We start from the raw sequence: 40,827 nt of genomic DNA, 5'->3' as shown, positions 1-40,827 counted from the left end.
GATCTTAACCAATTAGGCATTAATGACCAACTTGCTGTAGGTGCCCTTTCTGGTACTCATAGTGCAGCTTGCCACATTTACATGTAAATAAAGAGCTACCGTAAAACCGGTAGCTCTTTATTCTAAAAATACAATTCATATTTAGGTGATTCAATGGAGTATGTTAACAACGTTCTCTTTTTAAATACTAATTACAGTAAAAATAAATTTATATATGCAACAGAAAATAAAAATGGAAACTTTAATATTTTTATGTTGAACAAAAATATGGAAACTTCTTGTTTAATCAAAGATATAGAATCCATTAATAATTTAGGGTTTTACAGCAATGATAATTGGTATATATTAACTAACAGAAAACTAGATTTACGCGATTACAAATCTAAACAAATTTCAAATTTAGACTTACATTTTTTAAAACCCCATCTCAAGTTACTAAAAGTTTTTGAAAAAGATAACCATAAAATCATCATACTGTCTGTCAATATTGCTAAAAAATTTTTAATTTTACATGAATTAGATATACATAATGGCAACAATAAAATTATATACACTTTTAACTACTCAGCAATTTTTACTATTGAAGATTTATTAAAAATCACATCATCTTATCCAATAACAAAAATACATAATTTTATAGTACATTTTTTAACTACTGTATTGCTTAAAGATGAAATTCTTTTAGATCAGTATTCAGGTGCAAGATTGACTCTAAAAAACATAAGAGGCAGGAGTATTCTGAATTTAAAAACCGAAAATCACAATCTTAATTTCAATTTCAATTATAGCACTATTAATCGTGCCTTTTTCTTATCTAACAAATTACTTCTTATAAATATATCAACAATAACAAAGCCTTTTTCACTAGCAACCTTTAATATTTTCACGAAGGAAATCACATATTTAAATAGGAGTATTAAAACTACATTGGAATCATTAGCAATACAAGAAAAAAAAATAGGACGTCATTTATACATTACAGAAGATAAAATTCCAGTTATAAAGTTAAAAGAAAAAAAACAAAGCAAAATTATATTAATGCTACACGGCGGTCCTTACTATCATTTTGATTTTTCTTATAATCCTCTAGCCAAAAATTTACTTAACAATGAATTTACAGTATATATGGTTAATTTTTATGGTAGTACAGGATATGGGGGAAATTACAAGAACAAAATACGATTAAATGCTGGAGAATCGGATTTGCAACAAGTTATAAAAATAATAAAACATCTCAATAACCTGTACCCTCAAAAAGAAGTTTACGTTTATGGAGAAAGTTACGGAGCATACTTAAGTACCCTTTTATCTTTTCAAAAATATATTAGGATCAAAAAAATTATATCTTTTGGTACTTTTACAGATATAAGATATCAGATGTTATTTTCTAATTCCATTCTTTTAATGAGAGAATTATTTACCTTAGACAATATTACAACAAAAAACCCTATTGATTTAGCACGTAACACAAAAGTTATACACGACATAACCTTTATTCATGGAAAAAATGATCAGCATTGTCCTTATCAACAAATCATTAATTTTCAGAACAGCCTAAACACTGAAAGTCTTAAGAAAGTAAAAATAATTACTATAGATAATTTCGGACATTATAGCCTCAATTCTAAAGAGGATAGATTACTAACTAACTTGATTTCAAAGGAGGCAACAATAGTTGAAGAATAAAAGTATAAGAAATCTTCTCCATAGAAGAATCAAAGATGACCTTACATCAACACTATTTAACTTTATTAGCGCCATCAAAAAACAAGAAAATAAATCTGTTGAATGGGAATTATTTTATTTATTTATTATAGAATCTTATGCTACACCCAGATTAAATAGATACAGTGTTTCTCAACTCGGCCTCCTACTTAAAGAAGAAGGGATACAGCCTAGCATATATATTAAAGCTTATGCTCACGGTCTCTTTATTCTAGCATTGAAGGACGGCAAAAAAATATATGGTAATTATTTCAATATATAAAAATGAAAGGATCGATTACCTTATGAAGAAAGCAGCAATTAGAACTATTTATAGAAACACATTAGATAAATTCAAAGTTAATATTTCATTTGATGAACATTGGTCGTACTATAAACCAGTTGATAATTCTTTGCCTACAAGCGGATTCAAAATACATTTATCCGCTAGCATCAATAATGCAACTGCTATCATCGAAAGGTGTTTACCTTATTTAATTCAGAAAGGATTAAATTTCAAGGTGGTTAGTAGTTTAAGAATTTTCGAACTACAAAACAGAGGAATGTTCGGGTTTTCACAAATAGGAAAATTAGTAACCATATACCCATGTAATGATCAGGAATTAAACACATGCTTAGAGGAATTAAATTTATTGACTAAAGATATCAATTCTCCTCTTATTCCATCTGACTTTAATTACAAACAAAGTACTGTTGTACATTATAGATATGGAGCTTTTAAACAACTTTATAATAAAGAAAATACCAAAATGTTACTCGAATTATCGAACGGAAGTATATTAGAAGATAAAAGAACCAAAACAATCCCTCAAGAAGTAGATGTTACTATACAAGATTTTAAATATCCTAGGCTTCAAGAGATACCAAAAAATTTTTTAATCTTATCAGTATTACGAAAAAGGGGTAAGGGCGGCGTTTATAAAATCTTTGATACAACAGACAAAAGACTTAAAATATTAAAAGAAGGCTGTTTATTAGGAGAAATCGAAGAATCGGGTGTAGATGGTTTAGATAGAATCTTTTGGGAAAAAAAGGTTCTGGAAGATATGCAAGAACTTGTATATACCCCCAAAATATATGACGCTTTTTATGTTGCAAGAAATTTTTTTATTGTGCAAGAATTCTTTGAAGGCGAAACATTAGAGGATATACTTTATAACAAACCTTCTTTTACAGAAATCACAACCTTAGATATAGTTATAAAAATTGCTAAAGCTGTTGAAACAATACATATAAATTATAAATATACTATTCGTGATTTATCTTTTAATAACATACTAATAAATAAATTGCATGAGGTTAAATTAATCGATTTCGAATTTGCTCATAAAAACACAGAAGAAGCACCGCCGTACATACTTGTAGGATCTCCTGGTTTTTATGATAGTACATTTAGTCAAGAAAAGAACACTATCGATATTTATAGTATAGTATGCATACTATACTACCTTATTAAACCTAATGAATACGAAATAATCCAGAATATAAAAGTTGATGATTTCCCCCAAAAATTAGAAGATGTTTCAAAAAAAAATCTAGATGATATCGATCCCCTTTTTAAAAATATAATTCAAAAAGGACTGGACTTTAAGTATATCAATATAAATGAACTCTTAAATGATTTATATATAGCTCAGGAGTGTGTAGTGAAATGAAAATAGAGACCCAACCAATTTTAACAATAAATAACCTGTCCATCATCTATGAAAATGGCTATGGTATAACCGATATAAACTTAGAATTTCAGCCGGGAGATTTTGTTGCTTTAGTAGGTTCTAACGGAGCTGGAAAATCAACATTAATGAATGGAATTTCTGGAATACAAAAGATTTCAAAAGGTACCATCTCTTTTCATGATAATTATATTAATAAAAGTAACCCTTTTAGCATTTTAGGATTCAGTCCACAAAATCAAGTAATTGATTGGTACTTAAATGTAATAGACAATGTCCTGCTAGGTCCCTTATTAGCTGGTATAGGAAGAAAGCAATCTAAACAGATGGCCTTAGAAGCTTTAAGACAAGTAAATTTAGAAAACAAAAACAGTTCTTCAGTCGATCAATTATCTGGCGGACAACAACAACGAGTTCAGATTGCACGCGCTATAGCACATAAACCAACATTTTATCTACTCGATGAACCAACTACAGGTTTAGATGCAGAGTCCGCAGAGATTTTTCTACAATACTTAAACTCTAGGGTAAATGAAAGCACATGCTCAGTGCTTATATCTTCCCATGATTTAAATTTATTAGAAAAATACTGTAATAAAATGATATATATTGAAGAAGGAAAAATAATTTTTCATGGCTCCATAAGCGAATTTTTAAATAATAACAATCAAGTTAATAAGTATGTAATAGAGTATCAGGGAATATTAGATACAACAACCTTAGATAAAATTATAGCACTTGGAGCTGAAATTTTATCTACCAAGCCATTAACACTAACTATTAACCAAGAGTTAAGTATATCCAATATTATTTCAATACTTGAAAAAACAACACAAATTATAAATATAAAAAATGAGCGTAATAGTTTACGAGAAACATATCTTAAGCTAAAGGCAACTAAGGAGTGCTGAAATTTATGGAAGCAAAAGACTTTAGACGAAAAAGTAATCTAGGTTGGGCAGGATTAAAGATCTTAACTATTATAGAAATTAAAGCTTTTTGGAGAAATAAAAACATCCTATATTCACAAATAATGCAACCAATTATGTATTTTTTATTTTTAGTAATGGGCGTTGGAGGCACAATTGGAAATATAACTTATAACAACTTAGAAGTTTCATATGAGATGTATGCTCTAGTAGGAATAATGGGTTTATTAATAACTAGTCAAATGACACAAACTATTTATCGAACTACCATCGATAAAAGATGGGGACTGTTACCTTTAAAGTTTTCAAGTGGAATTAAACCCTTTTATTACATAATTGGGATGTCTACGTATCCCACTTTAGGTTTTTTATTTCAATCAACAATATTATATTTGTTGTCTCTAATCATTGGATTAAATTTCAATATATCAAATTATTTAACTGGATTAATACTAGCCGTAATTGCACTCTTATTCTGGACTTCCTTAGGCACTCTAATTACCGTTTTCATAAATGACTATCAAAAAAGAGACTCTATACTTGCTATGTTAATTTTGCCCTTAGGATTTACCGCACCAACTTTTTATCTTATAGATTCAGTTCCTAATTATATAAAAATAGTTACTCACTTTAATCCTTTAACGTATCAAATTACAGCTATTAGATCTATTATGTTCGATGAACCAAATTTACCTTTTATAGCTTTAACTGTCTCTTTAACTATTCTTTCATTTGCAACTTGCTCAGTTGTATTACACAAAGCAAAACTTGTGATTAAAGAAAAGTAATTTATATTTTCTTTAATCAGCAATATATAGTAACTACTCTCTTATTACAGCTATTAAAGTTAGAGAATAGTTACTATATTTACCTACCCATAGCCTTCACATTATACAAATTTTTATTACATTCTACTTCCGCATGAATATTGAATTCTTGATTTTGCGCTAAGAAAAAATATAAGGCATACGCGATTTTATAATCTAGCGTTTCATATCCATCAAATACTCTTCCATACATTTCATTTGCGACCCCATCTGGCCCACACTTCAGCTTCTCTTACCGTTTCAAAGATCACGTCTTCTCTTTTCCACCTTACCTAAAAAACCACTCCTTTAATTGACTTCAATTACCGATAATTATATTATTAATCTTAATATATAAATTAATAATATACGGAGGTCTATTATGCGACTAATACTATCCATTCTATCTTTAGCAGTCACATGTATCCTTGCTTTTAACGCTCCGAGCTGGGATACGATTAAAACGGGGTGCTCAGAATTTGCTGAAGGGTTCAAAGAAGGATTCTTCAACTAAAAATAGCGCTAGCATCCTTATTAAAGGTATGCTAGCGCTATTCATATTTTCATCTTTTTAAAAATTATCTAATGCTTTTTCCATAATAGAAACTGATTTAAAAGGTGGCGTTACTGTTAATGAACCTTTCACAACAGTTTCTCCTTTTTCATCATGAGCAGATACAAGCATATCAATTGTATGTTCCTCCTCAGAAACAGCCACAACTTCAAAGTGGATTTGTAACGTTTCATAATGGTGAACATGTTTCACGAATGTAAGGTCCTTTCTCGTAATATGACTTCCTGGACCCGGTAAATATTTCGTAACCGCCGTTGTAATCATTCCCGTTAGCATAATGCTTGGTACAATCGGCTTTTCATACGGAGTTTGGGATGCGTAATCATGCTGAATATATAATGGATTGGCATCATTCGTTAACCCTAAGTACAATAACAAATCTTTATCCTCAATTTTTTCAGTGATAGATAATTTCTCTCCTACTGTAATTTCATCCATTTTACGACCAATTTGAACTTTTTTCTTTAACATGTTACAACCCCCTCCGATTTTTTCACCTTATTATCCTACTAAAAGCGATACCTTATCCGAAATTTACTATGATGAGGGCAATGTATAGTATAAATCTACAGTTTCATTATAGGATATTACAAATGATAGCGTTTTCATATTATTTCAAAAAAACAATTCGGTAAATAGTAGAAAAAGATTCGGAATCCCGAATCTTTTTCACTACTATTCAATTATTAAACAAGAACTTTCATTACATTACGTACAGATTCTACAGAGCGATCTAACGCTTCTTTTTCATCTGCAAGAAGTTCTAATTCAATAATTTTTTCAATTCCGTTACCACCTAGAATTACTGGTACCCCTAAGTAAAGGTCACTATAACCATACTCACCTTCAAGGTACGCAATAGCTGGTAATATACGGCGTTGATCTTTTAAGATTGCTTCTGTCATTTCAACTAAAGAAGCTGCTGGTGCGTAATATGCACTACCGTTTCCTAATAAGCCTACAATCTCACCGCCACCTTTACGTGTACGTTCTACGATTGCTTCTAAACGCTCTTTTGGAATTAACGTTTCTAACGGAATACCGCCTGCATAAGAATAACGCACAAGAGGTACCATGTCGTCACCGTGTCCGCCAAGAACAAATCCTGTAATGTCTTTGACAGAAAGATTTAATTCTTGTGCGATGAATGTACGGAAACGAGCTGTATCTAATACACCCGATTGGCCGATTACACGCTCTTTCGGGAATCCTGCTTCTTTAAATACAGAATATGTCATTGCATCAACTGGATTTGTTAACACAACAATAATTGCATTTGGTGAATGTTTTGCAATGTCGCGCGTAATACTTTTCATAATTTTAGAGTTTGTTGCTACTAAGTCATCACGGCTCATACCAGGCTTACGTGCAATACCTGCTGTAATAACGACAACGTCAGAATCAGCAGTATCTGCGTAATCAGATGTTCCAATAATGTTAGCATCAAAACCTTGTACTGGGCTCGCTTCTAACATATCTAACGCTTTCCCTTTTGTTGGATTTTCCAGTTGTGGAATGTCCACTAATACAACATCTGCAAGTTCTTTTTGTGCTAATAAGAATGCCGTTGTTGCCCCTGTAAACCCTGCACCGATGACTGAAACCTTCTTGCGTTTGATTGTCATAATTTACCCCCCGCTTTAATTATGCGTTTTTGATTATCGCTACATCCATGTTTTTAATAAGTTCATTAGCGAACTCAGAACATTTCACTTCTGTTGCACCTTCCATTAAGCGTGCGAAATCATAAGTTACTACTTTTGAAGCAATTGTTTTCTCAACAGAAGCAGTTACTAATTTCGCAGCTTCGTTCCATCCTAAGTGTTCTAATAATAATACACCTGAAAGAAGAACAGAAGATGGGTTTACTTTATCTAAACCTGCATATTTTGGAGCTGTACCGTGTGTAGCTTCAAAGATAGCATGTCCAGTCACATAGTTAATGTTTGCACCAGGTGCAATACCAATTCCACCTACTTGTGCAGCAAGTGCATCAGAGATATAGTCACCATTTAAGTTCATTGTTGCAACAACATCGAACTCACGTGGACGAGTTAAAATTTGTTGTAAGAAGATGTCTGCAATAGAATCTTTTACGATGATTTTTCCAGCCACTTCAGCGTCTGCCATCGCTTTATTCGCTGCATCTTTACCATCTTTTTCAACGATACGATCGTATTCAGCCCAAGTAAATACTTTGTCGCCGAATTCTTGTTCCGCTACTTCGTAACCCCAGTTTTTGAAAGCACCTTCTGTAAATTTCATAATGTTTCCTTTATGAACTAATGTAACAGAAGAGCGTTTTTCGTTAATTGCATATTGAATTGCAGCACGAACAAGACGCTTTGTCCCTTCTTCTGAAATTGGCTTAATACCAATACCAGATGTTTCTGGGAAGCGGATTTTATTAACACCCATTGCTTCTTTTAAGAAAGCAAGAACTTTTTCTGCTTCTGGAGATCCTTGCGCATATTCAATTCCAGCATAAATGTCTTCTGTATTTTCACGGAAAATAACCATATCAGTATCTTCCGGACGTTTTACAGGTGAAGGAACACCTTCAAAATAACGAACTGGACGTAGACATACATATAAATCTAATTCTTGACGAAGTGCTACGTTTAGAGAACGAATACCACCGCCAACTGGAGTTGTAAGTGGACCTTTAATCGCGATTAAATATTCACGAATTAAGTTTAAAGTTTCTTCTGGTAACCACTCGCCTGTTTGGTTGAATGCTTTTTCCCCTGCAAGCACTTCTTTCCAAACGATTTTCTTCTCACCATCATAAGCTTTTTCAACTGCTGCTTCTAGTACGCGAGATGCAGCTGCCCAAATATCAGGACCAATTCCATCTCCCTCGATAAATGGAATAATTGGATTGTTTGGTACATTCATAACACCATTAGTTACAGTAATTTTTTCACCTGTCGTCAATGTGATAACCCCCATGTTTGAAATTTCATATGTATGAAACTGAGGGAATAACCCCTCAGTTCAAACCGTTAGTCAAATTAAAATATTCTAATCATTACATCTTTCCGAAAAAATCAGACTTTTGAAAGCGTATTTTCACTATCAAAATAGTGTTATTCGCTTATCGTTGTGCAATTGGAACATACACTTGATGCGTTGGTCCATTATAATCAGCACGCGGACGAATTAAACGGTTGTTTTCATATTGTTCTAGAATATGAGCTAACCAGCCTGACATACGGCTAATTGCAAAAATAGGTGTAAATAAGTCATGGTCAATTCCTAAACAATGGTATACAGAAGCTGAATAGAAATCAACATTTGGTGGAAGACCTTTTTCTTTTGTTACAATGTCTTCAATTTTGATAGACATATTATACCATTTCTCTTCTCCTAAAAGCACGCATAATCTCTTAGACATTTCACGTAAGTGTTTTGCACGTGGATCACCCTGCTCATACACACGGTGGCCAAAGCCCATGATTTTCACTTTATTTTGAAGAGCATTATGAATATATGACTCCACATTTTCTTCTTCACCAATCTCAGTTAACATCTTCATTACATTCTCATTTGCCCCACCGTGAAGAGGACCTTTTAATGCACCGATTGCTGCTGTAATACCAGAATATACATCTGAAAGTGTAGCTACGCAAACACGTGCAGTAAATGTAGAAGCGTTTAACTCATGATCTGCATGAAGTACAAGCGCCTTATCAAAAGCTTCAATTTCAACTTCATTTGGCTCGCGATCATTTAACATGTACAAGAAGTTTGCAGCTAATGATAAATCCTTTCTTGGCTCAACAATATCTAAACCTTTACGGATTCTCGCGTAAGCAGCAACTAAAGTTCCCACTTGCGCCTGTAATTTAACCGCTTTCAAATAATTGGACTTTTCGTCCATAATTTCAGCGCTCTCATCGTATAATGATAGCATGGAAATTGCAGTTCGTAAAACAGACATCGGATGTGCAATTTTTAAATCTACTTGTTTCAAATATGTTAAAATCTCACCTGGAACTTTATAGTATTCTGATACAATTTCATTAAATTCCGCTAGTTCTTTTTCATTAGGAAGCTTGCGGTGCCATAATAAGTACACTACTTCTTCAAACGTAGCATTCTCAGCTAAATCATCAATATTATACCCAACATAAGTTAATGTATCATCAATAATAGAGCTCACAGATGATGTTGTTGCTACTACCCCTTCTAAACCTCGAATAACAGTCATGACATTCTCTCCTTTTCCTGAAAATTCTCCCAACCTTGCTCCTTATATCTATTTGCTCCCCTTATGAATTATGAACGCCCGTTCACTCTTTAGGCAAGCAAAATGCACGATCATGCAAATTTGTTGCGCTGTTCCCCTCTTATTGTCCATTGTTTACATGGAAAGCATGAGCGTGAATGTCTCCCCGAATCCTCACGCTCAAAACAACAAGTTAGTGAGGAAAATACATTCCGAAGAGTTTTATGATAAAAACAACATAAAACAATATCATTATAAAATTGTTTTATGTTGTTTTTATTTTATCTGGTGTAAAGTCTCTGCTGTTATGTAACTTTTCAAAGTTTCTAATCCTATTATAAACAATTATCTGACTTTTGTGAACAGAAAGAATTCAAAAATTTTATATTACTATAAAATTCCTTATTTGAACATTTGTATAATACTCATAACGGCATAGGCAATTCCAGCCCCAATTAACGGACCAACAGCAACCCCATTAAATAGTGCAACCGCTATAATTGTCCCAAAAACAAGCGCAGTTGTAATGTGAGGATCCGTTGTCAACAATTGTACGCCGCCTTTCGCTAACAAAGCGACCGCTACACCTGAAGCTAAAGCAATCCACGCATAATAAGATTTTGCCGCTTCTCCAAGTTGTTTAAAACCTATTTCCCCCGTCGCAATCGGTACGAGCACCGCTATTGTAATGACCGTTACACCTAGGTTAATTCCTTTCGTTTGTAAATAAGGAAAGACCTTATCTCCTAAAAACGTAAACTTCAATAAAAATAACACACCAATAGCCACAGTAAGCGATTGGTTTTTCGCAATAAGTCCTATAATAAGTAGTATGAATAAAAATAACGTTGACTGACTAATCATGTTTGCACTTCCTTTCTGAAAATAATGAACTCATTTCCAAACAAAAATACCTTTAAACCTATCGTTATACATGATATATCGATGCCTATTCAACATGAATCACTTCATTTTTTATGTATTTTAAAATGATAAATTGAGACTTTCACCATAAAAATTTAAGCGTGTATACATTTTAAAAAACAGGCGTCTCTTCTTTCCTTTCTAATTAGAAACAGGTAAAATAAAAAGAAGAGAAAATGAAGTTTTTACCATATAGTAGAAGCATCAACACCAAGCTTTCACAGTCACTCACATACTGAAAAAGCAGGAAAAATCCATCATTCCACTATAACATAAAGTGAAACTTTAATCAGTGGGGCACACTCGTTATAAGTTGAACGAATTAGGATAATCCAAATTGGAATGGGAGGTATACATCTTTGAACCGAAACTTACTATATATGATATTGCGACTCATATTTGTCATTGTAGCAACGGTAGCTGGGTTTTATGTATTACTATACATGTCAGGGCTTATCTATCCTTTTATTATCGCTTTTGCATTTGCTTATTTGATTAATCCTGTCGTCAATTTCCTTAATCAAAAACTACAATTTCCTCGCGCACTAGCAGTACTCGTTAGCTTAATTCTCGTATTTGGAGCTATCGTTGGACTTGTTACATATCTTGTGACTGAAGCAATATCTGCCACAACATACTTACTACAACTTGTTACAGTAAAGTTTCCAGATATCGTTACATTCGCTCAGCAATTTGCACTTAATCATATTATGCCTCTCTACGATGATTTAATCTCTAAATTTAATCATCTTGGAGAACCACAGCGCTATACAATTACACAAAACATTCAAAACTTAGGAACAGAAGCGACAACACAAATGAAAGAACTTTTAACCGCCATTATAAGCGGGTTAACGAATTTCATTAGTGCACTGCCAACAACTTTAACTGTCCTTGTATTCATTTTATTAGCCACTTTCTTCATTAGTTACGATTGGCACCGTCTTGCTCAGAAAGCAAGAAAATTGCTACCGAATCGTGTACATGGCTATGGAAAAACTATTTTTGTCGACTTAAGAAAAGCTTTGTTTGGTTTTGTGAAAGCACAACTTACACTCGTATCTATGACAACTGTCATTGTACTAATCGGGCTTTTAATATTACGCGTACCATACGCCATTACTATCGCGATTATTACAGGGATTGTAGATTTACTACCATATTTAGGAACAGGCGCAGTCTTTGTTCCATGGGTTATATACGTATTTTTCACTGGCGATACCGCATTCGCCATTGGTCTTCTCATTTTATACATCGTCGTGATTGTCCAAAGACAAATTATGGAGCCGAAAGTACTTTCATCTAACATCGGTCTCGATCCATTAGCAACACTCGTCGCTCTATTTGTCGGCTTTAAACTTTTTGGCTTTTTAGGATTAATCATCGGCCCAGTCACCTTAGTACTACTTAATACATTACACAAAGCTAATGTCTTCCATGACTTGTGGAAATATATTAAAGGTTCACCTTCAAAATAATAGTTTCTAATTCATACACAACAAAAAACTTACCTGTAATCAGTGGGAAATTCCTACTGATTATTCCTTGTACTTATTTTTCATACTTATTACAAAAAACAAGAGAATTGCACTCAAAAAAGATAATTCTCTTGTTTTTTTGTATGAAAAACGCATATTCCGTGGTGTTTTTACATATTTATTCTGTTTATTTTATAATTATCATTTACATTTATTACTTTTTATGTAAATGAATAAATATACAAAATAGCATAAAATAAGACTTCAACTAACAATCTCCGCCTTTTTATATGAATTTTTCACACCAATCGTTCCTCTATATAAGAAAGCAAAACTTTAATTTAGCAGTGTTTCCCTCCATCTTATTCATCTAAATTAATAGCACTAAAAAATCACAAGTTTAATCGAAGTACACACAAGAGTTCAAACGAAAATTATATAGCAAATATAATAAGCGAACGTTTTGTTCATCCCCACTCATCATTCGCCCCACATCAGACACTTACGAGCAGCCCAGCTTTGAGATAGAAATTCCACCCCACAAATAGCGCGGTAAAACAAAGCTTCAATCAGCAAGTTCCTCTCCTTTTACAAGACAAAAAAATAGCACTTAGATTTCTACAATCTAAGTGCTATTTCTGAATAATAATAGTAGAATTGTTTCTAAATTTCCATTCCATCCACTTCATAACAAGCGGCTTCAATAAAGCTCTCGTAATAGGGATCACGCAGATAAACCCTAGCATATCTGTCACATACCCAGGAAGCACTAAGAGAATACCTCCTACAAATACAAAAATACCATCTAGTACCGCCTCACCTGGCATTTCCCCTCTATTCAACTTAGATTGAATCTCTCCAAGCACTTTAAACCCTTGTCTTTTCGCCAAATACACACCTACAACACCTGTAAATACAATCATAGCGAACGTAGACCATAAACCTATTACATGACTTGATCCAATTAAGACCGTAATCTCAATCGCCGGTATTAAAATAAACAAGAATAGTAACCACTTCATAGTTCTACACCTCTCTCACATCTCACTTTTAACGCCCTCACAATGCCTATATACATCATATGAAATATAGATACCCTTTCATATTAAAACCCATAACAAACAGCTTTTAAAAGCAATTCTAGGCGCTTTAAGCTAATTTTATCTCGTTTTTGTGTAAAAAAAAGAGAAGGACTCCGATCCTTCTCTCCGTATTACTTATAGCACTTCCGCATGTCCATTATAAACAATTCCGCGTGCTGCATCAACTGTTACTTCTTGGCCATTTTTTAAAGTTGCTGTTACGCCGTTTACACCAACGATAACAGGAATACCGATTGATACACCTACAACAGCTGCATGGCTTGTTAAGCCACCTTCTTCTACAACTAAAGCTGCAGCTTTTTCGATTGCAGGAATCATATCTTTATCAGTGCTTGTTGTAACAAGGATATCACCTTCATTTACGTTCGCTACAGCTTCAGCAGCTGTTTTTGCTACAACTACTTTACCTTTTGCAGCTTTACGACCGATCCCTTGTCCTTTAGCAATTTCTTCACCAACAACGTGGATTTTCATTAAGTTTGTTGTACCAGTTTCAGCAACTGGAACACCAGCAGTAATCACTACAGTATCTCCAAGTCCGATTAGACCTGCATCCATACCTGTTTGAATTGCTGTATCTAACATTTCGTCAGTTGAAGCTGCGCGCTTCTCAGCCATAAATGCTTGTACACCCCAAACAAGTGCAAGACGACGTCCTACTTGCTCGTCAGATGTTACAGCTACGATTGGAGATTTTGGACGGTATTTAGAGATCATTTTCGCAGTATATCCACTTTCTGTTGGAGCTACGATTGCAGCTACATCAAGAGCAAGTGCTGTATGTGCAACAGATTGGCTAATTGCATCTGTAATTGTTGGAGTGAACTCTTTAATACGTTTTTTGAACATATCTTCATATTGTAATGATTTTTCAACACGTACCGCAATGTTAGCCATCATTGTTACTGCTTCTACTGGGTATTGTCCAGCAGCTGTTTCACCTGAAAGCATGATTGCATCTGTACCATCGAAGATTGCGTTAGCTACGTCACTTGCTTCCGCACGAGTTGGACGTGGGTTACGTTGCATAGAATCTAACATTTGTGTTGCAGTAATAACTGGTTTACCTAACACGTTACATTTTTTAATTAGACGTTTTTGTACTAACGGTACTTCTTCTGGTGGAATTTCTACACCCATGTCACCACGAGCTACCATTAAACCGTCAGAAACTTCTAAGATTGAATCGATGTTGTCGATACCTTCTTGGTTTTCGATTTTTGGTACGATTTGGATGTATTGAGCGTTATGCTCTTCTAATAATTCACGGATTTCTAATACGTCAGACGCTTTACGTACGAATGAAGCTGCAATGAAATCAACTTTTTGCTCGATACCGAAGATGATATCTTTTACGTCTTTTTCAGTGATACCAGGAAGCTTAATGCTTACGTTTGGTACGTTAACACCTTTTTTATTTTTTACAGTTCCGCTGTTAAGAACTTTTGTACGGATGTTTCCATCAGCTTTTTCGATTACTTCTAGTTCGATAAGACCGTCATCGATTAGAATACGAGAACCTGGGTCTACATCGTCATAAAGACCAGCATAAGATACAGAGAACTTCTCTGCAGTACCTAATACTTGCTCAGTAGAAAGAACTACTTCTGCACCTGTTACAAGCTCAGCTTGTCCGTCTACGAAGTCGTGAGTACGGATTTCTGGACCTTTTGTATCAAGTAAGATACCAACTGTTTTACCAGTTTTCTTTGAAGCTTCACGAATGTTTTTAATACGAGCTCCGTGCTCTTCATGGCTACCATGAGAGAAGTTTAAACGAGCAACGTTCATACCTGCTTCGATTAATTGCTCTAATTTTTCAATACTTTCACTAGCAGGACCTATAGTACATACAATTTTAGTTTTACGCATATTGCACCTCCGAAAATTATGAAACCGTTCCCAAATATCTGACATTACGCCGATTAGATGGATAATTCTTTAGATAATTGATACATGTCTTTATCGATTGTATGCTTTTGAGCTAACGCTTCGATAATGTCATGATCAACAAGTTTGTTATCTTGAATACCTACACAACGTCCGCCTTTACCAGCAATTAATAATTCAACTGCTCTTGCGCCAAGACGACTTGCTAATACACGGTCTTGTGCACTTGGTGATCCACCACGTTGTACGTGACCTAATACAGTTACACGAGTATCAAAGTTTGTTGCTTCTTCAATGTGCTTACCGATGTCAATTGCACTTCCAACACCTTCAGCTACAACGATAATACTGTGTTTTTTACCACGTTCACTACCACGCTTCAGACGAGCGATAACATCATCCATGTCATACTCTTCTTCTGGAATTAAGATCGTTTCCGCACCATCAGCTAAACCAGCCCATAATGCGATATCACCAGCGTGACGTCCCATTACTTCGATAACATATGTACGTTCATGAGATGTAGCTGTGTCACGAATTTTATCAATTGCATCAATAACAGTGTTTAAAGCTGTATCGAAACCAATTGTGAAGTCTGTTCCAGGGATATCATTGTCGATTGTACCTGGTACACCAACACATGGGAATCCTTGTTCAGTTAATTTTTTAGCGCCTTGGTAAGAACCATCTCCACCAATAACAACAAGTCCTTCGATACCGTGTTTCTTTAATTGCTCGATACCTTTTAGTCGTACTTCTGGATCTTTAAACTCAGGACATCTTGCTGTATATAATTTTGTACCACCGCGGTGGATAATATCGCCAACAGAACCAAGTTCTAATTTTTCAATGTGACCAGAAATTAATCCAGCGTATCCATGGTAAATACCATATACTTCAATATCATGGAAAATCGCTTTACGAACAACTGCACGAATGGCAGCATTCATACCAGGTGAATCTCCACCACTTGTTAATACACCAATACGTTTCATTTGTACTCACCTCATAAAGATTATTTGCCTTATAATAAAATAACACGAAAAAATATAAAAATACAATGGAGAAGATGTGTCTTTTCATAATAAAAACGTGCATTCGCGAAGTGGAACGCACGCTTTTCTTATTTTATCCAAATGGAAGCGTTTGAAAACGAAACTTGCCCAATTTTCATATATTTTTCATAACGTTTTTCGATTAATTCATCTTTCGAAATTCCGTTTAATTGTTCAAAAGTTTTTCGAATCATTAAGTCTATATTTTCTGACTGTTTCAAAATATTACGGTGAGCTCCGCCTCTTGCTTCTGGAATAATTTCGTCAATTACACCTAATTCTTTCAAATCTGCTGCCGTAATTTTCATTGCCTCTGCAGCTTCCTTTGCTTTTCCTGCATCTTTCCAAAGAATTGCCGCTGCACCCTCTGGTGTAATAACAGAATAAGTGGAATTTTCTAGCATATGAATGTAATCTCCAACTCCAAGGCCTAGCGCACCACCACTACCACCTTCGCCGATAACGATACAAATAACAGGTACCGTTAAACCTGCCATTTCAAATAAATTGCGGGCGATAGCTTCACTTTGACCACGTTCTTCAGCTGCTTTACCAGGATAAGCTCCCTTCGTATCGATGAAACAAATAATAGGACGATTAAACTTTTCCGCTTGTTTCATGAGACGTAGTGCTTTTCGATATCCTTCTGGATGAGGCATTCCAAAGTTACGGCGAATATTTTCTTTCGTATCTTTTCCGCGCTGATGCCCAATTACAGTTACAGGCATCCCTTTATATTTCGCAATGCCGCCGACAATCGCTGCATCATCGCCAAATAGACGATCTCCATGACATTCGAAAAAATCAGTAAATAAGTGCTCAATATAATCGAGCGTTGTCGGTCGTTCTGCATGACGAGCAATTTGAACACGGTCCCATACTTTCAGATTGCCGTATATATCTTCCTCTAAATTTTCTAGCTTTTCTTCCAAAATACGAATCTCCTCACTGAAGTCCATCTGGCTGTTTTTCGTATAGTCTTTCAGTTCACGAATCTTATTTCTTAGCTCAACAACTGGTTTTTCAAATTCTAGCTCTGCCATACAGCCATTTCCCCTCCTTGATGAACTTCTAAAATCTTGCGAAGCGATTCTCTCATATCATCACGATGCACCACCGCATCTAATTGACCATGATCTAGTAAGAATTCTGCCGTTTGGAAATCTTCCGGTAGTTTCTCACGCACCGTTTGTTCAATTACACGTCTACCAGCAAATCCGATAAGTGCACCTGGTTCTGCAAGATTATAATCACCAAGTGAAGCGAAACTCGCTGAAACCCCGCCCGTCGTTGGGTGAGTCATAACAGAAATAAATAATCCTCCTGCATTACTATGCTTTTTCAAAGCTACGCTTGTTTTTGCCATTTGCATTAAACTTAATATCCCTTCTTGCATACGGGCACCACCCGAAGCAGTAAAGATAATAAATGGAACTTGTAAGTCGTACGCCTTTTCAACCGCACGGGCGATTTTTTCTCCTACTACAGAGCCCATGCTCCCCATTCGAAAACGAGAATCCATTACTGCAACAACAACAAGCATGTCATCAATTGTTCCTTCACCAGTTACAACCGCTTCGTTCAATTCAGTCTTCTTACGATCGCTCTCTAGTTTCTCTTCATAACCTGGAAACTCGAGTGGATTTAATGAAACCATTTCTTTGTCATACTCACGGAATGACCCTTCGTCCAATATACTATCAAGACGTTCCCATGCATTCATAGGATGATGATATCCACAATTCACACATACTTTTAAATTTTTTAGAAGTTCTTTCGTATACATGATTTTTTTACATTCCGGACATTTTGTCATAACGCCATCTGGTACATCTTTTCGTACTTGTTCTGAAGGTATTGCAGCGTACTTTTTCTTTTTCACGAATAAATCTCTTAGCACAATTTGACCCCCTTCGTTGAGAGCTAAGGTTAGCGTAAGAAGAAAATGGGGCTAACACCAAAGTTTGATGTTAGCCTTATCTTCTCAATCTGTCTAATAACCTCACTCTTTACGTTTAACTTTAACCGCTAAGCGGTAGAATGTTTGTCATAACGTGTCATGGTCATTTCGACAAATTTTATACATTACGAGTGAAACTGTATATTCTCTACTAATTCATCGTAAATTTTTAGTGCATCATTTTCTTGTTTTTCTTCCAAAGTAGCATAAAGCTTTCTATACATATCGATAGAATCTCTTGAAACTTTACAAGAAAGAGTTGCTACGTAATCATTTACGATCATCCAAATGCGATATAGTAAATAATTATCGACTTGTTCAATAAGTGTTTTAAAGAACGTTTGATGAAGCGTTGGGACTGAGCTTTCATTTCCTTTAAGTACTTGGTGTAATCTACTTAGTACTTTAGAAAACGTTTCTTTCGGTAAATTACATACAATTCGAATCATATCTTTCTCAAGTAATCGTTTCGTTTGTAATAAATCACGAATTGTTTTCTCATCTTGCAATAAGAATGGGGCAATTAATTGTACAAGACCGTTATCATAAAAGTTTCGAATAAACGTCCCTTCACCACGTCTCGTTTCAATCAATCCTACCAGTTCTAAAGCACGCAATGCTTCTCTTACCGAGGAACGTCCTACGTTTAAGCGTGAACTTAACTCACGCTCAGACGGCAAACGATCCCCCGCCACCAAACCATCCTCTTCCATAATGGAACGAATTTTTTTTACAATTTCGAGATATACTTTTGTATTTGATGATGTCAATGGAAATTCCTCGCTTATTCTTTACCAATCAGCGCTAATTGTTTTGTTTTTTCAGCGATCTCATTTGGATCTACTTGACGGCGAGCTACTCCTGTCTCCATTGCTGCTTTTGCAACGTAAGCTGCTACTTGAGGCGCTACACGCGCGTCAAATGGTGCCGGAATGATATAGTCTGCATTTAACTCATCTTCTGCTACAAGCTCAGCAATAGCCTGTACAGCTGCCATCTTCATTTCTTCGTTAATTTGTGTCGCATGTACGTCAAGTGCACCGCGGAAAATACCAGGGAACGCCAGTACATTATTTACTTGGTTCGGGAAGTCAGAACGACCTGTTCCAACAACAGCTGCGCCCGCTGCTTTTGCCAATTCTGGCATAATTTCTGGAACTGGATTCGCCATTGCAAAAATAATCGCATCGTCATTCATTGTACGAACCATCTCTTCTGTTAATGCACCTTCTGCAGATACACCAATGAATACGTCCGCACCTTGTACAACATCAGCTAAAGAACCTTCTATACGATTCTTATTTGTATATTTTGCAACTTCATCCTTCACCGGATTCATACCTGTAGGACGACCATCATAGATTGCGCCTTTACGGTCACACATAATAATGTCGCGTACACCATAGCGATATAAAAGTTTAATAATTGCAATACCTGCTGCACCTGCGCCATTTGCGACAACTTTAATGTCAGACATTTTCTTTCCAACTAATTTCAGTGCATTTACAAGACCTGCTACTGTTACAATAGCTGTTCCGTGTTGATCATCATGGAAGATAGGAATATTTGTTTCTTTTTTCAAACGCTCTTCAATAATGAAGCAGTTTGGTGCTGCGATATCTTCTAAGTTAACGCCGCCAAAAGTTGGCTCCATTAATTTTACAGTTTCAACAATTTTATCTACATCGTTTGTATTTAAGGCAATTGGGAATGCATCTACACCAGCAAAGCTCTTGAATAATACAGCTTTACCTTCCATTACTGGAAGAGATGCTTCAGGTCCAATGTTACCAAGACCAAGTACAGCTGTTCCATCTGTCACAACTGCTACCATATTTCCCTTCATCGTATATTCATATACCTTACTTTTATCGTCATAAATTTCTTTACAAGGTTCTGCAACCCCTGGAGAATATGCAAGACTTAAATCTTTTGCATTTTCTACTTTTACTTTTGATACAGTTTCTAATTTTCCTTGATGCACTTTATGCATGTGAAGTGCTTCTTCACGAAGTGTTGACAAACTATCCACTCTCCTCAAATTATTCTTGCTGATATCAATTTCTCCAAGTGGTCTGACCACGAACACTACTACTATAATAATCGAAGTGTAGGGAAATTGTCCATTATATTTTCACAACTACATTTTCTTCCCCGACAATTTCACGAAGTGCTCCTAAACATTCTTCACTTGGATGAATCGATAAACTCCGAGATAATTGTACCATTTTATGTTCCTTTTCATAATAAATTAGTACTTTCGCAAAACCTGAATAGTCGAACAATATTTTCGTAACCTGATTTAAAAGCTTTTTCTCATACTGAGATGGCAATTTCACGTAAACAGATGCGTCTTTCTTTTCTTCATAAACATCCATTTCCTCTAGCGGATATAGTCCATTTACAATCCATTGCAGCTTATGATTTCTTAGCTCAATCGTACCGTCAACTAAAACAATTGCTCCTTCTTGCAACTTATCCGAGAAATGTATATACGTTTCCGGGAAGAGGACCGCTTCCATTTCATCATTTTGATCACAGAATGTAATAAATGCCATCTTTTGAAACTTTTTCGTACGAATCACTCTCACACTTGTTATATACACAATAGCTCTTTGTACTTTTTTCTTGTGTCGCATCGCCTGAGCGAGAGATGGAATTTCTAATTCTTTTGCTAACTTCACATACTGCGCTGTCGGATAACTTGATAAATAAAAGCCAAGCGCTTCCTTCTCTTTATTTAGTTGTTCAATAAAAGATAACTCTTCTCCTTGTACATATTTTGATTTTGGAACCGCATCTCCTAAATCACGTGCGAGATTCGCGTACTCTAACGCCCCTTTAATACTTTTCCATAAATTCGTTCTCGAAACACCAAAATCGTCAAAACATCCCGACCAGACGAAAGCTTCTAAATTACGCTCCGTTACGAACTTTGACGGCATACGAAGACAAAATTCAAATAAATCTTCGAACATTTTTTTCTCCCGTTCTTCTAATAATGCCGTCACTGTAGCCATTCCAATATTTCGGATCGAAAGTAAACTGTAACGTATCGCATTCCCTTCTATTTGGAAGTTGTAGCCACTCCTCTGAAGAGACGGTGGCAAAACGTGAAAACCTTTTCGCTTCGTTTCTCGTATATACTGTACAATCTTATCTTCATTTCCAATTGCGCTTGATAATAATGCCGTCATAAATTCCAGCGTATAATTCGCTTTCAAATAGGCAAGCTGATATCCGATCATACTGTAAGCTACAGCGTGACTTCGGTTAAAACCGTAATTCGCAAATCTTACAATTAAATCATAAATTTTCTCTGCGGATGTCTCATCATAACCATTTCGCAAACATCCTTGGACGAAATGCTTACGTTCCTGATCTAAAATATCACGATTTTTTTTACTCACCGCACGGCGCAGTAAATCTGCTTCTCCGAGCGAAAAACCAGCTAACTTCGATGCAATTTGCATAATTTGTTCTTGGTATACAATGACGCCGTATGTTCTTTCTAAAATTGGCTTTAAATCCGGATGTAAATATTCAATTTTTCTTTTTCCATGTTTCGATTCAATAAAAGTCGGTATCTGTTCCATCGGTCCTGGTCTGTATAACGAGTTAACAGCTACGATATCTTCAAACTCATTCGGTTTTAACCCGCGAAGTACATTTCGCATACCACCCGACTCAAGCTGGAATACACCTGTTGTATCCCCTCTCCCTAATAATTGGAACGTCTTTTCATCTTGAAGAGGTAAGTTTCTTATATCGATTTCTTTCCCTGTTTTGTTCGCGATAAATTTTATAATATTTTCAAGTAACGTTAAATTACGTAATCCTAAAAAGTCCATCTTAAGCAACCCAAGTTCTTCTAGCGCATCGGCTGGATATTGCGTAACATAAACATCGTTATGTCCTTCTTGAATTGCTACACTTCCTGTTAGCGGTTCTTGACTCATAATAACACCAGCCGCATGAATAGACGTATGACGTGGTAAACCTTCTACACGTTTTGCGATTTCAAATACACGCTCATGCAGAAGATTCCCTTGTATAAACTCACGAAGTGATTGTGATTCTTCATATGCATCTTTTAACGTTATACCAAGCTTTGATGGGATAAGTTTTGAAAATATATCAATATCTCGCGGCGGAAGCCCCATTACGCGGGCAATGTCTCTAATTGCCGCTTTTGCTGCAAGCGTACCAAACGTTACAATTTGCGCAACACGGAGCTGACCGTATTTATCTTTCACATAGCGAATCATCTCATCACGTCTTACGTCTGGAAAATCAATATCAATATCGGGAAGCGTCACACGTTCAGGATTTAAAAACCTTTCAAATAATAGATCGTATTCAATTGGATCAATATCTGTAATTTCTAATACGTATGAAACGAGTGAACCAGCTGCCGATCCACGACCTGGTCCTGTTAGAATATGATTTTCATGTGCATACTTCATAAAATCCCATACGATGAGGAAATAATCACTAAATCCCATACGAGAAATAACATTTAATTCATGATCCAAACGCTTTATATGCACTTCTTTCGGTTCACCATATCGTTTCCGCAAACCTTCTTCACAAACACGACGCAAGTATATATCACTCGTTTCATTAGACGGAACAGGAAACTTCGGAAGTTGATTTACATGGAACGGTATTTCTACTTGGCAACGCTCTGCAATTTTCATTGTATTTTGGATTGCTTCCGGCGCATGGGAAAATAGTGCTTCCATTTCATCCGATGACTTTAAATAATACTGATCTGTTTTCAGCCTCGGCCTATCTGGATCAGTCATTTTCGTTCCACTTTCAACAGATAGTAAACATTCGTGAACAAGCGCGTCACTTTGATTGATATAGCGCACATCGTTTGTTGCAACGACTGGAATATTAACCCTACTAATAAATTCAGGTAGTTTCTCTTGTAAAAGCAACTCATCTTGAATCGCATGATGCTGCAAACTCATATAAAAATGGCCAAACATATTTTGATACGTGCGAGCTACTTCTTCAGCCTGACTCTCATTATCTTCTAGTAATAATTGCTCAATTTCGCCATCTTTACCTGGTGAAATTGCAATTAATCCTTTCGCATAATGCGCAAGCCACTTCTTAGGAATACCTTCTTTGGACTTTGTCATAATACTGCTAGAAATCTTTAATAAATTTTGGTAGCCTATTTCATTCTCAGCAAGTAATACAAGCGGATAAGACCTTTCTTCTTCTTCACTAAAAATAGAAGCGGTTAATCCAATAACGGGCTGTATACCATGTTTCTTACATGCTTTATAAAACGGAATAACGCCATACATAACATTTTCATCCGTAATAGCCAGCGATGAAAAACCGAGTTCTTTCGCCCTGACTACAAGCTCATCAATTTTACAAGCACTTTTTAATAAACTAAAAACGGTTTGACATTGTAAATGCACAAACTTCACTGTTGTACCCTCTCTTTACCTATTTGACTACTTTTATTATAGGTTATGAGGAAAGCGGAAATCAAAACATACTTCTTATACTTTGTCCATATATATGAAGAAGAAAGGGGAATGACGATGGATGTAAGAGAACATACTTTTTTCTCTCTGCTTATTATTAGTTATTTTATTGCCTTTGGGGTTATACTTGGCGGTTCATTAATTGGTGGATTTGGTGCGTTTCTTATCGGAAAACCAGCTCTAACTTACATTAATCAATTCGCCCAAAATTTAAGAATTTGGGCACTCGTTGCAGCAATCGGCGGAACATTCGATACCTTTTATAGCTTTGAAAGAAGTTTCTTTGGCGGAGATATGAAAGATATCGTAAAGCAAATTCTCCTTATTTTTTTCGCAACTGGTGGTATGCAAACAGGTCTCATTATTATTAAATGGCTAACGCAGGAACATGTATGAGAGTACCAAGTGCCAATACAGCAAAAAGATGGTACTTAGTATTAGCTGGGGCTGCTGTTGGAGGCGTGTTGAGCTGGTTTATTTTTTTGTACATATACGGTGTTTTTCAAGAAGAACAAGCTAGTAAAATAGCAGAACAAAGAGAAATTATAGAAAAACAAGAAGCAAAGCTCCACGTCCTTCTCGAAGATCAAGAAAAATTGAACACTGAAAATAAACGGCTCTTAACCATTCAAGAGATTAAAATAAAACTTATTAATCGAGAAAAATACGATTTAGACAATCTCACACTCGAAAATATGACTACATCTATCCATAATGACCTCCAACATCTTTTAACGAAAAACATTCAAAGTATCGCAAAAAATAAAGACCTACTTAAAAAGGTAATCGAAAATAAAACGTACAAACATTACGATCGGCTATACCGTTTTAAAGTCGATACAATATCTTTTGATACAGTGCTTGAAATTAGCATTACTATAGAGAAAGAAAAATAAAGAAGGAGGGCTTTAGCGCCGCTCCTTCTTTTCGTTCTAACATATAGTCTCTTATTTACAAATCTCACGTAAATCAGCAAAAAGACGATCCGCTTCTTCCCAAGAAGATGCCTTCGCACCAGAAGCCATCGGATGCCCCCCGCCGTTATATTGCATTGCTAATTTGTTTATAACTGGTCCTTTTGAACGAAGACGAACACGAATTACGTCGTCTTCCTCTAAAAATAGAACCCACGCCTTTAATCCATCAATATTGCCAAGCGCTCCAACAACACCAGATGCTTCAGAAGGAAGTACATCAAACTCTTCTAATACTTCTTTCGTTAATTTAATGTAAGCTGCTCCTTCTTCTACCATCGTAAAGTTTTGTAAAATATAACCGTTTAAACGAGCAATTTTTTCTTTTGTCTTATACATCTCATTGTATAAATCTGTGAATTTCACACCCATGTCAACAAGCTCACTTACGTAACGAAGTGTTTTTGCTGTCGTATTCGGGAATAAGAAACGACCTGTATCTCCAACAATTCCTGCTAAAATAAGGCGGGCTGCTTCTTTTGTTATTTTTAATCCTTTATCTTTTCCATAGTTATAAAACTCATAAATCATTTCACTTGTAGAACTCGCTGTCGTATCTACCCACGTAATATCTCCATATGGATCTTCATTTGGATGATGATCAATTTTAATTAACATCTTCCCTTTTGTATAGCGTTGATCGTCAACACGTTCTTGATTCGCAGTATCACAAACAATAACAAGCGCATTTTCGTATACACTATCTTCAATATCATCCATTACTCGTAAGTATGCTAGTGACGGCTCATTGTACCCAACCGTATAAATATTTTTCTCTAGAAACGATTCTTGTAGAATTGTACCAAGACCACCCTGTGAACCTAACGCATCTGGATCCGGACGCACGTGGCGATGAATAATAATTGTATCAAACTCTTTAATTGCTCCTAAAATTTGCTCATGCATATGTATAATCTCCTTTTTAATCAACTTCTTCACTTTATCCTCCATTATAACGGAAAGTATTTCATACATGCGAACAATTGCTTTATAATAAAAGTTAGAAAGTTTAGATATTTCTTTTTCTTTTCTATTATTTTTCACAAAGCGATGGGAGTGTTCATTATGCCAGTATTAGTCTTCTGTATTATCGTCTCATTTATGTTGTACCTCTTTTACAAAACAAAATACTTTCGTACAAACCGCCCAATGGAGAAAGGTTGGCTCTCAGGAAAATCCGCAATGGCACTCGGTTCATTCGTTTTATTTTTCGGGATAAACCAATTCTTTTTAGAACTTTCAACCGCTCGTATTATCGTTGGTGTTTTATTCGTTCTATTTGGTAGTGCAAGTGTATTTAACGGGTTTCGCCAATACAAACATTTCTTGCCATTAGCAGTTAAAGAAGCTGAAGTCTATGAAGCAACGTAAAAAAGCATCAATATTGTGATGCTTTTTTACGTCTCTTAACTTTCAAAATCATATACGCAACAAACGCAGATGGTATATTAAATGGGTTCCCTTGTACGTGAAAATGTAATTGTTCTTCTCCAAAAGACATTTTTTCATATAGCTCTCGCTGAGATAATCCTGTCTTTTCCTTTTTTTCATGTAAACCTTGTAAATATAAATATTGAATCGGTATCATTACAAGAAAGTAAAATAGTGCGATACTACCAAAAAAGAGTACGGCTGACGACATAATGCATACCACCTCTCGCAATTCCATTTTCTTACAATATAATCATAACACAATATACAACTGAATTGAATTATTATTCCGTCTTTTCTCACATTACTTTTCCACTCCATCCCATACATATTTCACTAAAACTCCCATCTAAAATCATGCCTTTCAAATTTAAAACAACAAAAAAAGATGGAACAAATCAAAACGATTTGTTCCATCTTTTTATTTATCGATTAACTGAACCATAAGTAATGCTTTCCCAACAACATTACCTTCATGATGCACCTCTACATCGACCTTACCAAATTTACGTCCAATTTCTAATACTTTCGGATGAACAGATACAACATTATCAATTTGAACCGGCTTTACGAAATAAATCGTTAAGTTTTCAACAATTAAATCGCTTTTCTTTTGCGCACGAATGACGCGATTTGTCGCTTCTGTCACAATTGTTGCAAATACACCGTACGATAACGTCCCGATTGAGTTCGTCATTTGCGGCGTCACCGAAAATTGATATAGATGCTCATTCTTCGCTTCTTTTGGTGTCATAAATTGATTCGTTACAATATCATCAATGGTTTCTCCAACTTGTGGCTGACGTTGAATCATTTGCAGTGCCTGAAGTACATCTTGACGGCTAATAATACCTTGCAGTTTGTTTCCTTCCTCAACGACAGGAAGTAATTCAATTCCTTCCCACACCATCATACGTGCCGCAGCTGCGACAGACATTTTACCGTTCACTGTAATTGGGTGTTTTGTCATTACTTTATCAATTGGTGTTTCTTTCGCTACTCCGATCATATCTTTTGAAGTTACGATTCCTAGTACTTTGTTACTTTCATCGACAATTGGATATCTTCCGTGCATTGTCTCTTCGTTATATGCATGCCATTGCTGTACTGTATCACTCGGCTTTAAATATAACGTTTCTTCAATTGGCGTTAAAATATCTTCAACGAGTACAATTTCTTTCTTAATAAGTTGGTCATAAATTGCACGATTAATTAACGTTGCGACCGTAAATGTATCGTAGCTACTTGAAATGATCGGCAGCTTTAATTCGTCTGCTAATTTCTTCACATGATCTTCCGTATCAAATCCGCCCGTAATTAATACAGCGGCTCCAGTTTCTAGCGCTAATTCATGTGCGTTCGTACGGTTACCAATAATGAGTAAATTCCCAGCTTCTGTATAGCGCATCATCGCTTCTAATTTCATAGCTCCGATTACGAATTTATTTAATGTTTTATGTAGTCCTTCTCTGCCCCCAAGTACTTGACCGTCGACAATGTTAACGACTTCTGCATATGTCAGTTTTTCGATATTCTCTTTCTTCTTTTGTTCAATTCGAATTGTTCCGACACGTTCAATTGTACTAACATATCCTTTATTTTCTGCATCTTTAATTGCACGGTAAGCGGTCCCTTCACTTACACTCAAATCTTTCGCAATTTGTCTTACAGAAATTTTATGGCCTACTGGCAGGCTATTAATATGTTCTAAAATTTGGTTATGCTTGGTAGCCAAATGGTTTCACCATACTTTCTTTTCCCTAAATTCTTCATGTGTTGTACTTTCAGTATACTATATTTTCAAAACTGTTACACTCTCTCTTTGCATACCTGTACTATTTTTTTTATAACAAAATGACGCTTACATTCCACCAGTCATTCTATTACAACAATGTAATGCTATTGTCATCTCATTCGATAGTTCGCCCACTTAATTGCCTATACAATTAAGACAAGAAATAAAACAAAGGAGCGAACACATGATGAAAAAACTTTTAGAGGTTGTAGGTGCTGTATTTTTAGCTTTCGTAGATGGGAAAAAAGTTGCAATGGAATTGAATGAAACACCTGAACAACCACGTACCAAAAGAGAAGAATCACCAAAACAAATACAAGCATTAAAAGCTGTCCTACACACGTAAAAAACCCTTCACTTTTCTTTTCAAATGAAGGGTTTCTTTTCTATAGTGTAATACTTTCTCCAGCTTCTAATACTTTCCCTGTACAATTTTGTAGCTTTTCTACAAATTGATATGGATCTTGTTCAATAACTGGGAACGTATTGTAATGCATCGGTACAACAGTTTTCGCATTAATCCATTTTGCCGCTAGTACAGCATCTTCTGGCCCCATTGTGAAATTATCACCAATTGGTAAAAATGCTAGATCAACTTTATTTAATTCCCCAATTAACTTCATATCAGAGAATAGTGCAGTATCTCCTGCGTGGTATACAGTTTTCTCTTCTGCTGTAAATAAAATACCTGCTGGCATACCTGTATATGTAATCGTCTTATTTGCTTCATCAATATAACTAGAGCCGTGGAATGCTTGTGTAAACTTCACTTTTCCGAAGTCAAATTCATGTGAACCCCCAATATGCATCGGGTGTGTATTTACACCTTGCCAACTTAAAAATGTTGCTAGTTCAAATGGCGCTACAACAACTGCATTATTTTTCTTCGCAAGTTCTACTGTATCTCCAACATGATCACCGTGTCCATGCGATAAAAGAATTGCATCCACTTTTACATCTTCAGCTTTTAAATCTGTTTTCGGATTACCTGTTAAAAACGGGTCAATTAAAATAACTTTTCCATTCGCCTCAATTTTCACAACTGAATGTCCATGATAAGATACTTTCATTATTACATTCCTCCCCTATTCACATTCTCACTTTTTATTCTACATGATTTTTCAATTCCCTGTCTTTTCTAACATCTATTTACTTGTCATAACGCTTTCTTCCGAGTTAAAGTTATATTTGTAATTAAATATCTCGGGGGTGCCAATCGATGAATGCTAGATTAGAAAATTTAATGCAATGGCTAAAAGAAAAAAACGTAGAAGCTGCGTTCTTAACTTCTACACCAAACGTCTTCTACATGACAAACTTCCACTGTGAACCACACGAAAGATTACTTGGTATGTTTGTATTCCAAGAAAAAGAACCTATTTTAATTTGCCCTAAAATGGAAGAAGGTCAAGCACGTAACGCTGGCTGGGCACATGAAATTATCGGATTTACTGATACTGACAGACCATGGGATATGATTGCAAAAGCAATTAAAGACCGCGGCATCAATGCAAATGCAGTTGCAATTGAAAAAGAACATTTAAACGTAGAGCGCTACGAAGAATTAACGAAATTATTCCCAAATGCAGCTTTCAAATCAGCTGAGGAGAAAGTTCGCGAACTTCGTTTAATTAAAGATGAAAAAGAACTTTCTATTTTACGCGAAGCAGCTAAAATGGCGGACTATGCTGTTGAAGTTGGTGTAAATGCAATTAAAGAAGATCGTAGTGAACTAGAAGTATTAGCAATTATTGAACACGAATTAAAAACAAAAGGCATACATAAAATGTCATTTGATACGATGGTATTAGCAGGTGCGAACTCAGCTCTTCCACACGGTATTCCTGGCGCAAACAAAATGAAACGCGGTGATTTCGTACTATTTGATTTAGGCGTAATCATTGACGGTTATTGCTCTGATATTACACGTACAGTGGCATTCGGCGAGATTTCTGAAGAACAAACTCGTATTTACAACACTGTACTTGCTGGACAACTACAAGCAGTTGAAGCATGTAAACCAGGTGTTACACTTGGCGCAATCGACAACGCTGCTCGTTCTGTTATTGCAGATGCAGGTTACGGAGACTTCTTCCCACACCGACTTGGTCATGGACTTGGAATTAGCGTACACGAATATCCAGATGTAAAAGCTGGTAACGAGTCTCCATTAAAAGAAGGTATGGTCTTCACAATCGAACCTGGTATTTACGTACCAAACGTAGGTGGCGTTCGTATTGAAGATGATATTTACATCACAAAAGACGGATCAGAAATTTTAACGAAATTCCCGAAAGAGTTACAATTTGTAAAATAATAGAAAAAGGCAGCGGGAGTGCTGCCTTTTTCTATTTCCCTACTATTTCAAATTTCTCTACAATCATTTTTGCTGGATAACTTTCAAGTATTTGAGAAAACCATACTTTTATTTTATCCCCTGTTTTTAACTGTTTATATGCGTCTTTGTCCTTAAAGCTCAAGACTATATGTGCTGGATGCTCTTTATTCATTTGTTGTTCTATATAATGTTGCAACTCTACTTTTGTTTCAACCGTTTTATCATCGGCAAAAAACATCGTGTCATTTCTTAATATGATATACCCTTCTTTAGGTACTTCTTTTACCGTTACTTGCTCTACTTGTTTTGTATCACACGCTGATAATACGACTAGAAATACACTTAAAAACATAACAATTTTCATATGCCTATTCATTTTTAACTCCTTACTCTAGGCTATTTCAAATTTAACACCATCTTCTCCTCATACTTATCATCCCATTTAATCACAACTTCTATAGGTTCATCTTTAGAGATAGGCGCGCAACTTACACAAGAAGACTTCATTTCAACCTTTGCTCCTCTATGAACTTCTGACGTTTGTGTCATTGTACTAAAGGCTCCATTAATAGCAATCTCTAAGTTTTTAAATTCTGTCTTTCCATCCCCGCCCTTATATTGAAACGTAAACATTCCATCTTCACTGTCATCCTTAATATGCCCTTTATATTGTCCAGTCCAACTTTTGCTCTCGCTAGAAAAAGTAAAATACCAAATCGAGCAGCTTCCTAAAAAGAAAATACTAATGAAAAAGAATAAAGCTCTCTTCATCATGCCCCTCCATTCAAATGCACTTATTTATTGTCTATTTCTTCCTTCTATTATACTATTAAAATACAGAATTTTCTAAAACAGGGGGTTTATATGTTACAACAACAGTTAGAAGAAATTCGTAATAATAATTACATACTGGATAACACACTTAACATTGATTCTTTAAGTTCCAATATGCTTGAGCAAATTGGCGATACTGATAGCTATTTAAGGGACAAACTCATCTACTCTACTTTTTTTCATCTCATCAAGAAGGAATATCTTTCACACACACAATTACAGAAACTATTATTAGAAAGCATCGGTGAAAAATATTTATTGTATAAGATTCATTCAGATGATGAAGATGCGGTATTTACCCGAGCATTTACAACATTATTAATTGCCCTCATTATTGATGCTGATACAAATCATAATTTCTTATCACAGACTGATATTTCAAATGTAAAAGATCAACTAATTCTATATATGAACAACGAACATGATTTCCGGGGATATGTGCAAAAACACGGCTGGGCACATAGTATCGCTCATGCTTCTGATACATTTGAGGCGCTTGTGAATAGTCCTAAACTGGAAACTTTATATTACGAAGAAATATTACAAACTTTATTAAACAAAGTTTGTGTTCATTCCATCTATTACAAATATGAAGAAGATGAACGTATCGTTTATCCGATTGTCGCAATGCTACAAAATGGCTTAAAGGAAGAAGCACTCATATTAGCCCTTCGTGATTTAGTAGCTCAATTACCCGTTCAAAAACAAACATTACATATTGAATCATACGAGTTTCTATACGGAAATATAAAATCTTTCTTACGCAGCTTATTTTTCAGACTGCGCAAGCTTTCTATATGTGAAGAAACAGAATGCGAAATTGAAAAATTGCTACAAGAACTTCCAAAATATTATTAAAAAAAGAAGGCCGCTCAAAAAGTGCCTTCTTCTATTTCACTAATATTTAATTGAAATTTCACGATCCAAACTGAGAAAAGGTGGACAAGAAGCGCAAACGCCATACATGCTCCGCTTAAAAAAGTTAGTATAGGATGCGAATACACGTGCCCCAATCCATAGGATACCGCCACGAAAAACATTGTTATGTAAATATAAATTGCTCCATGTATTTGCCTCATATAAACCTCCTTTTCCCATATTATAACATAAATTTTCTGATTATTCACATTAATTGCTTGTAATCAATATTTCTCAACTGTTACACCTCTTACAGCAGCCTTAATATATGGTGCTCCTTGTAAACTTTGTAAATCCTCTGTTTTGCCTGTTACGACTACACCGTATATTGGTAGGTCTTTTGGTTTGGTGTTTTTTATTTCTTTATAGTTTGTCCTAAAAGATTCTTAATATCCCTTTTATTTTCACTTAAAGATATCCAAATACAGCTGTTCTACATTTTTATCATAATAAAAAGCACATATATTTTATTAACATATAAATCACTTTTTTGAAACAAAAACTCTCACTCATCTCTCTCCATACTATCGTTATGACTTAGTTTCCATAATAATTGAACGAGGATAAAACCCCAGCTTTTCATAAAACGATACAGCTTCATTTCCGTACACTACTGTTAATTCAATTTCATCTATCTTCTTCGCTTTAAACCATTCCACTGCACTATTCATTAATTTCAAACCAAATCCGTTTCTTCGGTATCTTTCATCAACGAATAAAACTTCAATCTTTCCGTTTACACTTTTGCTATACGCTATACAACATCCTAATATATTATCTGTTTCCGCCTCAACTAATAATTCAATTCTATACTCTCCATACTTTGAATTTTGTTTATAAATTTCAATACGTTCCTCAAATGTCATTCTTGGATAGTCACCAGAAAAATGCCTTGATGTATTATTATGATATTCATGCAATTTATTTAAAGGTTCTCTTATTACTTCTATTTCATCGAGAGTGATATATTTATTACTAATTCTCATCCTACAGCATCTCCAATAATATATATTCCAACCAAAAAGATGACCCTTTTACGGTTATAAAATACCAATCTATTATTTCATCGCGTCCTTCACAACATCTTGAATCATAACAACTTCTGTTTTCATATCAATAGACGGTGCTTCTTCATCGATACATTCATACCAAAATGCTAAGTGCTTTTTATCAATTTCATAATGAGAATTTTCGACAAGAGCCCCGCCTTCTCCTTGCACAGAATACCAATATAAGTACTCTTCTCCATCTCTTATTTCCCGGAAAATTGTCTCAACATACATCTTTTCGTCGTTTAATGTCAAAAGGACTTCTTTCATATTGTCATTCAGAAGCTGCATCCATTCATTTACTCGATGACTCTTACCAGGCTTAACTTTAAATCTCGTTAATTCTACATTCATTTTTCTTCCCCCGTTTTCTTACGTACAAACAAACTGTATTCTATTGGATGATAAAAACTTAATTTACTAGCTAATTTTCGCGAAGGAATATTGTCTACATAACAATCCCAGCTCGGTATAATATCATTTTGCATGCAATGTTCAATGAACCGTGTTGCAACAGCTTGAGCTAATCCTTTCCCTTGATGCGCTTCATGTGTTGCAATATCTATTTCAGCATAACCATTCCTGCTAAATATCGAGACACATTCAGCTACAATTATCCCATCTTGTTCTATACAAAATCCAAAACCACTATTCAAAAACGTTTCTTTTGATCCCCAATATTCTTTGTAGTACTCCTCTTTAAATTCACTGCTTCGCTCTATATCTCTTCTATCAATACGCTTCACTTCATATGTATTTTTGTTACAATCTCGTTTTCTCTCTTCAAAGGTTACGCTTTGAAATTTCATTCGCGGAATGTTTCGAAGTACATGACTAAAACGTTCTTCTATCATCATTTCTCACTCGTTACTCGAAGAGAACAATGTAAATCTCTTCTCTGTTTTTTCAATAGCCTTTTTTATAAAAGAAAATAAATCTTCGTTATAATTTTGATCATCAGTATCACCAAATAAATAATAGATACCGTTAGCTGTAATAATTAATCCTGCTGTTAATTTCTCGTTTGCAAAAACCTCACCATCTATCACTTGATCACATACCGCATAAGCAAACGTCGTCGTTTTTGTATGACTTTCTAAAATCGGAAGGATTTTTCTATACTCGGCTACGGATAATTTTTTCATAATTGCTCCACTTTAATCGTATCCGCCTCTATATGTTCAAAACAAAGATTTACAGTTCTCTTTAATGCTCTCGTTCTATGAATCTTACATGCTGGAATTAAGATTGAATCATTTGGCTTTAAAACCGCTGTTTCTCCATCTTCAAAATCAATAAGTAATTCTCCCTCTAACACAATAAATAATTCATCCGAATTAGAATGATAGTGCCAATCATATTCACCAGTAAATACAGCGATTCGTAAACAATGACTGTTTATATTTGAAACGACGAAGTTTTTATGTTGATCTTTAATATCCTTTGTTAATTCTATTAAGTTCACAGTTTCCATCTTTCGTCTCATCCTTTCATTAGTCGTTCTTCTAAAAAACTAACTTAATCTCCACCACCTCCGCAATCTCCTCCACCATCACTTGAACCACTACAATCACTGCTACTGTATTCACCGAATCCACTTGATGAGCTTGAAGCGTATGAAGATTTTTTGCTTCTTTTTCTATCTTTTTTACTTTCATGACTAGGCCATACTGTATCAAATAATATAAAGAATAAGACTAATTCTATTGCAACAAGGAGAAATTCTAAAATACTCTCAATAATATTAGGAGTTATCTCAAAACTGTAAAACACTCCAAATGAATACATACACAAAATTACATACAGAGCCATACAAATATACCGAAATATTTTCTCTATCGTAATGACTACTTTTTGTGAAAAAGGTATGTTCTGTTCCTTTTTGTTCTTTATATACCTTTGTCTCTTTGCCTGTTTTTTCTTCCTCTTTTTGCTCCCCATCGAATCCCCTCTTTTTATTATATAATTCTAAATTATCATAATAAAAATCGATTTACACCAATAAATAACAATTATTCACATGTTATTTCTCCATATAAAAAAGACCCTCCTCACGAAAAGGAAGGTCTCAAATGTATTTCTATTATGATAAAGCAGGAGCTTTTTCAAGAAGCTCTTTTGCATCAGCGTATTGTAAGCCGTGAGCTTCCGCAACTGCTTCGAATGTTACATAACCATCTAATGTGTTAATACCTTTTAATAGTGCAGTGTTGCCTAGGCAAGCATCTTTGTAGCCTTTGTTCGCAATTTGTACTGCATATGGTACTGTTACGTTTGTTAATGCAAGAGTTGACGTACGTGGAACTGCACCTGGCATATTAGCAACTGCATAATGAACAACGCCATGTTTTTCGTAAGTTGGGTTGTCATGAGTTGTAATACGATCAGTTGTTTCGAAAATACCACCTTGGTCAATCGCGATATCTACAACGACAGAACCTGGTTCCATTGATTGAATCATTTCTTCAGTTACAAGTTTTGGCGCTTTTGCACCCGGAATTAATACTGCTCCAATAACAAGGTCAGATTCTTTAACAGCTTCTGCAATGTTGTATGGATTAGACATTAATGTTTTTACTTGGTTACCGAAAATATCATCTAATTGACGAAGACGTTCTGCACTTAAGTCAATGATTGTTACATCTGCACCTAAACCTACTGCAATCTTAGCTGCGTTTGTACCAGCTTGACCACCGCCGATGATTGTTACTTTGCCGCGTTTTACCCCTGGAACGCCTGCAAGTAAAATACCTTTACCGCCTTTGTTTTTCTCAAGGAATTGTGCACCGATTTGTGCAGACATACGACCAGCCACTTCACTCATAGGTGCAAGTAATGGTAAAGAACGATTGTCTAATTGTACTGTTTCGTATGCGATTGATGCAACTTTGTTATCGATTAATGCTTTCGTTAATTCTGGTTCTGGAGCTAAGTGTAAGTATGTGAATAAGATTAAGCCTTCACGGAAATAGCCGTATTCACTTGCTACTGGCTCTTTTACCTTCATAACCATATCTTGATTCCATGCTTCTTCAGCAGTTTCTACAAGTTTCGCACCAGCTTGTACGTATTCTTCATCTGTAAAGCCAGATCCTAAACCTGCTCCTTTTTGAACAAAAACTTCGTGACCATTTTGTACTAAATGTACTGCTCCCGCTGGCGTCATTGCCACACGGTTTTCATTGTTTTTAATTTCTGTTGGAATACCGATACGCATGATTAGTTCCCCCTTGAGTTATGAAATGACCCCTGAATCATTTTTTAAAGCGCTTTCTACGCTCTTATATTTTAACATAATATCTCAATATTTGACAAAAAAATAACACGAGTTTTCCGATAGATTTAATTTTATATTAAAGGACAGTATTATCCGCACCTCTCAGCACAATGGATAAACTGTCCAATTATTCGAAACTTCATCTTATTTTATTCTATCGATGTCTATGAATAACATCCACTGCACCAGTCACTTCAATAATTGTACCGGTAATCATATCGGAATCGTCCTCACATAAAAACGAAATGGTTCTTGCAATATCTTCACCTGTTCCAGATCTACCAATCGGTGTGTTACGCTCTTTCAGCTGACGTGCTTCTTGAATAGTTGCCTCTTTCATATCGCCAATAATATCACCAGGACATACCATGTTCGCAGTGATACCATACTCCGCTTCTTCATAAGCAACTGTTTTCGTTAATGAAACAAGTCCTACTTTCGCTGCGGCAAAAGCTGAACGATAAATCCATCCCGGTGCACTATCCGCCCCTTGAAATCCGTAATTAATAATACGGCCAAAGTTCTGTTTTCTCATGACCGGAACGACAAGTTTTAATAAATGAAATACCGCTGTTAAATTTCCCTGAATCATTTCATTCCATTCATCTTCTTCATAATCAACTAACTTTTTTCGTTCAAATACATATGGACCAGCATTATTAATTAAAAAGTCAATTTTGCCAAAACGGCTCATCGCTTCTTCTACTATTTTATGTAAATCTTCCTTTTTCGTGACATCCGCTTGCACGAATTGTAGACGCTCTTCCACATCTTTATATGTTTCTTTCATCGTTTCCATAGCCGTGATATCGCTATGGTACGTTACTGTTACTGAATAGCCTTTAGCCAATAACTTTTCTGTTACTTGCTTTCCTAAACCTTTCGTACCGGCTGTAATGAGCGCATGTCTCACAAAACTGCCCCCTTTTAAATTGCTATACTTCATATGTAACAAGTTCTCGCTCCAATTACAACTAAAATGAATTGAAACAGAGTTTTCGAAATTCTGTAACGTTTCTGGCAAGCACGTTACCAAAATTTGTTTTATAATTAAGTTGTAAACAGTTATAAAACAGATTGGGAGGAATTTACTATGAATAATACATATACAAATATTTTAATCGCGGTGGATGGTTCTAAAGAAGCAGAAAAAGCCTTTAAAAAAGCAATTCAAGTCGCAAAGCGCAACAATGCAACATTAACAATTGCTCATATCGTTGATGTAAAAGCATACTCAGCAGTAGAAGCTTATAGCCGTGCAATTGCGGAACGTGCAAATCTATTTGCAGAAGACCTATTAGAAGACTACAAAAAAACTGCGCTTGAAGCTGGTCTTGAAAAAATTGAAACTGTATTAGAATTCGGTAATCCTAAATCAAAAATTTCAAAAGAAATCGCTCCAAACCATAAAGTAGATTTAATTATGTGTGGTGCGACTGGTTTAAATGCTGTTGAGCGTTTCCTAATTGGTAGCGTCTCTGAACATATTATTCGCTATGCGAAATGCGATGTCCTTGTTGTTCGTGGTGATGAAGAGCAAGGTGAGCTTTAATTTATAGATAAAACACCAAGTCCACATAGGCTTGGTGTTTTTCATTTTATAAACTTCACTATAAACAAAAGACATGCTACGACAACAACGGTAATTGCCAACACATAAGGCGGAAGAAACTTCAAAGACCATAATGCCATCATAATCGTCGCAACCGTTAAGTACGTTCGCCTTGCACCTTCTGTCATTTTTTTACGAAATAAGAAAACATACAAATAACCAATTGGCGGCGTAATAAAGCAAAGAACGTATATGATTTTTGATTTTAAATACCACTTTTGTTCTCCAAGTTTCTTTATATCCCCTTCTATTCTCTTATGCTCTTGTTCTTTCGCTTCTTCTACAAGCGGATTTTCCTCTTCTCCTCGCTTTTCTTTCATATAAGGAAGAAAGTGCATAAAAAAATAGTATGCGAATACGAATGCTCCAAATCCAATATTTACTCTTTCTAATGGAATATGTTCACTAAAAAAAGCAGCAGTAAGCACTAAAGACAAACAGTATGTCATCATCCAAAAGGAACGTTTTCTCTTTTTCCGTTCCATTTCTTTTTTGCCTTGTATATCTTTTCTTTTCGAAAGCCATATAGAAATAAAGCAATCTACTACAAATAGAGCAAAAATAAATATCGCAACGTGTACTGTTTCTAAATCCTCAAATGAAAAGATATTTGGGAATGCAACATGTAATACAATGAATGTGTACAAAATTAGCCCTATAAAATAAATACGTCTCATTTTCCATCCCTTTCTTATTTCCTAACATTACGTTAACATACATTTTTTAGAAATAGACGGACAAAATATATATGTGTAAAAAAGGAGGATGCTATATGGATGATTCTGAACGCATTATTTTAGATGTGAACGGCAAAGAAATTGAAATGCTAGATACGATTCGCACTCATTTTAAAGAGAAGCACGGCGTTGAACTAAGTAATGGTGCATTACTTCGTGATTTGATGGATATTGAGTATATTCGAATTACGGAAGATCGACATAAGTATGATTAAAAGAAAACGACTGCAGGCGAATGCCATCAGTCGTTTTCTTTCTTTATTTAAGCTCTTGATGTTTCCCGCCCATACCACCAGACTCATTGCTATCTTGGTGTACAGTTAGTTTATTTGTTTTCGCATCTTTTAAAACTCTATATGTATATGATTCATTTGGTTCATCTTTAAACTGTACATTCATACCATACGAATCCATTTTGCTATAAAAGACCGGTTTTATATATAAAATATCACTTTCTTTATATCCTTTATCTTGTAAATGCCACATCGTTGCGATAACCGCTTCTTCTCGCTTTTCTTTTTCACCAACATACATATATTTGTCCAAAAGAAACACTTTAGCATTTGCAATTAAGCTAATTAACAGTACAATGATCAACACTATTTTTTTCATAGACTTCCCCTAAATTGTTATTTTTTACTACATTTTAACTTAAATGCTAGTAAAAAATAAAGTACGCCAAACTTTAATAGACTGGCGTACTTCCCAACTCAACTCTTAATAACTTCTTTCGTTAACCCCTTCGCCTTCTCCAAAGCGTTTTTGATTTGTTCAAACCCAGTCCCGCCAGCACTGTTACGACGCTTTACAGCTGCATATGGTGACAGCACTTCATACAAATCTTCTTCAAATAAGGAGCTCATTTCTTTATATGTTTCAAGAGAGACATCTAATAAATAAATTCCTTTTTGTGTGCAATATAGCACTAACTTTCCAACAATTTCATGAGCTTGACGGAATGGTAGTCCTTTGTTCGCTAAATAGTCAGCAATTTCTGTTGCGTTGGAGAAATCTTGCGTCACAGCTTGCCCCATTTTTTCTTTGTTTACAGTCATCGTTTCAAGCATGCCCGCCATAATATGAAGGCATCCTTCTACTGTTTTAACTGTATCAAACATTCCTTCTTTATCTTCTTGTAAGTCTTTATTGTAAGCGAGCGGTAATCCTTTCATTACTGTGAGTAAACTGAATAAATTACCGTATACTCTGCCTGTTTTACCACGGATTAGTTCCGCCATATCCGGGTTTTTCTTTTGCGGCATAATGCTGCTTCCCGTTGCATATTGATCGCTCATTTCAATAAATTGAAACTCTTGGCTACTCCATAAAATAAGTTCTTCGCAAAAGCGTGATAAGTGCATCATAAGCATAGAGGAGTTACTTAGGAACTCCAGTATGAAATCACGATCGCTTACTGCATCTAAACTATTTTCATAGATTCCATTAAATCCAAGAAGCTCCGCACTATACTCTCGGTCAATGGGGAATGTCGTTCCAGCTAACGCTCCTGCTCCTAATGGCGAAATGTTAATACGTTTTAACGAATCTTCATAACGATTCACATCACGCTCTAACATCCAAAAGTAAGCGAGAATATGATGAGCAAATGAAATCGGCTGGGCACGCTGCAAGTGCGTATAGCCCGGCATAATGGTTTCAATATTATTTTCTGCTTGTTGAACAAGAACAGTTTGCAATTGTTTTGTAGCTTTTATAATATGTTCTACCTTTTCTTTTAAATACAAATGCATATCTGTCGCTACTTGATCATTACGACTTCGGCCAGTGTGAAGTTTTCCTCCTACTTCGCCAATTTGTTCAATTAACATTTTTTCGATATTTAAATGAATATCTTCTGCTTCTACTGAAAATTGTAGCTTATTCTCTTTTGCTTCTTTCAATAAATATTGAAGACCTATCTTTATTTTCTCTGCTTCTTCTTTCGTCACGATGCCCTGCTTTGCTAGCATCGTGACGTGCGCAATACTTCCTTTTATATCT

Annotated in this window: 44 protein-coding genes and 3 pseudogenes (1 of these 47 cut by a window edge); 15 read left to right on the top strand and 32 right to left on the bottom strand. The window is 35.3% G+C overall.

Going from position 1 to position 40,827, the window contains the following annotated elements; all coding sequences use genetic code 11:
* Positions 1-153: 153 nt before the first annotated feature.
* From ACS2QP_RS22535 to ACS2QP_RS22515, 5 genes are read left to right on the top strand one after another with little or no spacing between them, the layout of a single operon-like run.
* Positions 154-1,686 carry an alpha/beta hydrolase family protein gene (locus tag ACS2QP_RS22535; protein ID WP_438882870.1) on the top strand — a complete coding sequence of 511 codons (1,533 nt, stop codon included), beginning with the start codon at positions 154-156 and terminating at the stop codon, positions 1,684-1,686.
* On the top strand, positions 1,676-1,987 hold the full coding sequence (locus ACS2QP_RS22530) for a hypothetical protein (RefSeq protein WP_438882869.1): 312 nt from the start codon (positions 1,676-1,678) through the stop codon (positions 1,985-1,987). Before ACS2QP_RS22535 ends, ACS2QP_RS22530 begins: the two co-directional genes overlap by 11 nt.
* Positions 1,988-2,009: 22 nt before the next feature.
* Positions 2,010-3,380: a protein kinase domain-containing protein gene (locus ACS2QP_RS22525; RefSeq protein ID WP_438882868.1), complete on the top strand. Its 1,371-nt coding sequence runs from the start codon at positions 2,010-2,012 to the stop codon at positions 3,378-3,380.
* Positions 3,377-4,309 (top strand): metal ABC transporter ATP-binding protein, encoded by a 933-nt coding sequence (locus ACS2QP_RS22520; protein WP_438882867.1) that lies wholly within the window; start codon positions 3,377-3,379, stop codon positions 4,307-4,309. The genes ACS2QP_RS22525 and ACS2QP_RS22520 overlap by 4 nt, the downstream gene beginning before the upstream one ends.
* 5 nt (positions 4,310-4,314) lie before the next feature.
* Complete coding sequence (locus ACS2QP_RS22515; protein ID WP_438882866.1) at positions 4,315-5,115, top strand: ABC transporter permease; 801 nt, start codon at positions 4,315-4,317, stop codon at positions 5,113-5,115.
* A gap of 79 nt (positions 5,116-5,194) precedes the next feature.
* Here the strand turns inward: ACS2QP_RS22515 and ACS2QP_RS22510 are convergent.
* Positions 5,195-5,405 (bottom strand): annotated as a pseudogene (locus tag ACS2QP_RS22510) (hypothetical protein).
* Between the two features lie 110 nt (positions 5,406-5,515).
* Here ACS2QP_RS22510 and ACS2QP_RS22505 point away from each other — a divergent pair.
* Positions 5,516-5,647, top strand: coding sequence for a hypothetical protein (locus tag ACS2QP_RS22505; RefSeq protein ID WP_001237022.1), 132 nt, complete (start codon positions 5,516-5,518; stop codon positions 5,645-5,647).
* Between the two features lie 57 nt (positions 5,648-5,704).
* Here the strand turns inward: ACS2QP_RS22505 and ACS2QP_RS22500 are convergent, their stop codons facing one another.
* The 5 genes from ACS2QP_RS22500 to ACS2QP_RS22480 form a co-directional block, all read right to left on the bottom strand.
* Positions 5,705-6,178 carry a MaoC family dehydratase gene (locus tag ACS2QP_RS22500; protein ID WP_000914180.1) on the bottom strand — a complete coding sequence of 158 codons (474 nt, stop codon included), beginning with the start codon at positions 6,176-6,178 and terminating at the stop codon, positions 5,705-5,707.
* Between the two features lie 215 nt (positions 6,179-6,393).
* Positions 6,394-7,332 carry a malate dehydrogenase gene (gene mdh / locus ACS2QP_RS22495; protein WP_000153230.1) on the bottom strand — a complete coding sequence of 313 codons (939 nt, stop codon included), beginning with the start codon at positions 7,330-7,332 and terminating at the stop codon, positions 6,394-6,396.
* 19 nt (positions 7,333-7,351) lie between these two features.
* Entirely contained in the window at positions 7,352-8,644 is a 1,293-nt protein-coding gene (gene icd, locus ACS2QP_RS22490; protein ID WP_000206898.1) for an NADP-dependent isocitrate dehydrogenase, read from the bottom strand.
* Between the two features lie 160 nt (positions 8,645-8,804).
* A complete protein-coding gene (gene citZ / locus ACS2QP_RS22485; RefSeq protein WP_000503652.1) occupies positions 8,805-9,953 on the bottom strand; it encodes a citrate synthase in 1,149 nt (382 codons plus the stop codon).
* 387 nt (positions 9,954-10,340) lie between these two features.
* Complete coding sequence (locus ACS2QP_RS22480; RefSeq protein WP_000625507.1) at positions 10,341-10,802, bottom strand: DUF441 domain-containing protein; 462 nt, start codon at positions 10,800-10,802, stop codon at positions 10,341-10,343.
* 419 nt (positions 10,803-11,221) lie between these two features.
* Here ACS2QP_RS22480 and ytvI point away from each other — a divergent pair, with 419 nt between their 5' ends.
* On the top strand, positions 11,222-12,340 hold the full coding sequence (ytvI, locus tag ACS2QP_RS22475; RefSeq protein WP_438882865.1) for a sporulation integral membrane protein YtvI: 1,119 nt from the start codon (positions 11,222-11,224) through the stop codon (positions 12,338-12,340).
* Positions 12,341-12,972: 632 nt separating this feature from the next.
* Here ytvI and ACS2QP_RS22470 read toward each other — a convergent pair.
* The 8 genes from ACS2QP_RS22470 to dnaE form a co-directional block, all read right to left on the bottom strand.
* On the bottom strand, positions 12,973-13,362 hold the full coding sequence (locus ACS2QP_RS22470; protein ID WP_438882864.1) for an FxsA family protein: 390 nt from the start codon (positions 13,360-13,362) through the stop codon (positions 12,973-12,975).
* A 195-nt stretch (positions 13,363-13,557) separates the two neighbouring features.
* Entirely contained in the window at positions 13,558-15,315 is a 1,758-nt protein-coding gene (pyk, locus tag ACS2QP_RS22465; RefSeq protein ID WP_001232673.1) for a pyruvate kinase, read from the bottom strand.
* Positions 15,316-15,368: 53 nt separating this feature from the next.
* Complete coding sequence (gene pfkA, locus ACS2QP_RS22460; RefSeq protein WP_000821157.1) at positions 15,369-16,328, bottom strand: 6-phosphofructokinase; 960 nt, start codon at positions 16,326-16,328, stop codon at positions 15,369-15,371.
* A gap of 128 nt (positions 16,329-16,456) precedes the next feature.
* Positions 16,457-17,431, bottom strand: a complete 975-nt coding sequence (gene accA / locus ACS2QP_RS22455) for an acetyl-CoA carboxylase carboxyl transferase subunit alpha (RefSeq protein WP_000818804.1) — start codon at positions 17,429-17,431, stop codon at positions 16,457-16,459.
* Positions 17,419-18,288: an acetyl-CoA carboxylase, carboxyltransferase subunit beta gene (gene accD / locus ACS2QP_RS22450; RefSeq protein WP_000942856.1), complete on the bottom strand. Its 870-nt coding sequence runs from the start codon at positions 18,286-18,288 to the stop codon at positions 17,419-17,421. The genes accA and accD overlap by 13 nt, the downstream gene beginning before the upstream one ends.
* 185 nt (positions 18,289-18,473) lie before the next feature.
* On the bottom strand, positions 18,474-19,118 hold the full coding sequence (locus tag ACS2QP_RS22445; RefSeq protein ID WP_438882863.1) for a FadR/GntR family transcriptional regulator: 645 nt from the start codon (positions 19,116-19,118) through the stop codon (positions 18,474-18,476).
* 14 nt (positions 19,119-19,132) lie between these two features.
* Positions 19,133-20,341, bottom strand: a complete 1,209-nt coding sequence (locus tag ACS2QP_RS22440) for an NAD(P)-dependent malic enzyme (protein ID WP_161508111.1) — start codon at positions 20,339-20,341, stop codon at positions 19,133-19,135.
* Positions 20,342-20,474: 133 nt separating this feature from the next.
* On the bottom strand, positions 20,475-23,801 hold the full coding sequence (dnaE, locus tag ACS2QP_RS22435; RefSeq protein ID WP_103622274.1) for a DNA polymerase III subunit alpha: 3,327 nt from the start codon (positions 23,799-23,801) through the stop codon (positions 20,475-20,477).
* Positions 23,802-23,846: 45 nt separating this feature from the next.
* Between dnaE and ACS2QP_RS22430 the strand changes: the two genes are divergently transcribed.
* Together ACS2QP_RS22430 and ytrI are read left to right on the top strand one after the other, a co-directional pair.
* Positions 23,847-24,257 carry a YtrH family sporulation protein gene (locus ACS2QP_RS22430; protein WP_002001110.1) on the top strand — a complete coding sequence of 137 codons (411 nt, stop codon included), beginning with the start codon at positions 23,847-23,849 and terminating at the stop codon, positions 24,255-24,257.
* The gene (gene ytrI, locus ACS2QP_RS22425; protein ID WP_001265736.1) at positions 24,254-24,757 is read left to right on the top strand and encodes a sporulation membrane protein YtrI; all 504 of its coding nucleotides are present in this window, start codon (positions 24,254-24,256) and stop codon (positions 24,755-24,757) included. Before ACS2QP_RS22430 ends, ytrI begins: the two co-directional genes overlap by 4 nt.
* Before the next feature lie 51 nt (positions 24,758-24,808).
* On the opposite strand, the gene ACS2QP_RS22420 is transcribed toward ytrI, so the two are convergent.
* Positions 24,809-25,741 (bottom strand): DHH family phosphoesterase, encoded by a 933-nt coding sequence (locus tag ACS2QP_RS22420; protein ID WP_438882862.1) that lies wholly within the window; start codon positions 25,739-25,741, stop codon positions 24,809-24,811.
* Positions 25,742-25,900: 159 nt separating this feature from the next.
* On the opposite strand from ACS2QP_RS22420, the gene ACS2QP_RS22415 reads away from it, so the two are divergent.
* Complete coding sequence (locus tag ACS2QP_RS22415; protein ID WP_001144776.1) at positions 25,901-26,206, top strand: YtpI family protein; 306 nt, start codon at positions 25,901-25,903, stop codon at positions 26,204-26,206.
* 7 nt (positions 26,207-26,213) lie between these two features.
* Here ACS2QP_RS22415 and ACS2QP_RS22410 read toward each other — a convergent pair whose 3' ends face one another.
* Positions 26,214-26,477 carry a DUF3949 domain-containing protein gene (locus tag ACS2QP_RS22410; RefSeq protein ID WP_438882861.1) on the bottom strand — a complete coding sequence of 88 codons (264 nt, stop codon included), beginning with the start codon at positions 26,475-26,477 and terminating at the stop codon, positions 26,214-26,216.
* 210 nt (positions 26,478-26,687) lie between these two features.
* The gene (locus ACS2QP_RS22405; RefSeq protein WP_000201572.1) at positions 26,688-28,001 is read right to left on the bottom strand and encodes a CBS domain-containing protein; all 1,314 of its coding nucleotides are present in this window, start codon (positions 27,999-28,001) and stop codon (positions 26,688-26,690) included.
* Positions 28,002-28,245: 244 nt separating this feature from the next.
* Here ACS2QP_RS22405 and ACS2QP_RS22400 point away from each other — a divergent pair, with 244 nt between their 5' ends.
* Complete coding sequence (locus tag ACS2QP_RS22400; protein ID WP_000976303.1) at positions 28,246-28,407, top strand: hypothetical protein; 162 nt, start codon at positions 28,246-28,248, stop codon at positions 28,405-28,407.
* A gap of 40 nt (positions 28,408-28,447) precedes the next feature.
* On the opposite strand, the gene ACS2QP_RS22395 is transcribed toward ACS2QP_RS22400, so the two are convergent.
* On the bottom strand, positions 28,448-29,131 hold the full coding sequence (locus tag ACS2QP_RS22395; protein ID WP_000868922.1) for a metal-dependent hydrolase: 684 nt from the start codon (positions 29,129-29,131) through the stop codon (positions 28,448-28,450).
* Positions 29,132-29,280: 149 nt separating this feature from the next.
* Here ACS2QP_RS22395 and pepQ point away from each other — a divergent pair, with 149 nt between their 5' ends.
* Positions 29,281-30,378: a Xaa-Pro dipeptidase gene (gene pepQ / locus ACS2QP_RS22390; RefSeq protein WP_000994026.1), complete on the top strand. Its 1,098-nt coding sequence runs from the start codon at positions 29,281-29,283 to the stop codon at positions 30,376-30,378.
* A gap of 31 nt (positions 30,379-30,409) precedes the next feature.
* Here pepQ and ACS2QP_RS22385 read toward each other — a convergent pair whose 3' ends face one another.
* A complete protein-coding gene (locus ACS2QP_RS22385) occupies positions 30,410-30,775 on the bottom strand; it encodes a DUF3221 domain-containing protein (protein WP_001079377.1) in 366 nt (121 codons plus the stop codon).
* 20 nt (positions 30,776-30,795) lie between these two features.
* Positions 30,796-31,170, bottom strand: a complete 375-nt coding sequence (locus tag ACS2QP_RS22380) for a hypothetical protein (protein WP_000816717.1) — start codon at positions 31,168-31,170, stop codon at positions 30,796-30,798.
* Positions 31,171-31,263: 93 nt separating this feature from the next.
* Between ACS2QP_RS22380 and ACS2QP_RS22375 the strand changes: the two genes are divergently transcribed.
* Positions 31,264-32,091: a DUF2785 domain-containing protein gene (locus tag ACS2QP_RS22375; protein WP_000941475.1), complete on the top strand. Its 828-nt coding sequence runs from the start codon at positions 31,264-31,266 to the stop codon at positions 32,089-32,091.
* A 14-nt stretch (positions 32,092-32,105) separates the two neighbouring features.
* Here ACS2QP_RS22375 and ACS2QP_RS22370 read toward each other — a convergent pair whose 3' ends face one another.
* The 9 genes and pseudogenes from ACS2QP_RS22370 to ACS2QP_RS22330 all read right to left on the bottom strand — a co-directional run bounded on the left by ACS2QP_RS22370 (position 32,106) and on the right by ACS2QP_RS22330 (position 37,423).
* Positions 32,106-32,312: a hypothetical protein gene (locus ACS2QP_RS22370; protein ID WP_001248908.1), complete on the bottom strand. Its 207-nt coding sequence runs from the start codon at positions 32,310-32,312 to the stop codon at positions 32,106-32,108.
* A gap of 63 nt (positions 32,313-32,375) precedes the next feature.
* Positions 32,376-32,566, bottom strand: a pseudogene (locus ACS2QP_RS22365) (anti sigma factor C-terminal domain-containing protein); the annotation flags it as partial.
* 115 nt (positions 32,567-32,681) lie between these two features.
* Positions 32,682-33,137, bottom strand: coding sequence for a GNAT family N-acetyltransferase (locus ACS2QP_RS22360; protein WP_001222930.1), 456 nt, complete (start codon positions 33,135-33,137; stop codon positions 32,682-32,684).
* A 72-nt stretch (positions 33,138-33,209) separates the two neighbouring features.
* Positions 33,210-33,554 (bottom strand): DUF6176 family protein, encoded by a 345-nt coding sequence (locus tag ACS2QP_RS22355; protein ID WP_438882860.1) that lies wholly within the window; start codon positions 33,552-33,554, stop codon positions 33,210-33,212.
* A pseudogene (locus ACS2QP_RS22350) lies at positions 33,551-34,345 on the bottom strand (GNAT family N-acetyltransferase). Before ACS2QP_RS22350 ends, ACS2QP_RS22355 begins: the two are co-directional and overlap by 4 nt.
* Positions 34,342-34,674: a cupin domain-containing protein gene (locus ACS2QP_RS22345; protein WP_000450925.1), complete on the bottom strand. Its 333-nt coding sequence runs from the start codon at positions 34,672-34,674 to the stop codon at positions 34,342-34,344. The pseudogene ACS2QP_RS22350 and the gene ACS2QP_RS22345 overlap by 4 nt, the downstream one beginning before the upstream one ends.
* 44 nt (positions 34,675-34,718) lie before the next feature.
* Positions 34,719-35,141 (bottom strand): hypothetical protein, encoded by a 423-nt coding sequence (locus ACS2QP_RS22340; protein ID WP_332283953.1) that lies wholly within the window; start codon positions 35,139-35,141, stop codon positions 34,719-34,721.
* Between the two features lie 142 nt (positions 35,142-35,283).
* Entirely contained in the window at positions 35,284-36,417 is a 1,134-nt protein-coding gene (gene ald, locus ACS2QP_RS22335) for an alanine dehydrogenase (protein WP_001219402.1), read from the bottom strand.
* A 214-nt stretch (positions 36,418-36,631) separates the two neighbouring features.
* The gene (locus ACS2QP_RS22330) at positions 36,632-37,423 is read right to left on the bottom strand and encodes an SDR family oxidoreductase (protein WP_438882859.1); all 792 of its coding nucleotides are present in this window, start codon (positions 37,421-37,423) and stop codon (positions 36,632-36,634) included.
* 147 nt (positions 37,424-37,570) lie between these two features.
* Between ACS2QP_RS22330 and ACS2QP_RS22325 the strand changes: the two genes are divergently transcribed.
* Entirely contained in the window at positions 37,571-38,029 is a 459-nt protein-coding gene (locus tag ACS2QP_RS22325) for a universal stress protein (protein ID WP_001066673.1), read from the top strand.
* 41 nt (positions 38,030-38,070) lie between these two features.
* Here ACS2QP_RS22325 and ACS2QP_RS22320 read toward each other — a convergent pair whose 3' ends face one another.
* Complete coding sequence (locus ACS2QP_RS22320) at positions 38,071-38,766, bottom strand: hypothetical protein (protein WP_001252877.1); 696 nt, start codon at positions 38,764-38,766, stop codon at positions 38,071-38,073.
* Between the two features lie 95 nt (positions 38,767-38,861).
* On the opposite strand from ACS2QP_RS22320, the gene ACS2QP_RS22315 reads away from it, so the two are divergent.
* Complete coding sequence (locus ACS2QP_RS22315) at positions 38,862-39,041, top strand: hypothetical protein (protein ID WP_000342760.1); 180 nt, start codon at positions 38,862-38,864, stop codon at positions 39,039-39,041.
* Between the two features lie 43 nt (positions 39,042-39,084).
* Here ACS2QP_RS22315 and ACS2QP_RS22310 read toward each other — a convergent pair whose 3' ends face one another.
* Together ACS2QP_RS22310 and argH are read right to left on the bottom strand one after the other, a co-directional pair.
* Positions 39,085-39,438, bottom strand: coding sequence for a DUF3139 domain-containing protein (locus ACS2QP_RS22310; protein ID WP_438882858.1), 354 nt, complete (start codon positions 39,436-39,438; stop codon positions 39,085-39,087).
* A 98-nt stretch (positions 39,439-39,536) separates the two neighbouring features.
* Positions 39,537-40,827 carry the 3' portion of an argininosuccinate lyase gene (argH, locus tag ACS2QP_RS22305; RefSeq protein WP_000041247.1) on the bottom strand. The gene runs 98 nt beyond the window's last position, so 1,291 of the gene's 1,389 nt are visible here — the last part of the coding sequence; its start codon lies off the right edge, out of view — the gene reads right to left on this strand; the stop codon is at positions 39,537-39,539.

Origin of the sequence: Bacillus cereus group sp. Bce019 (assembly GCF_051781745.1) — a bacterium.
Lineage (GTDB): Bacteria > Bacillota > Bacilli > Bacillales > Bacillaceae_G > Bacillus_A > Bacillus_A cereus.
Note: the sequence above shows the minus strand (reverse complement) of the source record. Positions and strands in the feature narration are given on the sequence as shown.

Excerpts from the sequence above, each read along its gene's own strand:
- ACS2QP_RS22355 (WP_438882860.1), bottom strand. The coding sequence starts at position 33,554 with ATGAATGTAGAATTAACGAGATTTAAAGTTAAGCCTGGTAAGAGTCAT.
- ACS2QP_RS22410 (WP_438882861.1), bottom strand. The coding sequence starts at position 26,477 with ATGTCGTCAGCCGTACTCTTTTTTGGTAGTATCGCACTATTTTACTTT.
- ACS2QP_RS22400 (WP_000976303.1), top strand. The coding sequence starts at position 28,246 with ATGATGAAAAAACTTTTAGAGGTTGTAGGTGCTGTATTTTTAGCTTTC.
- ACS2QP_RS22520 (WP_438882867.1), top strand. The coding sequence starts at position 3,377 with ATGAAAATAGAGACCCAACCAATTTTAACAATAAATAACCTGTCCATC.
- ACS2QP_RS22385 (WP_001079377.1), bottom strand. The coding sequence starts at position 30,775 with ATGAATAGGCATATGAAAATTGTTATGTTTTTAAGTGTATTTCTAGTC.
- ACS2QP_RS22535 (WP_438882870.1), top strand. The coding sequence starts at position 154 with ATGGAGTATGTTAACAACGTTCTCTTTTTAAATACTAATTACAGTAAA.
- ACS2QP_RS22415 (WP_001144776.1), top strand. The coding sequence starts at position 25,901 with ATGCCAGTATTAGTCTTCTGTATTATCGTCTCATTTATGTTGTACCTC.
- ytrI (WP_001265736.1), top strand. The coding sequence starts at position 24,254 with ATGAGAGTACCAAGTGCCAATACAGCAAAAAGATGGTACTTAGTATTA.
- ACS2QP_RS22470 (WP_438882864.1), bottom strand. The coding sequence starts at position 13,362 with ATGAAGTGGTTACTATTCTTGTTTATTTTAATACCGGCGATTGAGATT.
- ACS2QP_RS22500 (WP_000914180.1), bottom strand. The coding sequence starts at position 6,178 with ATGTTAAAGAAAAAAGTTCAAATTGGTCGTAAAATGGATGAAATTACA.
- ACS2QP_RS22395 (WP_000868922.1), bottom strand. The coding sequence starts at position 29,131 with ATGAAAGTATCTTATCATGGACATTCAGTTGTGAAAATTGAGGCGAAT.
- ACS2QP_RS22525 (WP_438882868.1), top strand. The coding sequence starts at position 2,010 with ATGAAGAAAGCAGCAATTAGAACTATTTATAGAAACACATTAGATAAA.
- ACS2QP_RS22315 (WP_000342760.1), top strand. The coding sequence starts at position 38,862 with ATGGATGATTCTGAACGCATTATTTTAGATGTGAACGGCAAAGAAATT.
- ACS2QP_RS22360 (WP_001222930.1), bottom strand. The coding sequence starts at position 33,137 with ATGAGAATTAGTAATAAATATATCACTCTCGATGAAATAGAAGTAATA.
- ACS2QP_RS22330 (WP_438882859.1), bottom strand. The coding sequence starts at position 37,423 with ATGAAGTATAGCAATTTAAAAGGGGGCAGTTTTGTGAGACATGCGCTC.
- ACS2QP_RS22515 (WP_438882866.1), top strand. The coding sequence starts at position 4,315 with ATGGAAGCAAAAGACTTTAGACGAAAAAGTAATCTAGGTTGGGCAGGA.
- ACS2QP_RS22370 (WP_001248908.1), bottom strand. The coding sequence starts at position 32,312 with ATGAGGCAAATACATGGAGCAATTTATATTTACATAACAATGTTTTTC.
- ACS2QP_RS22320 (WP_001252877.1), bottom strand. The coding sequence starts at position 38,766 with ATGAGACGTATTTATTTTATAGGGCTAATTTTGTACACATTCATTGTA.
- ACS2QP_RS22375 (WP_000941475.1), top strand. The coding sequence starts at position 31,264 with ATGTTACAACAACAGTTAGAAGAAATTCGTAATAATAATTACATACTG.
- ACS2QP_RS22505 (WP_001237022.1), top strand. The coding sequence starts at position 5,516 with ATGCGACTAATACTATCCATTCTATCTTTAGCAGTCACATGTATCCTT.
- ACS2QP_RS22480 (WP_000625507.1), bottom strand. The coding sequence starts at position 10,802 with ATGATTAGTCAGTCAACGTTATTTTTATTCATACTACTTATTATAGGA.
- ACS2QP_RS22345 (WP_000450925.1), bottom strand. The coding sequence starts at position 34,674 with ATGGAAACTGTGAACTTAATAGAATTAACAAAGGATATTAAAGATCAA.
- ald (WP_001219402.1), bottom strand. The coding sequence starts at position 36,417 with ATGCGTATCGGTATTCCAACAGAAATTAAAAACAATGAAAACCGTGTG.
- pepQ (WP_000994026.1), top strand. The coding sequence starts at position 29,281 with ATGAATGCTAGATTAGAAAATTTAATGCAATGGCTAAAAGAAAAAAAC.
- ACS2QP_RS22340 (WP_332283953.1), bottom strand. The coding sequence starts at position 35,141 with ATGGGGAGCAAAAAGAGGAAGAAAAAACAGGCAAAGAGACAAAGGTAT.
- pfkA (WP_000821157.1), bottom strand. The coding sequence starts at position 16,328 with ATGAAACGTATTGGTGTATTAACAAGTGGTGGAGATTCACCTGGTATG.
- ACS2QP_RS22420 (WP_438882862.1), bottom strand. The coding sequence starts at position 25,741 with ATGCATGAGCAAATTTTAGGAGCAATTAAAGAGTTTGATACAATTATT.
- pyk (WP_001232673.1), bottom strand. The coding sequence starts at position 15,315 with ATGCGTAAAACTAAAATTGTATGTACTATAGGTCCTGCTAGTGAAAGT.
- ACS2QP_RS22325 (WP_001066673.1), top strand. The coding sequence starts at position 37,571 with ATGAATAATACATATACAAATATTTTAATCGCGGTGGATGGTTCTAAA.
- ACS2QP_RS22430 (WP_002001110.1), top strand. The coding sequence starts at position 23,847 with ATGAGGAAAGCGGAAATCAAAACATACTTCTTATACTTTGTCCATATA.
- mdh (WP_000153230.1), bottom strand. The coding sequence starts at position 7,332 with ATGACAATCAAACGCAAGAAGGTTTCAGTCATCGGTGCAGGGTTTACA.
- ACS2QP_RS22440 (WP_161508111.1), bottom strand. The coding sequence starts at position 20,341 with ATGCATAAAGTGCATCAAGGAAAATTAGAAACTGTATCAAAAGTAAAA.
- accA (WP_000818804.1), bottom strand. The coding sequence starts at position 17,431 with ATGGCAGAGCTAGAATTTGAAAAACCAGTTGTTGAGCTAAGAAATAAG.
- ACS2QP_RS22310 (WP_438882858.1), bottom strand. The coding sequence starts at position 39,438 with ATGAAAAAAATAGTGTTGATCATTGTACTGTTAATTAGCTTAATTGCA.
- ACS2QP_RS22380 (WP_000816717.1), bottom strand. The coding sequence starts at position 31,170 with ATGAAGAGAGCTTTATTCTTTTTCATTAGTATTTTCTTTTTAGGAAGC.